Below are 57,297 nucleotides of genomic sequence, written 5' to 3'. Positions count from 1 at the left end.
CGTCTTGCGCTCGAAGGACCACATCGCAGGACCGGTTGCGCGCGGATAGAACAGGCAATCGTGGGACGACAACTCTTCGGGCGTGCCAGGGGTACCGCGCCGCCGCAGATAACCTCGCGAGGCCGCGATCACCGACTGCGTGCCGCAGAGTTTCCAGGCCACGTGCGTATCCGGCGCTTCCGCGCTATGGCGAATCGCCAGATCGAAGCCTTCCGTGGCGAGCGAGGCAAGCCGGTCGGAAACCTCGAGCTGCACCCGGACCTCGGCGTGGGCCTGCAAAAACGCGGGCAATCTGGGCACCAGTTGCTGCCGGGCGAAGGCCACCGGCGCGGTGATCCTGATGACCCCGCGCGCCACGCCGGCCAGTTCCCGTACGCTGGCGAAGCTGGTGGCGATCTGTTCATACTGGCTGCGCGTGTTCTCGACGAGCCGCTGGCCCGCTTCGGTCAGGCGCACGCTGCGCGTGGTGCGCTGCACCAGAGAAATACCTGCCGAGCGCTCCAGTTCCGAGATACGTTGGCTCATTGCGGCCTTGCTGACCCCGAGGCGCGAGGCGGCAGCCGTATAGCTGCCCTGTTCCGCGAGTACGGTCAGCCAGTGCAGATGGGTCCACAAGCCTTCAATTTTTCCGCTTTCCATACAGTCATTGTTCACTATAGAAAACAATGAGTTCAATGATAGCGCCTTTGCAGCGGGGGGCGTAGGCCCCTAGACTATGTAAATCGCCAATCCACGACCAGGAGTCGACATGCAAGCCTTCAACGATAGTGCGGACGTAGGACATTTCATCCACGGCAAGCGTGTGAAAAGTGCGGGCACCCGCACTCAGCCGGTGTTCAACCCGGCCACCGGTGCGCGGCCCCGCACGTTGTTGCTGGGTGAAACCGCAGACGTCGAAGCGGCTGTTGCGAGCGCGAAAGCCGCGTTTCCGGCGTGGAGCGACACGCCGCCGATCCGCCGTGCGCGGGTCATGCTGCGTTTCCTCGAATTGATGAACAAGCATAAAGACGAGCTCGCGGCCATCATCACAGCCGAGCATGGCAAGGTGTTCTCCGATGCCCAGGGCGAAGTCTCGCGCGGCATCGACGTGATCGAATTTGCCTGCGGTATTCCGCAACTGCTCAAGGGCGACTACACCGAGCAGGTCTCGACCGGCATCGACAACTGGACCACGCGTCAGGCACTGGGCGTGGTGGCAGGCATCACGCCGTTCAACTTCCCGTGCATGGTGCCGTGCTGGATGTTCCCCGTTGCCATCGCGGCCGGCAACACATTCATTCTGAAGCCGAGCGAGCGCGATCCGTCGGCGGCGCTGTTTATGGCCGAGCTCCTGCAGAAAGCCGGGCTGCCGGATGGCGTGTTCAATGTCGTGCAGGGCGACAAGGTCGTGGTCGACGCGCTGCTGGCACATCCTGACGTAAAGGCGGTGAGCTTTGTCGGTTCGACGCCGATTGCCAACTATATCTACGAGACCGGCGCAAAAAACGGCAAGCGTGTGCAGGCGCTGGGCGGCGCGAAGAACCACATGGTGGTGATGCCCGATGCCGATCTCGACCAGGCCATCGACGCGCTGGTCGGTGCAGGTTACGGCTCCGCTGGCGAGCGTTGCATGGCGATTTCCGTGGCAGTGCTGGTGGGCGATGTGGCCGACAAGATCATCCCGCGTCTCGCCGAACGTGCCCGCAATCTGGTGGTGAAGAACGGTATGGAGCCCGATGCGGAAATGGGCCCGATCGTGACGCGCCAGGCGCTGGAGCGCATCGAAGGCTATATCAAGCTTGGGGTCGAAGAAGGTGCAAAGCTCGTCGTCGACGGCCGCGGTTTGAAGGTTGCGGGTCACGAAGACGGCTTCTTTACCGGGGGCACGCTGTTCGATAACGTGACGCCGGAAATGCGCATCTACAAGGAAGAGATTTTCGGTCCGGTGCTTGCCTGCGTTCGCGTCAAGGATTTCACCGAGGCGGTCGACCTGATCAATGCCCACGAATTTGGTAACGGCGTGGCGTGCTATACGCGTGATGGTCACGTTGCGCGCGAATTCGGACGCCGGATCGAAGTCGGCATGGTTGGCATCAATGTGCCGATTCCTGTGCCGATGGCGTGGCACGGCTTCGGTGGCTGGAAGCGTAGCCTGTTCGGCGACATGCATGCATACGGCGAGGAGGGCGTACGCTTCTACACGAAGCAGAAGTCGATCATGCAGCGTTGGCCAGAGAGCACCGAGAAGGGTGCCGAGTTCGCCATGCCGACGGCGAAGTAGGTCTGAAAGAAAGCGATGCGTTGGCGTGGCCGCGACGGCCGACGCATCGAAGCATCGAAGCATCGGAGGGGCGGCGCTGGCCGAAATGGCGAGCGCCGCCCCTTGAGCAATATGGCGCCAGACGCGCGCCGTCTCCCCAATCAGAAGTTTCCGTGCAGGTTCACAAACGCACTCAGCGGTTGACCAACGTAGGCACCTGCAGCGTTAGCCGCCACGAAATAGCGCCGGTCCGTGATGTTGTGGACGTTGACGTCGATGCCCCACGTACGCGCTTCATAACCGAACGCCGCGTTTGCAATCACATAAGACGGAATCGAATTGACGTTGGTAATGTCGCTATAGCTCTTACCCACGTAATTCACGCCTGCTCCAACGTGAAAGCCGGGAATTCCCCCGATCGAAAAATCGTAAGTTGTCCAGAGGTTGGCCATATAGGCCGGCGCACCTTGCGGATGGTTGCCCACCGACGTGATGCCTTGCGGATTGTCGGTGATCACCGCGTGCTGTGCGGTCACGTTTGCGAGGACGTGCAGATGATCCGTAACGGCGGCATCGAACGAAGCCTCGGCGCCTTTAGTCCTCTGACTGTCGAACACGACCGACTCCACGCTGTTGAGCGTGACAGCTGCTGCGACGTTGTTCCGCGATACATCGAACGCGGCCGTGTTCAGCACAATCCGGTCATCGAGAAACGAAAACTTGATACCCGCCTCGTATTGCAGTGCTGACTCCGGCGCGCCGATGCCATCCTGAGCGTTTTCCGAATTGAAGTTGGCGAGGTAACTCTTCGATACGCCGACATACGGCGACATCCATGGCAGTACCTTGTACAGCGCGCCGATGTTCCAGCTGACAGGCGCATTGTCCTGGGTCTCCTTGACGCCTGCGAGTATCGGCTGGCCGTTGGAGTTGAAAGCCCCGGGCACCGAGATCAGCGGGGTGAGCGAGGTATCCCACCAGTCCTGCCGGACACCCGCGCGAATCTTCAGCTTGTCGGTCACATCGATCTGGTCGGTGGCGTACAGGCTGTAGTAGTTCGCGGCCATCTCATCGTCGTCGCAGGAATGCTTGGCATCGCACAGGAACGTCAGGCCCGCGAGAGACGTCTCCGGTGGCACCGGCGCGAACGCATCGGGGATGTTCGGCAGATCGGCCGTGCTCCGGTTCGTTTCGATGGTCTGATGCTGGAATTCGAAGCCCGTGACCAACGTATGCGCGACGCTTCCGGTGCCGAATCGCCAGACCGGCTCGAGTTGATAGTCGAAGCTGTTGTCATTGTCATCCTGCTGACGAAGCTGCCGCCCCACGACTTCATCGCCGACGACCTTCGTGTTGGTGCTGTCGCCGTTGCCCAGCACTTCGAGCGTGCGGTGCAGATAGGAGAAGCGGTTGTTGATCGTCAGGAAGTCATTGATTCGCCAGGCGTCCGTAATCGTCGGGCGGACGAAGTTCTCATTCGCGAAGGCAAACGGTGTCGAGTACTTCGAATTGATCGAAACATCGCTGATGGGTGTCCCGTGGAAATAGATCAGCCCATACGAATCCGGCGTTTCGTGGGTCTGCCGGAGATCAAGGGTGAAGTTGATCGTATGGCTGCCCAGTTGCCATTGCAGCTGCGGCCTGATTTCGTCGTCGCGGCTGTACAGATCGCGAAAGCCGTCGGCGCGCGAGAACGTGGCGTCCACCCGGTAGTTCAGGCCAGCAATGCCGGTGGGGCCGGTGATGTAGCCGCTGTTCGAGACCGTGCCGAACGAGCCGGCCTCCAGGCTTCCCCCGTAATGAAGTTCCGGCGACGGCGTGTAGTGAACGATGTTGATCGTCCCGCCCGGAGGGCCGCTGCCGAACAGCGCCGAGCCTGGTCCCTCGAGAATCTCGATCCTTTCGACGACGTTGAGCGAATGCGAGATGCCGCCGAGCAGATCGCCATCGGAGAAGCCGTCCTCATAGATCTGCGCATTCAGGCCGCGAATCAGAAAGTGGTCGTAGTAGCCTTTGCTGTCCTGTCCGCCTACGTTGATCCCGCTCGCGTTGCTGACGCTCTCCCGCAACATCGTCGCACCCTGTTCGGACAGCAGGGCGCGCGGGATGACCTGGACGTTCGAAGGCAGGTCCTGCAGCTTCGTGCCAGTCTTGCTCGCGCTGGCGGCCTGGGTCGGGACGTCGACATTGTCGTTGCCGCCGTATGGACTATAGTCAGCGGGCGTTTTGCCTTCGACCTTGACGGCTGGCAGGGTAGTCACCGCCGTTTCGGCTTGTGAGGGCGCTGCCGGTTGCGCGTTCTGCTGCGCCAGCGCCGCTTCCGACAAGGCCAATGCCGCCAGAGAAAACACGGTGTTGCCGATATACCTACATACCTGGGCCGTGCAGATCGTCTCTCGGTTCCCCTTTACACTCATCGTCAATCCCCTTTTCGTTTTTATTACATGTTGCTTTCGTTTTCCACGGAGACGACGCGGGTACACGTTCGTTGTCACAATTCCGTGGGCTAAATTTGTTAACGCAAATCAAAGTGATTCGCATTAACCATGTGCAAACGAGAGGGCCGATGGGTTTATTCCACGGTCGAGCAAATTTTTATGCCGCCCGCCTGGAATAGAAGGGCGTCAGCTTGCGTTTACAGTGCGTTGACGCTTGATGTGTCGAGCCCACCCGGTACCCGGATGCTGTTCATGAGTTCCAATGGTTCACGACGCTGGAGACGGCTGTCTGCTGTAGGCCGACAGGCAAGCGCGCGGACCAGGCGGCGCGCGCTCGCACTCGCATTGACTTGCCTGATGGTTTCAACGGGCGCTTTCGCCCAAGCGGCCGGTGCGGTATCGGTGGCCCTGTCTGGCGCATCGATGGCGTGCACCCGTGCCGCGACATCGGATGCCGTGAGCACGGACATCGAACGGTTCCGCTGTCTCACTGCCGAAGAACAGGCGAAGTCCTTGCGCGCGCGGATCGAAAATCATTCGCTGCTGTCGCTCTCTGACGATCAGATCCTTTCCCTGATGAACGCAATGAAGCCGGCGGCCTTCGTCGAGTACGCGAAGTTCGACATGGTGCTCGACAATGGCTACGAATACAGTATGTTCCGGCAGGAGCGTATTTCCGGCAGATGGTCCGAGCGGCCCGATCACATGATCATCCGTTACCAGGACACGCCGCGGAGGGTCTACGCAAAATGGCTGCCCGATGGCGCCCATGCGGGACAGGAAATTTTATACGACGAAACGACGGATCCGGACAGCCTCTACGGCCACGCCGGCGGCCTGCTGCGCCTCGTGTCAGGCAAGGTGGCGGTGGATGGATCGTTCGCACACGCCCAGTCGCGCCATAGCGTGCGCGATCTGGGTTTGCAGTTCATCGCCCGTACCGTCGAGCATGACGCGCGCAGCTTTCGCGAAGAGGGCCTTGGCGAAAAGCCGACCCGTATCGAGCTCGTGAATGCGCAGGGGACGCGCTTGCTTGCGTGGACGTGGGTTGCCCGCTCAGGGCCGCCGGCGCACTATGCGCCGCGTGTGCGGCTGCTGTTCGATCTTCAGCACCCATGGCCCAGCGGCGAAGCAGCGTGGGACGCGCACGGCAACCTGCTGGAGATGATCCGTTTCGAAAACGTCGTCCCTCGCCACTGGAGCGATGCCACTTTCGATCGGCACAATCCTGAGTACGCTTTCCGCTGACACCGTACCCGACATCCCTCACTTATAGTATTTTTCCGCGAACTCAACCGCGCTTAGTTCACGGAAATCGGCCAACGCACCGTCGATCTGCGCCGCGCTCCAATTCCACCAGGCGATCTGCTGCAAGCGCTCCGCGGTCTGCTCGTCCACGCGCAAGCGCAGTACGCGCGCTGGCACGCCCACGACGATCGCGAACGGCGGCACGTCTTTGGTGACGACGGCGCCCGAGCCAATCGCCGCACCGGTGCCGATTTTCACACCCGGCATGACGATGGCATCGTGGCCGATCCACACGTCATGACCGATTTCCACGCGGTCCTGTGCGCGCCATTCAAAAATGCTGGCGTCGTCGTCAAGCGACAAACCGTAGGAGCGTGAGCGGTACGTAAAGTGATGGAGCGTCGCGCGCCAGGCCGGATGGTTCGGCGGATTGATGCGCACGCCTGTAGCGATATTCGCGAACTTGCCGATATGGGCATGGGCGATCTGGTTGTCGCCCATTGCATAACCGTAGTCACCCAGCACCGATTGCGCCACCTGGCTGCGCGGTCCGAGATAGGTATAGCGGCCGAAGTCGCTGGCGCGCACCAGCGCCGTAGGGTGAATGTCCGGCTCTTCCGTCAAGGGACGGCCGAGCGTCCACGGGTCGGTTCCGACGCCATGATTGATCAGCATGCGAGTTCTCGTGATTCGATAAGGGGGAGCTGTCGCAGGCTAGGCGACCAGACCGCGAACATAAGCTGATGCTCGTTCAGCGCACGCTACCAGCACAAACGTAGCGATCAACAGGAACGACACCGTCTGGTACTGGAACAGGTTCATGGCGGTCAACAGCTGGAAGCCGATGCCACCTGCGCCGACGAAGCCGAGCACAAGCGACGAGCGCAGGTTTTCGTCGAAGCGGAACAGGCCGATGCCGAGTAGCGACGGCAATACGCCCGGCACCACAGCATGGCTCAGGATCTGCAGGCGGCCGGCGCCGGTCAGGGTGAGCGCTTCGACCGGGCCCATGTCCATGTCTTCGATCACCTCGGCAAAGAGCCGCCCCAGCATGCCGATCGAATGCACCGCGAGCGCCAGGGCGCCCGGAAACGGCCCTAATCCGACTGCGGTCACGAACAGCAGCGCCCACACCAGATCCGGCACGGCCCGCGTCACGGCAATCACCGCACGCGCAGCGTAGTACAGCGGCTTCGCCGGCGTGACATTGGCGGCGGCGAGGATTGCCAGCGGGAACGCGAGCAGCACGCCGAATACGGTGCCGAAAATAGCGAGGTCAATCGTTTCGAGCACTGGCCACAGATTCGGCACGAACTGGTCGAAGGCCGGCGGCATGGCGCGCGAAATGATATCGGCCATGCCGTGAGCGCCGGTCACCAGATCCTGCGGACGGGCCTGCACGACGATCCACGCCTGGACGAACAGCGCGAGAATGACGACGATGGCAGCAACCGACCAGAAAGTTCGCACTCCGGATGACGCAACCGGCGTGCGCATGTCGAGCACCTTGTTCATGCCGCCTCGGCCAGATAGAGACTTGCAATCTGCTGGCTGGAAACTGCCGAAGCGGGGCGGTCGAACTCGAGTTGCCCGCTGCGCAAACCGACCAGCCGGTCGGCATAGCGGGTGGCCAGTTCGGGCTGATGGAGTACGCAGACTACCGCGAGACCGTCTTCCGTAGCGAGGCGGCGCAGCAGGCGCATGACTTCGTCTGCGGCTTCGGGGTCGAGGCTGGCGACAGGTTCGTCGGCGAGCAGGACATGCGGGCGTTGCGCCAGCGCACGGGCCACAGCCACACGCTGCGCCTGTCCACCGGAAAGCGTACCGGCGCGTTGCCCAGCCAGATGCAGCAGGCCGACTTCGTCGAGATACGCGCGGGCCGGTTCGATTTCCTCGCGTGGCACGCGTCCCAGCGCGGTGCTGAGCGTCTTGTGGCGACCCAGCGTGCCGCAGCAGACATTCGCCAGCACACTGCGGCGCTTCACGAGATTGGCGTTCTGCGAGATCAGTGCGAGCGGCAGGCGGGCCTGCCGGAGCGCCTTGCCCGAAAGCGTGGCCAGATCGCGTCCAGCCAGTTCAACCGCGCCGCCCGTCGGCCGGTTCAAGCCGACCACGCACTTCATGAACGTCGATTTGCCGCTGCCGTTACTGCCCAGCACCACGACCATTTCACCGGCCTTCACCGCGAGGTTGAAATCGCGCAATGCGGTGTGACCATTTGCATAGCGCATCGACAGGTCGCGCACCGCGAGCTTCACGCCGGGAACGAGCTTGGCGCGCGGTGCCATCGCCGGCACGCTGGAGGCTGCGGCCCCACGGTCGCCGGTCGGGTCCAGCGGCAATGCGCCGGAGGTGCTGGAGAGGGTATTCACAGTTTTGCCAGGTCGATATGAAGCGTGGAAACCAGGTCGCGAATCTGGTTGTAGGCCGCATCCGTTTGCGGGACCGTCTTCAACTGGGCATTCTCGTTCGCTGCGAGGAATTTCTGATCCGCTTCCGGCAACTCGCGGAAATCGAGCGAACTCAGCACGCCTGCCAGACGTGCCTTGAAATCAGCGGGCAGGTCGCCACGCACTGCCAGAGGATCGAGCGGAATGGGCTCGGATTTCCAGAGCGTGACGTAGCCAGCGGGATCGTACTCGTTATGCAGTTTGGCGCTCGCGATCTCTTCGCTGTTCAGTTCGCCGGCGTCCACCTTGTGGTTGCGCAGCGCTTCGAACGATGCGGTGTGGCTACCCGCGTAGATGGCCTTGACGCCCTTGTCCGGATCGACACCGTTTTTGCTGAGACCATACGCAGGGAACAGATGCCCGGAGGTCGAGGCAGGATCGGCGTAAGCAAACGAATGACCGTTGGTATCGGCAAGCGTCTTCACACCCGAGCCCGGCCACGTGACGATAGAAGCGTAGTAGGTGGCCGGTTTGTCGCCTTCGCCAGCGAACGTCGCGACCGCTTCAGCGTGCGCGACCTGATGGGCGAGCACATAGCCAAGCGGGCCGAATTGACCGAACTCGAGCTTGTTGTTGCGCATTGCCTCGATCTCGGCGTTGTAGCTGGTTGCGACGTACATCTCAACTTTGCAGCCGAGCTTGTCGCCGATCATCTTCGCGAGGTCGTTATATACGGGCAGCATGCGCTGCGCCGATTCGTACGGTTCGACGCCGAACCGGACCACGCCGTCGTTCGGACACGCGCCGGCCGCATGTGCAGCGCCGGAAATGAAACTGACAGCCAGTGCCGAAGCGGCAAAAACTTTGGACAACTTCATAAATTCCTCAAGTTAGTTTTGAACCGCAACGAACATTCGACGATCTGCAGGATCCGCACCGGTCTCCTGCCTTTTGGGGCAGGAGCGCCGCAAACGCGGTCCGAAAATTTCAATCTGGACCATTCTAGAAATCTCATATGACACATCGGTGTACGGATAGAGACGTCTAGATGAATTTGACGGCGCCAGCACGCGGCGGACTACGCGCCTAGACGATCCGTTCGCCCGCGCGCCATGTGGCACGGGGGATGGGAAGCTGGTCGTGCATCCGCACCCGCACGAAATCCGCGCGCAGGCCTGGTGCAATCGAGCCGCGATCGTGCAGGCCCACCACGCGGGCAGGTTCGCTTGACACAGTCTGCATGGCGCGCGGCAGCGTCCAGCCCGCCTTGTCGACCAGTTCGAACGCCGCGCTCAGCAGGCTCGAAGGCACGTAGTCTGACGAAAGGATATCCAGCAGACCGGATTTCGCGAGTTCAAGCGCGGACACGTTGCCGGAATGCGAACCGCCGCGCACGATGTTCGGAGCGCCCATGATCGTCGAGATACCGTATTGATGCGCGGCCCGGGCGGCATCGTGGGTGGTGGGAAATTCCGCGAGGACGATGCCTTCGGCAGCGGCCTGCTGAACGTGCTCGACCACCGTGTCATCGTGGCTCGCCACCGGTATGCCGAGCGCCGTGCAACGGGCGACGATCTGGCTGCGGTGTTGATCTGCGTAGCGCTCCTGGCCCTCTGAAAGTTCGGCAATTACGGAGGCAAAGCGTTCGTCGGTGAGTTTGCCGTGGCGCTCCTGAAAGCGACGCCACTGGTCGCGGTCCTGCCATTGCCGCTGGCCGGGGGTGTGATCCATCACTGAAGCGAGCCGCAGCAGGGGATGGGTATAGAGCGAGTCGAACACCTCTACGACATCGGGGGCGGCGATTTCGCAGCGCAGATGAAGGAAATGGTCGGCACGCAACAACTGGCAATCGGACAGACGCGCGAGCGCTTGCGTGCAGCGCGTCTGCAGATCCCGATTGTGCATGTCGACGTCCGAACGCGCTCCGATTCTCAGCGAGTCGAAAACCGTCGTGATACCGGCTGCGGCCACCTGGGCATCGTGGATCACGAATGCGGCGTCGATATTCCAGCGCACGCCCGGCCGGGGCGCGAGATGCTTCTCGAGGTTGTCGGTGTGCAGTTCGATCAGACCGGGCAGCAGATAGTCGCCGGCCCAGTCCTCGGCATTCGGCGCGGACGTGCTACCGCGCTCCACATCGCAGATGAAACCGTCTTCGATGTGCACGGTTCCGAGAAATTCTTCGTCTCGTGTGACGACACGAGCGTTCCTGATCAGCATGGACATGCTCCGTTTCGGTGCCGGATATCGCGCGATGGCGTGCTGTGGGCAAGGTCGCCCGGGGAAACGACGAGGTCCAAATACATCTAATCGTCTAGACGTCTTGGATGACGCTCGATCGCCTCGACAAGGCGTGCCTTCACTCTGCATTGCTGCTCGCGCGCTGAAATGCATGGTAAGGCTTTCATTGGAACCGATGTGCGTGACAGCACCATGACACGCGCCGAGGCGTTGAGCGGGAGATTGTTCGCGCAGGGGAGAGGGCCCCGCGCCAACCCGTAGACGATATGGGCGAGAAAGGGAGCAGGGAGAAAAAGCGCAAAAGCGCCAAGCGAAAAAGGGTCCGCCCCACGGTCAATAAGGCGGACCTAAACAGGTATTTACGACCACTGCGACGAGTAAGAAGCAGTGTGAGCGCATCGTATGCTGTCGAATATGCGGTGGTGTGGACAAGTAACGTTAGGTAAGCGAATTTTCCTGTTGGCAGATAGTTCGTTCGCCTCATCGCCTGGGGCGCGGGTTGCCGGGCTTACTGAGTAAGGTGGCGAAAGGAAAATACTGTGCGTGAGATGCCACGTTTGTCAAAAAAAGTTTGATGCAGCGTTAATGTCTTGCTAACTTTCGTCTGCCGCGTGACGAAGCCAGCTTGGACAGAACGTGATTGAGTTTGGTTCGTATACCGAATCATTTTCAAAAGACAGACTGGTTGCGGCTTGTAACCGGTCTGGATGACTCGCTCTTCGTTCGTCTTGCCTGAGTTCGGCTGGTCTGGGACCGCTTTGGCGGAATCCGGACCGATACCACTCATCAATGCAATGTAATTCGCTATTCGGTCAGGCGAAGGACGCTGCACGCGTGTGCCTGGCGATGTCTGTTGCACTTGACGCGTCGGCCGTGCTGGCCGGTCGTAGGGTAAGACGATCTGAAAGTTCATACGATTAGTACTGCGATTCGTATGGATTTGAATTGACGGGTTCGCTTCAGAACGGACGGAGGTCGAACGAGGCCTTCGTGTTTGCAGATCGGGGTGAGGGGTCCAAAAGACTTCTCACTATGAATTTGGGTCCCTACTGACAAGAGAGAAGGGTAATGAAACTACGGGGTTTGACGCTCGCCATCCAACGAATCGTTTGGGCTGAAGTGGCGCTAACAGCTGCATTTGGTGTACCGGCATACGCGCAGAGCCAACCGACGGCCGCCACCGCAGATGCGGCATCCGCAACGGCGGCGAAACCGGCAACTGCGACCTCGGCATCTTCGCCAGCAGCCACGTCCGGCACTGTGAAGCAGCTGCAAAAATTCGAGGTTACCGGTTCGCTGATCCGCAGTTCGGACAAGACGGGCTTCAATCAGGTCCAGACGATTTCACAGAAAGACATCGAGGACAGCGGTTCCACGACGGTCGCCGACTACCTGCGTACGACAACCGCCAACTCGGCAAGCAGCTGGAGCGAAGGCACGTCCGCGAGCTTTGCTCCAGGCGGCGCAGGGATCGCGCTGCGCGGCATGAGCGAAAAATACACGCTGGTGCTGGTCGACGGTCAACGGGTTGCGCCCTTTGCGTTTGCAGTGAACGGCACCGATACTTTCTTCGATCTGAACACGTTGCCGACGAACATGGTCGACCGCATTGAGATCGTCAAGACCGGCGCGGTTTCGCAATACGGCTCGGACGCAATCGCCGGCGTGGTCAACATCATCACGAAGAAGGATTTCCAGGGACTGCAGCTCGACGGCAGCATTGGCGGCGCGCAGCATGGCGGTGCAGGGACCACGAACTTTAGCGTGCTCGGCGGTTTCGGCAATCTGACCTCGGATGGTTTCAACGTGACAGCTGCGGCGAGCTACTACCGCTCGAGCGGCATCACCATGGCTGAGCGGGACATCACCAGCGACCAGGATTACTCCAGCAAGAACGGCGGCTTCTTCTCGCAGCCCGCCTCCTTCTGGAATACGGCTACCGGCACCCAGGCGCTGGGCGATTGCGCGGCATCGGGCGGCACCGTGACGTCGGCGGCAAACAACCTCGCAACCCAAGGGTCCGGCACGGTGTGTTCGCGCAATGGTGCAAGCGCCGAGTCCATCGAGCCCGAAACCCAGCGCAGCAGTGTCAAGGTACATGCCGACTTCAAGATCAACGACACCACGCAGGCGTATGCCGACGTGTGGGAGAGCTACAACACGACCAAAACGGATCTGGGTCTCGCCGGATTCAGTGACGGAGATAACCTGGGTACGTCACTCTATGAGGTAAATGGAGTTGTCTCGCCGTTTCCCGCTACAGTGGGCGGAACGGGGTTAACCTATGTCTTCCCGACCGAGCAATCGGTGACGACGGTCTCCAACTTCTATCGCCTCTCGACCGGGTTGAAAGGCTCGCTGAGCACGGATAAGTTCGGTGACTGGGACTGGACGACGTCTTATGGACACTCGCAAAGCGAAGTTTCCAACGCGTACGGCAATCAGGTCAATGCCTCGGTGTTGTCGAGCTATCTCAGCAGCGTGACGCAAAGCACGTTTAGCTCGTCGACACTCAATTCGTTGCCGGGCCTGTTCGGCACCTCGTACGATCAGGCTATTTCCAAGCTCGATACGCTCGATGCGACGATCTCCACTGCGAACCTGTTCTCGCTGCCGGCTGGAGATGTGGGTGTCGGCTTCGGCGTGCAGTTCCAGCACCAGAGCGAGTATATCGGTGCGGGTTCCACGGAATTCCTGAGCCCGCTGACGCAGGCGGTGGACGGGGAACGCAACGTCGCGGCAGCTTACTACCAGATCGACATTCCGCTGCTGCGTGGCCTGACCTTCAGCCAGTCGGGGCGTTATGACCATTACAACGACTTCGGTGGTGCTTTCTCGCCACGCTTTGCACTGCGTTACCAGCCGGTTTCCGCTCTGACGATGTATACGTCGTACGATCGCGGCTTCCGCGCACCGACGCTGGTCGAAACGTCGGAAAAGGCGAGTCTCGGCTACCAGACCGTCGACGGCAAGGACGTCTACGAAAATTCGGTTGGCAATCCGAACCTGCAGCCCGAACGCACGAAGAATTACAACATCGGCTTCGAGTTGTCGCCGGCTCGCAATACCGACATTGGCTTCGACTGGTACAAGATCGACGTGACCAATGTGATCGGTCAGGAGAGTATCGCGGCGCTGGTTGCCGCGGACCCGAACGCTACGGTCTACAACGTGAGCTTCGAGAACCTTGCCTACCTTCATACGGATGGCTTCGAAGGCACGTTCAAGCAAGCATTGCCAACGAGTATCGGTACCTTCACGCTGTCCGGCGACTGGGCGTACGTGTGGCATTTCGTCATGCCTAACGACGGCGTCGCGGACGACTACGCCGGTAACAACGGCGCAATCGATACGGTGTTCGGTGCATCGTTCCCGCGTTGGAGAGGCAACACGCAGTTGAGCTGGGCATTCCACAAGTGGACCACCACGCTGAGCTGGCAGTTCACCGGTCCGTACGCACAAACGATTGTTGCCGGGTCGCCTGCTGTCGGATCGTATAGCCAGTTCAATCTCTACACGAGCTATAGTGGCTTCAAGCACTGGACGCTGTACGCCGGCATCGACAACATTTTCAATCACAAGCCACCGTATGACCCGGTGTGGCAGTACGAGAGCCGTGGTTACTATGACACGTCGCTGTACACGTATGTTGGCCTGTACGGCCAGGTTGGCGCGACGTACAAGTTCTGATGCCTGAGTAGCACAGTTGTTGAAGCCCCCGCGCCGGTCCCTTGCAATGGGATTGGCGCGGGGGTGTTTTCGTTTATGACGCAGCACGCAGCACCGTCCCGCAGTCCGCCGCGCGCAGGGGGCTGGTAACGGTTATTTCCTGCGGAAACCTTTCGTAAGCACTCTCGCCCTACGGCCTTTTCTTCGCGCCTAGATAGATCCCAAGCCGACTATTCTGCCTTCACGCGACCTGCATCGTTCTGTGTATGCCAGCTTGCGCCAGGGAACGCATGCCGCGCGCCCCAATCCGACACCTTCCTCGTACAGGGTTAGTCATGTCTACATCGAAAACTGCTTTTCCATTTGTTACCCGACTCCTTGCAGATTCCTCGCCGACATTGTCGCTCTGCGTGCTGGCTGTCTGCGCGACGCTGGTCGGCAACGCGTCGGCCGCGAGCTTTCACTGTAGCAGCAAGTCTTCGGCGTCCGAGAAGATTGTCTGCAACGACCCGCAGCTATCCAGCCTCGATGACCGCCTCGCGGTGAGCTATCAACGCGCGCGCGATGCGAGTCCCGATCCGCGTTCTGTGGAGACCGCGCGGATCCAGCAATGGCTCTGGCGCCAGCACAACTGTACTGACCAGGCATGCGTGCTGAACTGGTATCAGCGCCGCATCGGCGAACTGGATGCAGACTACGAGCAAGGCAAACAGGCTCAGCACGATGCTTTTGAAGCGGCACTGGTCGACCAGAAGCTGGCTCCTTCCGCTGTGGATGCCGTCCGGCAATTGAAGGATGAGTCGATCGTGGCTGCCGCCCCGGTCGCGAGTCCCGCAACGAAATAAGTTTCTTCGGAACACGGCGCAAGGCGAATTGAGGATAACTACGTATGCGCCAGGGGCCATCGGTAAGGCTGGTTGTTTCAATAGAGGAAGGGCCGCTGGATAGCGTTGGCGGTATCGTGGAGCTCGGCGGGCGCAAAGTCGGCGTCTGGTATTACGACGCGATGGAAAGCATCGTCGTGACGCGGGCCTTCCGCAACAAGGTTGTAACTGGAAGCGCAGCCGAGGTGGTCTCGCAGTTGCGCCGGCTCGCACTCCGGCGTTGATAAGGCAGAGCGCCCGAGCTCTCGCCGCGGTAAAGACACCAGCGTCTGACACGCTGGTGTCGACACATCCCTGATCAGAAAACCCCACAGGCGCGGACAGCGCCATCACGCGATTTCCCGCATCGCGTGAATCAATCCTTTGTCGAGAATGATGGCCGCTCTCGACAATGCGACACAAATCTCCACAAACGACCGATAGATTGCGGAGTTTGTTCAATCTAATATTAATTCAAATTTCCATGTAGAAACCTTTCGACGTGCAGAGCAAATGATGCAAACCACTGAATCGTTTGCGAATTCGGTACCGGTAGTGATGTATCACCACGTTTCATCGTCCGGCGGTCCGCTCACCATTTCGCCGGAGAACTTCGAGTCGCAGATAAAGTGGTTGGCGATCAATGGCTATGTCACGCTGACCGCCGATGAATTTGCGCGCTTTCTACGCGGTGCGCCGATGCCTTGTAGATCGGTCTTGCTGACGTTCGATGACGGCTATCTGGACAACTATGTCCACGCCCATCCGATTCTTTTGCGTTACGGACTCAACGCGGTCATGTTTCTCGTGACGGGCCGTGTGCACGACGGTGCGCTTCGCGCCATCGACGCGCTACGTGCGGAACCGGCTCACACGCATCAGGCATGCGAGCACCTTCTTTACAACGGCCGCGCAGACGAGGTGACCGTGCGCTGGAGCGAGGTGGAAGTGATGCGCGCAGCGGGCACGTTCGAATTCCATAGCCACACACACAGCCATCTGCGCTGGGACCGGCTATGCGATGACGGTATCGGAAAGTATCAGCAAATCCGGGAAGACATCGAACAATCGAAGTCAATCCTGGCACAGCGTCTCGGCGCGGCATCGCGACACCTGTGCTGGCCCGAAGGCTATTTCGACGCCGACTATACCGACGCGGCTAGAGCAGCTGGATTCGAATACCTCTATACGACCCAGAATCTGCGACGCAACGTAGCGGGTGGCGACACCGCGCGGATTCAGCGCATGGTCGACAACGGCAAAGATGCTACGTGGCTCGCACAAAAGCTACGGCGCTACCAGGATCCACTGTGGGGACGGGCGTATTACTGGTTCAAACGGGCGAGGCACTTGCGGGGCGAGGCGTGGTCATGAAAATCCTCTACACCAATTTTCACGCGGGCGATGGCGGTGGACACACCACCTACATCCTCACCCTGGCAGCGGCGCTTAGTGAGCGCCATAAAGTGATCGTCGCAGCGCCGGGTTCGAGTCGCCTCTATTTAAGCGCGAAAGAAATCCCCGGCGTGGAGGTGGTTGCGCTCGAGTTTCGCAACCGCCTTGGCGCCATGGTTGGATCAGGCTGGCGCTTGCGGCAACTGATCGGAAGAAACCGCTTCGATATTGTTCACGTCAACGGCTCAGCGGATCACCGGATCGCCATGCTGGCGACGCTGGGATTGAAACGGACCCGGCCGTGCATCGTCTTCACCAAGCACAACGATCTGCCTGTTAGCGGCTTGAGCACCTGGCTCAAAGGTAAGCTCGGCACGGATTCGGTGATCTGCGTATCCGATTACACACGCCGGCACCTCGCGAAGACCGTGTACGACACGAAGGCGGTGTCGGTCGTGCGCCACGGTATCGATCTGCGCCGCTTTGCACCGGTCCCAAGCGGCGTAGTCGAGCGGCTTCGCAGACGATGGGGCACGGCGATCCCGGACGGGGCAATGGTGCTCGGCAGTATCGCAGGTACGGATGACAACAAGGGCTGGCTGAATATGGTCACGGCTGTCGCCTTACTGCCTGCGGAGCAGCGCGAACGGATTCGCGTGGTCATTGGGGGGCGGACGCCCAATGCGCTACAACGCGCGAAGGTCGACGCATTAGGCATGGCGGGCCATATGATCTATACGGGCTTACTGTGCGATGTGCGTCCCCTGGTGGCAGCATTCGATGTGGGTTTTGTGCTGTCGCGGCGCGAAACCTTGTCGTTCGCATGCCGGGAGATGATGGCGATGGGCAAGCCCGTGATCGTGTCGGACTCGGGCGGCCTGCCGGAAAATGTCGAAGCAGGGGTGAGTGGGTGGGTCGTCGCGCCTCACGAGCACGAACGGATTGCGCAACTGTTGAGACGCCTGCTCGACAACCGGCTTGAGGTGACGCTTGCGGGCATGGCGGCGCGCGCGAGAAGTGTGGCGCAATTTTCGCTGCAGGATTTCGCCGACCGAACCGAGGTGGTCTACCAGGAGAGCCTTGCTAGAATGCGGCCTTGGGCAGGCAGCGGCGGCGTGGCGAAATGGAAGGTGCAGCGCCACTCGGGCTGACCTGCGGTGGAGGCAGTCTTAACTCCAGATCACCCAGGGCTCTAACATGGAACATATCGTCTTTCGCTCGGCTCTTCTCTCCGATGTGCCAGCCATTGTTGCATTGCTGGCCGACGACAAACTCGGGAGTCAGCGGGAAAACACTGAGTTGCCGCTTGACGAGCGATACGTCGCGGCCTTTCGTGCGTTAGCGGCCGATGCCAATCAGCAACTGGTGGTCGTCGTGGATGGCGAAGAGGTCATCGGCACGCTGCAACTGTCGTTCATTCCGGGGATTGCCCGTCTGGGCGCATGGCGCGGCCAAATCGAGGCGGTTCGCATAGCCGCCCATCGCCGCGACGCCGGGCTGGGGCAGAAAGTGTTCGAATGGGCGATTGCCGCGTGTCGTGCGCGCGGTTGCAATCTTGTTCAGCTCACGACCGACAAGAGCCGTGCGGATGCGCATCGTTTCTACGAAAAACTCGGTTTCGTGGCGAGCCACGTGGGCTATAAGCTTGCGTTGTAGAGTTTTAGAGCCGACCACCTTGAATAGCTGACCATGTCCACGCTTTTGTACTGGTTTTTTCCGCACTTGCGCGCCAAAAACATGGCCAGGGAGGCGGCGCTCCGGGCTTGCAAAAAGCATGTTCCCGAAGAGCCGATCTTTAGCGCTGTGATTTGTGCGGATGAAACGGACCGGTATGTCGTAAGGGTTTTCTATGGCAAACGCCCTTGGTCGTCCACTCACCACATGGCGCCTCCATGGCTGGATTGCCTGATTGTCGCGGTCCGGAAGGATACCTATGCCGATGAGATCATCGTCGATAACGAGAGATACTATCCACGTATCCGGTAGTGCGTCTGACGTGCTCTCGCGGATATGCGCCGCCCTCAAACGCATCCATTCACGACATGGACTATAGTGTCAGCGGCATGCGCATAAGCGGTCATGTCGCCATGTCAGTTATGCCGGCTTGCAACCGTAAGGTCTGCAACATCCGTCACGCTTACCTGCTGAATAACCCGCTGAACAGGTTCGATGCGGTTATGACTACGTGACGTAGAAAGAAAATTGCCAAAGGGCGCGTCATGCACCCGCACGGCAAGTTGGAGACAATCGGCGTCCGGCACGATCAACCGATAACAAGGAGGTGAATTTAATGAACCACCGTCATTCGGAATCCTGTCCATGTTGTGGGGATCTGCAGCAACGCTCCGTCACGCGGCGCCGCTTCCTGGCGCTGGCAGGCGAGGGCGCCGCAGCGCTTGCCCTGATGCCTCGCTTTGGTTACGCGGAAACGGAAGCCACGGTTCCGACCATTGCTTACGACTCGGTTCCCGACCCGGTGAAGTTGCCGATCGATATGTACTTCGGCGAGTGCTCGGGCGTGGCGCTCAATTCGAAAGGCCACATCTTCGTACTTTCGCGCGGCAATAGCAGCGGGCCAGCCTATGCAGCGGCGGCGGCCCAGTTGCTTGAGTTCGCACCGAACGGCCGCTTTATCCGCGAGATTGGCCGCAACCTGTATGCGTGGTCGTTTGCGCACTCCGTCAAGGTCGATGTTCACGACAATATCTGGGTGACGGACAAAGGTTCGGACATGGTGATCAAGTTCACCCCGGAAGGACGCGTCGCGATGGTGTTCGGTCGCAAACAGGAAGCGGCCGACGAAGACACCGGTCCGCTCAAGCATCCGAACCCGCCGCTGCCGGCGGAGCCCGGCCGCTTCCGGCAGGTGACAGACGTGGCGTGGGACGCCGCCGGCAACACTTATATCAGCGACGGCTATATCAACTCGCGCGTCGCCAAGGTCGACAAAGACGGCAACTGGCTCAAGTCGTGGGGCGAGCGCGGCACGGGCCCAGGCCAGTTTCATACGCCGCACAGCATCGCGTTAGATGCGAACGGCAGTGTCTATGTGGCCGATCGCAGCAACCGACGCATCCAGGTGTTCGACGGCGAGGGCAACTTCCAGCGCCAGTTCACCATCGACGTGCCGGTGCCCCCAAATGCAAGGCCCGCTATCGGCTATGCGCCCGATGAAGCGGCCATCGCCGCGGGCACATTCGCCCCTGGCTCGCCCTGGACGATCGCCATTTCTCCGGGCCCTAACCAGGTGCTGTACTGTTCCGACGCCTTCCCTGGGCGCATTTACAAGCTCACGCTCGACGGCAAGGTGCTGGGCGTGCTCGGCAAATCCGGCAAGCAACTGAAGCAGTTTGGCTGGATTCACCAGATGGCTTGCCCATCGGAGAACACGCTGTTCGTCGCAGAGTTGTTGAACTGGCGGGTGCAGAAGCTCGTACTACACGCTTGAGCGAACGAGGGCGCGGCCTTCGCACGGGGCAACGGTACTCGCTCCGGGCGGCAGCGCTAAAGCTGGGGCGCAGGGCTTTAGCGTCGCATAGGCGCCGGGCGTGATGCCGTAGCCGTAAGCGCGCTTTTGCCGGACAGCTCCGCAACGTGCTTACGCGAAATCTTTGTAGAATGGCGTTGTCCGACCCCGCTTCGATTCACGACAACACTTTCAAGAGATCCATCGATCATGGCGCCGCCCAAGCCCCCCTCCGAGCCGACGCCACCCACGCAGGTCGATATATCCACGTATGAGTTCTCCGAGCAGATCGGTCATCTGCTGCGCCGGGCCTACCAGCGCCATCTGGCGATCTTCGCGCAGACCATCGACGATCCGCAACTGACGGCGGTGCAGTTCGCGGTGCTCAGCGCGAACCGGCGGCTAGGACCTTCGTCGATGAGTGATCTCGGCAAGGCGACGGCCATCGATGGGGCGACCGTGCGCGGCATCATCGAACGTCTGCAGGCACGCGGGCTTGTGGAGTTGCAAGCCAATCAGGACGATCGCCGCAAGAGCGTGGTAGAACTCACGGAGCGCGGGCGCCAGTTGCTCGAGCTGACCACGCCGACCGCTGCGCGCATCAGCGAACTCACGATGAGCGATCTCAACGCTGTCGAGCGGGTTGCGGTGCTGTATCTGCTGCGCAAGCTTTGCGGCCCTGAGCTGGAATAACGCAGACGTTTGCTATCACGGGTGCGCTTGCGCATAGCTGTGCACCAAGCGCGGGCCGAATCTGAAAAAGTGCGCATTTATAGTGTGTACATGTTGTTTGGTGGTGCGGCCTGTTTCTACGGTGACGTTCGCTTTTAGCGCCTCAAGCATGATCGTGCGAAATGCAGATCATTGAATTTAAAGGGGTTGACGCATTTGTTCTGGCCATAAAGCCGGATCGGGTAAACACCGCTAACAGTGGCATAGAGGTTGCAACTAAGCTTGGAATTACCGCGTGTACGCTCATTTGACACTTATAGGTCGAGCGATCTGGCGGTACCCAGCTTCTATAGCATCTGATTTCATGATCGGGAGTGCTCTATATGAAGTGGTTCGTCAGGCGGATCGGCGTAGCGCTCGGCGCGTCGTTCCTGCTATCGGTGGCCGGTGTGTTCTGCGGGTCCGTCAGCGTCACGCAGGCGGATGAGATCTCCGTCACACAGTGGGGCAGCAGCCTCTACGGCCTTCCTTATGCTGTCGCGATGGACAAAGGCCTCTTCAAGAAGGCCGGCGTCGACATCACCGGCATTCTCACTTCGAGCGGCGGCGGCACGACCGTGCGCAATATCCTCGCCAGCAAGACGCCGTACGGCGAAGTCGCAGTCGCGGCTGCGCTTGCCGCGCAGCGCCAGGGGATGGACCTCGTCATCGTGAATGTCGGCACGCGCAGTGTCGCGGAAGCGTCGATGGTCGCGATGCCCAACACCAATGTGCAAACCGTCGCGGATCTCGCCGGCAAGAAGGTCGCGATTACGTCTCCCAGAGGCGTGTCCGAAATGCTGTTGCTGATGGTGCTCAAGCAAAAGGGCGTCGACGCAGGCAAGGTGACCCGGGTCGCCTCGGGTGGCTACGTTAACGGCCTGACGATGCTTGAGCAGGGGGCCGTCTCCGGTGCAGTGCTGATCGAACCGCTTTCGATTGTGCGCAAGGCCAATTACCGCACCGTGTACCGGGCGGGCGACATTCTGCAGCCCATGACCACCTCGGTCGGCATTACCACCCGCGAGTTTGCCAAGGCCCATCCGGATGAGTTGCGCGCGATCATTGCCGGGCGGCGTGCGGGTGTGGATACGTTGTACGCCGATCCGGCCGGCGCCGCGAAGCTGCTGGAGACAAGCTTCAAACTCACGCCAGACGTCGCACGCGAAGCGGTGGACAATATGGTCAAGTCGCGCATGTGGAGCGATGGCGAATTCAATCGCGGCGAACTCGACCGTATGACGGATGGCCTGAAGCTCGTCGGCGAGTTGAACGGCGATGTCGACTGGTCGAAGCTTGTCGATATGAGCTTTCTGCCCGCCGATCTGAAAGCGAAGAGTACGCTATGAAGGCACGCAACGCTCATCCAACGCTGCAGGTTGTCGAATCGCCAGCGCAACAGGCGCCGGCATCGCCCGAGGCGCATGTCGAGCTCACGGGCGTGACCCGCTATTTCACGCGCAGCGATTCGAAGGAACTGTTCCACGCGCTCGGTCCGATCGATCTCACGCTGACCAAGGGAGAGTTTTTTTCGGTGGTCGGGCCGTCCGGATGCGGCAAGTCCACCTTGCTCGATGCGCTTGCGGGACTCTCCAGGCCGAGTTCCGGCACGGTAATGTTCGAAGGGCAGCCGGTAACGGGCGTGCCCGACGGGGTAGGCGTCGTGTTCCAGGAAGACGCGTCTTTTCCGTGGCTGAATCTGCGCGACAACATTTCGTTCGGACTGCGCATGGCGGGCGTGGATGGCGCCGAGATCCAGCGGCGGGTCGACTATGCGATGGGGTTCATGGGCCTGAAGGATTTCGCCAGGGCGTATCCATCGCAGCTGTCGGGCGGCATGCGGCAGCGCGTATGCATTGCCCGAACGCTGGTGTTGCAGCCTCGCCTGATTCTGCTCGATGAGCCGTTCGGCGCGCTCGATCAGCAAACGCGACTGCTGATGGGCGACGAGTTGTTGCTCCTGTGGCGCGAAACGTCTGCCACGGTGCTCCTGATCACTCACGCACTCGACGAAGCGGCGATGCTGTCCGACCGCGTCGGTGTGATGTCGGCGCGGCCGGGGCTCTTCATCGATATCGTCGAGACCGGCTGGGAGCGTTCGCGCGATAGCCGTGTCGTTTCTACGCCGCGCTTTGGCGAGATTAATGCCCGCCTGTGGGAAAAGCTGCGTGTCGAATCGTTGAAGGTGATGGGCGTGCAGTAGGTGCGCGGGGTTCTTCGCATTGTTTTCATGCGAATCTGGGAGTTCGAAGTGAAGGCCGAAAGTCTGATCCGTATTGTCGTAGTGGTTGGCTTCGTCGTACTGATCGAGCTGCTGTGCCGTAGCGGTATCATTGCGTCGAGCGTGCTGATTGCACCGTCCGCGATGTTCACACATGGCATCGAATTGCTGCGCGGCGGCAAATTCGATCACGACATCGTGACGAGTCTGATCGAGATCGTCGCCGCATCGATCGTCTCCGTGCTGCTCGGTTTTGTCCTGGGCCTCGGCATTCACGCGCTGCCGTCGCTGCGCCGCTCGATCGAACCGCTGCTATCGAGCTACTACGCGATACCCACCTTCATCTTCTATCCCATCTTTATCGTCGTGCTCGGCATCGGCTCGCTGCCGATCATCGCCATTGCCGTGATGCTTTCAGTGGTGACGATGATTACCGCGACGCTAAACGGGCTCGATCGTATTCCGCGCGTCTTGCATAAAAGCGCTGAGGTCATGCGCCTCTCGCCATGGCGCTGCGCGCTTCATATCAAGCTGCCTGCCACGCTGCCGTATCTGTTCACCGGGGTGAAGCTTGCGGTGGCCTATGCATTCATTGGCGTGATCGCATCCGAATTCATCCTGTCCGGTTCGGGCATCGGCTATGCAATCGGCTACGCGTACAACAACTTCCAGAACGACGACATGTATTCGCTGATGCTGTTCGTGCTCGTGCTGGTGACGCTGGTCAACGCCGTGCTGAACCGGATCGATCAACGGTTTCAGTCGCGCCGGCAACGCTAGCGTTGCGGATACCGGGAGACGCCACCATGAAAAGATTCCTCGATCCGCTGCTGGTTGCGCTGGTCATCGTCGTATGCTGGCAATGCCTGCACTGGGCGGTCGGTAAGCATTCGCTGAGTTCGCCATGGAGCACGCTCGAGGCGCTGGCCCAGATGCTCGGCACCGAGGTGTTCTGGGGCAACGTCGCAGAGACCGCACGAGCGCTTGTCTATGCACTCGTGATCGCGCTCATCGGCGGTGTGGCGCTTGGTGTACTGTTCGGTATCAGCCGCATATCGGGCCGCGTCGCGGAGCCGATTCTGCTGAACCTCTACTCGCTGCCGAAAGTGACGTTGTATCCGCTGGTGTTGCTCGTATTCGGCCTCGGTCTATCGGCGAAAGTGGCCTTTGGCGTGATGCATGGTCTGATCCCGATCCTGATGTTCACGATGAATGCGATCCGCCAGATGCGGCCGGTCTATCTGCGTGCATCGAAGACCATGCGTCTGTCGTTTTTCCGTACGATTGTGCATGTCGTGCTGCCGGCGATCTTTCCGGAGGTCGTTGCCGGCCTGCGGCTCGGCTTTTCGTTGACTTTACTTGGCGTGCTGATCGGCGAGATGTTTGCCTCGCAACGCGGGCTAGGTTATATGTTGACCAGCGCGATGAACCTTGGGGACATCCGCACGATTATGGCAGTTGCCCTGTTTCTTACCGTGTTTGCCCTCGCGTGCAACGGCCTCCTGATGATGGCCGACCGACGCATGAAGCACCGATGAACGGCGCTTCACGGGTTGTGAACAACTCATTCCATTTCACCTGGAAAGGAAGACAAAAATGTATGACGTATTCCAGACGGATCGCCTGATCGATCTTTGGCTAACCGAAGATATCGGCTATTGCGACCTCACCGCGCAACTGATGATCGAAGCGGACGAGACCGGCGCCTTCTTTATGAATGCGCGCGAGACACTGATCGTGGCCGGCATCGACGTGGCGGCGCGCATCTTCAAACGCTATGACCCGACGCTCGAAGTGTCGGTGCGCGTGAAAGACGGGCAAAAGGTGGAGCGGGGCACGGTGATGCTCAATGTGAGCGGCACGGCGCGCAGCGTACTGACGGCTGAGCGCACCGCGCTCAATATCGTGCAACGGCTGTCGGGCATTGCCAATCTCACCGAGCAATATGTTGCGGCGGTGGCGGGCACGCGAGCGCGTCTGATCGATACACGCAAGACCACACCGGGTCTGCGCATGCTCGAAAAGCACGCTGTTACCTGTGGTGGCGGCCTGAATCACCGGCTCGGGCTCGATAACGGCGTGATGATCAAGGACAACCACATTGCCGTATGCGGCAGCATCTCCAAGGCCGTGCAGCGCGCGCGCCGGCAATTGCCGGTGTTGACCAAGCTGGAAGTCGAATGCGACCGCCTTGAGCAGGTCAAGGAAGCGCTGGATGCAGGTGTCGATGTGGTCATGCTCGACAACATGTCGATCGACGACATGACCCGGGCGGTGGAACTGGTCGGTGGACGCGTGTTGCTGGAAGCGTCCGGGGGCATCAGCCTCGCGACCATCGGCGCCGTGGCGAAGACTGGCGTCGATTACATCTCCACCAGCAAGATCAATCAGGCGGCGGCGTGCGTCGACATTGGTCTCGACGAGGCCGAATGATGAGCGAATGGGTCGAACAGGTCGGATAAGCGGCTCATGGCCTCCGGCATTCTCTTCTTCGTGGTGGGCCCGAGCGGCGCTGGCAAGGACGCGCTGATCGAGGGCGCGCGTCATCTCGCGGACCGGTTCTGCTTTGCCCGTCGCGTGATCACCCGACCTGCGGGGTCACCCGGCGAGAATCACGAAGCGCTCGATGAAGCGGCGTTCGCCGAACTCGAGCGTACCGGTGCTTTCCTGATCACCTGGTCGGCACACGGTCTGCGCTATGGACTGCGGCGTGAGTTGCTCGATGTATTGGCCGAAGGCCGCCATGTGATTGCGAACGGCTCGCGCAGCATGATTGCGGAGTTGGCGGCGCGCGTGCCTGGCATGGTGGTGATCGAAGTGAGTGCGCCGCCTGAAGTGTTGGCCGCGCGAATTCTGGCCCGTGGTCGCGAAACACCTGAGCAAGTGAGCCTGAGAGTGCGGCGCCAGGTTCAAGCGCATACGGCGGATGTGCCCACCGTGCAGGTCTTTAATGACGGCACGTTGCAGCAAGGCATCGAGCGTTTCATTGCGGCGCTCGAACGCGCGATCCTTCCACCGCCGGCGAGTGCCCCATTCCTGGGTGCCAAGCTGGCGGGCGACGCACTCAATGAGGCCCAGTACGATGCCTTGTTCGACGACATGCTGGCGCTGCGCTACGCCGAGAGCGACGTCAACCGCTTTCTGCTGCATGCGTGCGAGCATCTGAGCGATGCGGAGATGCTCGCACTCGCCAAGGCACGCACCAGGCTGATGCCGCGAATGGAGTGGAACGAACCGATTGTCGTCGACAAACATTCGATGGGAGGCATTCCCGGCAGCCGGATCACGCTGATCGTGGTGCCGATCGTTGCGGCCTACGGTCTGGCAATGCCGAAGACGTCCTCGCGCGCCATTACCTCTGCCGCCGGCACCGCCGATGCGATGGAGACGCTCGCGCGCGTCGACCTGACGGCGGAGGACGTGCGGCGCTGTGTTCATGAAGCGCGGGCTTGCATTGCATGGAACGGCCGTCTGAATCATTCGCTGATCGACGAGCGGATCAATGCGTTTACGCGACCGCTTGGGTTGGCGTCCAACCGCTGGTCGGTGGCGTCGATCCTGTCGAAAAAGTGCTCTGCCGGATCGACGCACGTGATTGTCGATCTTCCCTGCGGGCCGCGCGCCAAGCTGAAAACCAGCGAGGAAGCGCGCTCCCTTGGCGATCTGTTCGAATACGTCGGCAACGGGTTGGGATTGACCGTCAAGGCGCTGGTGACCGACGGCACGGCGCCGATCGGCCGTGGCATCGGCCCCGCGCTCGAGGTCCGCGACGTGGGTCTGGTGCTGGATAACCATCCCGACGCGCCCATCGACCTGCGTGACAAGGCACTGACATTTGCCGCGCATATTCTGGCATGGGCACCGGATGTACACGACGTAACCGACGGCAGGCGGATTGCCGCAGCGCTGCTGGCGAGCGGTGCAGCACGCGCGGCGTTCGAACGGATCGTCGATGCGCAGGGACGGCAGGCCTCGCCGGTATCGCCTGCGCAACAGGTCTACGATGTCATGGCCACGCATGCGGGCATCGTCACGTCGATCGATGGCTGGCTGATCGCGGAGATCGCGCGCGAAGCCGGCGCGCCCGCGGACGCCGGGGCCGGCATCGATCTGCTGTGCAAGATCGGCCGGACCGTAGCGGCAGGCGAGCCGCTGTATCGGGTTCACGGCAACGACGCGGGCGCACTCGAACGCGCAATGCGAACGGCAGCGCGCGATTCGGCCTGCAGGATCGAGTGACTCAACGGAGTGGCTCAACCGAGGGACTCAACTGAGTGACTCGAACTGATGAAGGACCAGGCAAGGGGGAGCAAGGTGAAGACGACGGTGGTTTCGAGTTGGCAGCAGTTCATGAGTTTGACTGCTGAGCTCGATGGCTGGGCATTTCGTGGTCAGCAGGATGCCAACTGGTTGTTGCAGAGTTCGCTGTCACGTTACCTTGAGGCGTTTGTGCCCGACCGCTCGACGTGGCGTATTCAGGAGCAGCGCGCCATCCGTATCTTTCGCCGCAAGGCCCACAACTATCTCTCCGATGTGCGCGCGCTCTCGGACGATCTGCGCTGCCTAGGCCTGATGCAGCATCATGGAGCACCGACCCGGATGCTCGATTTCACGAAGTCGCCTTTCGTTGCGGCTTTCTTTGCGTTGGAGCGGGCCGTTTCGGACGCTGCGATTTTCGCGGTGAATACGCCGGCTTTATGGACCAACCGAGCTATTCCGGCGAGCACGCCGCAGCTCACGCGCGACATGATCGACCCACGCCGCAAAGGCAACTTCGAAAAATTCTTCCTGACCGACAAGAATCCGGTGATCTGGTTTGGCGAGCCGTCGGAGATGGACCAGCGGCTGATTGCCCAGGCCGGCACCTTCGTCTTGCCCGGTTTGCTGCAAAAGCCGCTCGATGAAATCCTTAACAATTACTCAAGCGATGACGAGTTGCTGCGCAAAGTCGTCCTGCCGCGCGCCGTTCGCGATGACGCCATGCGCGCGCTATACCGGATGAACATTACCAACGCATCGTTGTTTCCGGACATGGAAGGACTCGCGCGCTCGATTGCGCTGGAACTGGAGATGGTCTGGCCGACAGTCGACCGGATAGCCCCGCCAACAAGGCAGTAGGGCACCAGGGGCTGCCCCCGGCTGGCGGCAGGACACCTGACGTCGTACACTTGCGCTAGCAGAATAATGAATAATTGCGCATTTAACGATTCAGGAGACGACATGGAATCCGTTCAACCCACCGGGGCGCTTGACGGCACCGCTCCGCGCCTTTCGAAGTTCGGCGCGGTCCTGCGCGTGACGAGCGGCAATTTCCTCGAACAATTCGACTTCTTCCTGTTCGGCTTCTACGCCACCTACATCGCGAAGACGTTCTTCCCGGCCGCCAGCGAGTTCGCCTCGCTGATGCAGACCTTCGCCGTCTTCGGGGCCGGTTTCCTGATGCGGCCGTTAGGGGCAATCGTCCTCGGTGCATACATCGACAAGGTGGGGCGCCGTCGCGGCCTGATCGTCACACTCGGGATCATGGCGAGCGGTACGATCCTGATCGCGATTGTGCCGGGCTTCGCCACGATCGGTCTGCTGGCGCCGGCATTGGTCCTGCTAGGCCGTCTGCTGCAGGGCTTTTCCGCGGGAGCGGAGCTGGGCGGCGTGTCGGTCTATCTGGCCGAAATGGCGACACCCGGCAAGAAAGGCTTTTACACGTCATGGCAGTCGGCCAGCCAGCAGGTGGCGATCGTCGTGGCGGCGGGGTTGGGCTATGCGTTGAATCTGCTGCTTACGTCGGCGCAAATCGGCGCCTGGGGCTGGCGCCTGCCGTTCCTGATCGGTTGCATGATCGTGCCGTTTCTGTATGTGCTGCGCCGCTCGCTACAGGAAACTGCCGAGTTTCAGGCACGCCGTCATCATCCGGCAACGGCCGAAGTGTTCCGCTCGATGCTGACCAACTGGAAGACCGTCATTGCCGGGATGATGATGGTCGCGATGACCACGACCACGTTTTATCTGATCACTGTCTATACGCCGACCTTCGGTCGCGCGGTGCTGCATCTGAGCACATCGGATGCGCTCGTGGTTACGCTGCTGGTGGGCGTGTCGAACTTTATCTGGCTGCCTATCGGGGGGGCGATCTCGGATCGCATCGGGCGACGTCCACTACTGCTGTTCATTTCCGCACTGGCCATCGTGACGGCGTATCCGGCACTGGAATGGCTCGCGCATGCGCCGAGCTTCCTGCGCATGTTGACGGTGCTGCTGTATTTCTCGTTCTTCTTCGGCGCCTACAACGGTGCGATGGTGCCGGCTTTGACCGAAGTGATGCCAGTTGAGGTGCGAGTCGCTGGCTTCTCGCTCGCGTTCAGTCTGGCGACCGCAATTTTTGGTGGATTCACCCCGGCCGTCTCAACGTTCCTGATCGAGATGACGGGCGACAAGGCCGCGCCTGCCTATTGGCTGATCTTTGCCGCCGTGTGCGGATTTGTTGCGACGCTGGTGCTGTATCGTCGCGGTGGCGCGGCTGAATTGCAGGCGAAACTGGGGTGATATTAGCGGCGCACGGGGCGCGTGAGTTGCGGTGCCCCGTGTTTGCTATCGCAGCGCTGCAGCCAGCCGTCTGCGCGTAAGCCAGCGCACGGCGAGCAGACAGCTCACCATTACCGTAAGCGACAACACAGTGGTCATCGTGCCGAGCGCGTAGATCACTGGTGTCGTGACTGATGTAGTGAGTCCCTGCAATTCCAGTGGCAACGTGTTCTGATCGCCGATAGCCTGCGACGTCCGGGCGATCTCGTCCCACGAAAGCGTGAAGCCAAACATGGCGACGCCGATCACGGAAGGCCCGATAATCGGCAGCACGATATGCCTGAAGTTTTGCCACGGCGTCGCGCCAAGATCGCGTCCCGCTTCTTCATAGGCCGGATTGAAGCGGTTGAAGACCGCGAACATCACGAGCAGACCGAACGGCAAGGTCCACGTCAGATGCGCGCCGAGTGCCGAGGTAAACAGCCCCATCGTAGTGGAATAGTTGTCGACGAATGCCTGGTTGCCCAAAGCAGTGGCCAGATACTTGATGCCGCTATCGAGCAGACGAAACGTCAGGCCGATGCCGAGCGACACGATGATCGAAGGCATGATCAGGCTTGCCACCGACACATAAAACACCGCCGTATCGCCGCGAAACCGCTTGCGAAACGCGAGTCCTGCCGCCACCGAGAACAGCACAGTCAACACCGTCACGGCTAGCGCGAGGCGCACCGAGCGCATGAACGCTCCCCAGATGTCGATGTCGCCCACGCCGTCGCGCAACACCGAGAACCAGTGCAGCGAGACACCGCGCATCGGGAACGTGAGGCCGCCTTCCGGTCCCTGGAACGAGAGGATGAAGATGGTGATGACGGGTCCATACAGAAACAGCACGAACAGCCCGAACAGCAGCGCCAGCCAGTAGAAACTGGCCGGGCGGCGCTCGCGATGCTTGCGGCGGATGGCCTGCATGTCAAAGCTCCTTGCGGATGTCGACCACCCGCGTCAAACCCCACACGATCATCAACACCACGGCGAGCAGGATGATCGCGTTGGCGGCCGCCGCCGGAAACTGCAGATACCCGGTTTCGACCTGAATGATCTTGCCGACCGAGGCGATCTGCTGGCCGCCCATGACGCCGACGGTCAGGAAGTCGCCCATCACGATGGTAATCACGAAGATCGAGCCAATCACAATGCCGGTTTTGGATAACGGCAGCACCACATCGCGGATCACCTGCCAGCCGCTCGCGCCGGCATCGCGCGCTGCTTCGAGAAGCGAACGGTCGATGCGCATCATCGCGTTGAAGATCGGCACGATCATGAAGAACGTGAAAAGGTGGACGAAGGCGAGCACCACCGAGAAATTCGAATACAGCAGCCATTCAAGTGGCTGATCGATCAGATGCGCGCCGAGCAGCGCCTGGTTGACGAGGCCATTGCGGCCGAGCAGCGGGATCCACGAGATCATGCGGATCACGTTCGACGTCCAGAACGGAATCGTGCAGACCAGGAACAGGATGGTTTGCATCGCCGTCGTGCGTACGTGGAACGCCAGGAAGTAAGCAATCGAAAAGCCGAGCATGAGCGTCACTGCCCAGACGATCACGCAGAACTTGATGGTGGACAGGTACGTCTTGAAGGTGACGCACATATCCGTCATCGACGAACAGCCGTCGAAAATCGCCCGGTAGTTTTTCAGTGTGAAGGCGGGGATGATCTGATATTCGTTGAAGTCCCAGAAGCTGACGATCAGCGTGATGACGAGCGGCACGATGAAAAACAGCAGGAAGGTCAACGTCAATGGCGTCGCCTGCAGCCAGGCCGGCGTGCGGCGGTGCCGCACCGGTTGATCCTGCGCGTGAGTGGAAAGCTCGATCGATGCCATGGCGGGATATCCGTCGTCGGGAAAACTGCGGTTGCTACCGCGTTATGTGGTGGCAGCCGCAGTCTGTCCCATACAGGTGTGTGAAAAACTATGCGGCGATGAACTCGTTCCACTTCTGGACCATATAGATGTTCTCGTCCATCACGGCGTTCCAGCAGGCAATCGCACCCATGCGATCGTCGTACGAGCCGCCGTCGCGCACGGTGCCGGCCTTCTCCAGCAACTGCCCGTCCGGCGCATGAATGTCCTGCGCGGCCGCCTTGCCTTCGATCCAGTAGTCCCACTCGTACGGTTGCATATGCGTCTTCGCGGTCTCGAGCACACCTGAGTAATAGCCCTGACGCATCAGGTAAGCGCCGGCCCAGCCATCCTGGAACCAGTTGACGAACTCATACCCGGCATCGAGCTTGCGGCCTGTCAGCGAGCGCGGAAAGGCGAAGCCCGAGGCCCACGAGCGATAGCCTTCCTTCAGCGGCTGGAACTTGCAGGCGACGCCCATGGTGCGAACCTTCGTTACGGCCGGCGACCACATCGACTGGATTACCACTTCGCCGGAGGCCATCAGGTTGACGCTCTCGTTGAAGTCTTTCCAGAAGGCGCGGAACTGGCCGGAACGCTTGGCTTCGATGAGGATCTTCATGGTCTGATCGATCTCGGCCTTGGTCATATTGCCCTTGTCGCCGTACTTGATGTGCCCCATCGCTTCGATGGCCATCGCCGAATCCATGATGCCGATTGCGGGAATGTTGAGCAACGCGGCCTTGCCCTTGAACTCGGGGTTCAACAACTCGGCCCAGCTATTGATGGGGCGCTTGATCAGGTCGGGACGAATGCCGAGCGTGTCGGCGTTATAGGTGGTCGGAATCAGCGTCATCCACTCGGTTGGCGTGGCAGAAAACTCGGTGGAGCGCGGACCCGTCAGGAACATCACCTTCTTCGGCGCGGTGCCCTGGTCGCCGATCTTCTTGCCGTTCACTTCGCCCCTGGTGAGCACCGGCGTGATCTTGTCGGCCAGCTTGATTTTCTTCGCGTCCATGCCCGCAAGCGTGCCTGCGGGAATCAGCTTCTTGAGCGAGAAGTACTCGGTGTCGACGATGTCGAACGAATTGGGTTGCGTGATGATGCGCTTGGCGACGTCGTCGGTCGTGACCGGAATATATTGAATCTCGATGCCGGTATCTTCCTTGAACTTCTTCGCGATGTCGGAGCTCTGGTTCACGGCCGTGCCCAGATAGCGCAAGACGATCTTCTCTTGCGCGTGCACATAGGGGAAGCCGGCAATACCGGCCGCCGCAACTGCGCCCTTGATGAGCGTGCGGCGCTTCTGGCCTTTGTCCGTCAGCTCGGGTTCGGCCGCGGCCGGGCGCTCGTTCTGCTCACTCATTGCATTCTCCTCAGGTGACGTTCTGCTCATATGACGTTCTGGTGGGGTGTGACGAAAAAAACGGTAAAGCCTGGTTTGGGTAACCCAAAAGAGACGGCCTAGGCGGCGAGTGGATGGGCGTCCTGCTCGTTCCACCACACGACCACACGTGCTTCTGGGCCGAGCCGCGCGGGATCGTAGTCGGCGTCGCTCACCAGCGAGACGAGTTCCGGCGAGCCATCGAGTGGCACGAGCGTCATGCGCAGATGGGTACCCTGATATTCGGCTTCACGTACGGTGCAGGGGACGCCACCGATCCGCGCGAGACCGCCATCGCCTGCGGCCGCCTGAACAGGCGTCACGCCATGCGGCACCACGCGCAGATGATCGGCGCGCACGGTAAACAGACGCCCGTTGGTATTGAATACGTTATGGCCGCCAAGAAAACGTGCCACGAACTCGGTGCGCGGACGGTTGAAGACTTCGTGCGGTGTGCCGCTCTGTTCGATATGACCGTGACTCATCACGACGACCAGATCGGCCAGCGCCATCGCCTCTTCCTGGGAATGCGTAACATGCACGAAGGTGATGCCGAGATCTTTCTGCCAGCGTTTGAGTTCGGCACGCATCTGTACGCGCAGGAACGGGTCGAGCGCCGAGAGCGGTTCGTCGAGCAACAGGCAGCGCGGCTGGTTCAGTAGTGCTCGCGCGAGCGCCACGCGCTGTTGCTGGCCGCCGGACAATTGCGCGGGTTTGCGCCCCGCGTAGGCGGACATGGCTACCAGTTCCAGCAGTTCGCCGGCACGCTTGTGGCGTGCGTCTTTTGCGACGCCACGCATCTTCAGGCTGAATGCGACGTTGTCGAGCGCGCTCAGGTGGGGAAACAGGGCATAGCTCTGAAATACCATCGCCGTGCCGCGCGCCGCGGGCTCCTCGCGGGTGACATTGCGCCCGGCAATCAGCACGTCGCCATCGGTGACCGACTCATGACCCGCGATCATCCGAAGTGTCGAGGTTTTGCCGCATCCGGACGGACCGAGCAGGCAACAGTACTGGCCGCCCGGTATGCGCAGGTCGATCGCGTCGACGGCGAGTGAATCGCCGTATTGCTTCGAGACGTGCACCAGCTCGATATCGGCGGCCTCCGTGTGGAGCACGGTTGAAGCAGACTGGATCATGAAGAAGAGGTCCTCGTGAACGGTACAGGCGGATCGCGTGCGACCCTCTCAAATGCAAGACATATGCCATGCGTGTAGACTCAGCGCCGACAATCGCCAACGCGTTGCGCTGTCTAACGTCTGCAAGTTGGCTCACATATTGCAAACGATCGAAAGCCCGAATCGCTAACGATCTGGAGCCCCGTTCTTGCGCAATCGCGGTGCGTCTTCGGTCCGTTGCGGGGCATGGCAACGCCAAACCGGTTCATGTGGAGCGCTAACCGTCACTCATGGCTCTTTGAAATGACAGACTCACGGAACATGCCTGAAGCGCGCGACCGCGCCCGCGAGCCGATCGCGATGCATGGGCGCTTTCCTTACCGGCCCATTACGGATGCCGACGGGTTTCGCTGGACGGGAGACACCGGTCTCGCGGTGTATCTGGGCTTCAATATCGAACACTTTGCTTTTGGCGAAGGTCTCGGCGCGGCGCTCGGTCCGGTCTCGCCGCAGCCGGACGTGCTGAATTACAGCTGGCGCGAATACGGCAACCGGGTGGGGGCATGGCGTTGCCTCGAACTGTTCGATTATCTCGAGATGCCGGCGGGAGCGCTCATCAATACAGCGCTCTACGACCATTGCCCTGAGTTGATCGCCGCCTGCGTCGCGCGTGGCGATGAACTGATCGGCCATGGACACACCAACGCGCACCGCCAGAGCGATCTGGACGAAGACGCCGAGCGGGAGCTGCTCGTGCATTGCCGCGAACGGATCGCGGCGCAAAGCGGCACGGCGCCTTCGGGCTGGCTCTCGCCGTGGATCTCCGAATCGCACCTGACGCCAGATCTGCTCGCGCAGACAGGCTATCGCTACACGCTGAACTGGTGCCACGACGACCGGCCGGTGCGGATGGCGACGCGTGGTGCACCGCTATGGTCGATTCCGTATCCGCAGGAACTGAACGACTTGCCGATGCTGGTGGGCCGGCAGATGGACGCGTGTGCGTTTGCCGACATGATCGTCGATCAGTTCGACGAAATGCTCGAGCAGGCTAACCGCGGCAGCGCGCCGCAAGCGCTGGTGATGGGGATTGCCCTGCATCCCTATCTGGTTGGGCAGCCGTACCGGCTGCGCCATCTGCGCCGGGCGCTTCAGCATATTGCCGCGGCACGCTCGAGCGGTGACGTGTGGGTGACCACGCCAGGGGGCATCGTGGCGCACATGGATGAAGTGGAGCGCAACGCGGGCACAGATCAGAGAACACTATGACCGTGAAATCGAAGGCGGCCGCCAACGGGCAGAAGACCAGAGACCATGATTCCGAAGACGATACGGCTGTGGAAGCCCGCATCTATCAGTCGATCTTCGACGGCGTGCTCGACCATCGCCTGACGCCAGGCACGAAGCTGCCGGAGCCGCAGCTATGCCAGTTGTTCGGGGTGGGGCGCGCGGTCGTGCGGCGGGTGCTCGAAAAGCTTGCGTATGACGGTATCGTTGTCCTGCGGCCCAACAAGGGTGCGGTGATCGCTGCGCCGACGCCCGAGGAAACCCGCGAGATTTTCGAGGCACGCCGCGCGCTGGAGCGCACGCTCGTGGAACTGGCCGTGGAGAAGGCCAGTGCTCGCGACATCGAGGCTCTGCGACAACAGCTTGCCGAGGAGCACAAGGCAATGCACCGCTTCGACCAACCGGCGTGGGCCCGCCTGACGAGCTGTTTTCATCTGCGCATCGGTGCGCTGGCTGGCAATTCGATTCTGCAAAACTATCTGACGGAGCTGATTTCGCGTACGTCGCTGATTGTTGGGGTGTACGAAGCGCCGGGTAATGCGCCGTGCGAGCACGACGAACATGCGGCGATCGTTGATTGCATCGAGGCGCGCGATGCAGCGGGCGCGGTCGCCCGTATGACCTCGCATCTGCGCGAACTGGAAGAGCGCATCGAAACGTCGCGCATGCCGGGTGAGAAGAGCCTTGGGCAGTTGCTGGGGATGACCGAGGCTTGACTACTCGCGGGGCGCTTGCCGTCAGATCACGTTCGGGGCGCACCGTCTTCGTCGTCGTTTTCGTCTTCAACGCCCATGGCGCGGCCATCGCTGCGCGGATCGTGTGCACCGTAGGCGGTGCCGTCGGCATCGATCCGTATCGCGCCAGGATGACCCGCAAGCGGACTTTGAGCCGGGATGGCGCTCACATCATGACCGCGCGCAGCCAGTGCCGCGAATACGTCGGGGCCCGCATCCTCTTCGAGCTTCAGCGCATCGCGCGTATCGGAGAAGGTCTTGCCGAGTAAAAAGCGTGGACGGGCGAGGGCGCTGAGCGGATCCATGCCGTAATCGATCAGGCGCGTGAGCACGGCAGCGAGCGTTTGCGGCTGACCGTCTGCTCCTTGCGTGCCGAACAACAGGTGCGGGCGGCCATCCTTTAGATACATGCCAGGGTTAAGCGTGTGAAACGGCCGCTTGCCCGGTTGCAATGCATTGTGATGCGTGGAGTCGGTGCTGAACGATGCGCCGCGGTTGTGCCACAGAATCCCGGTGTCGCCTGCGACAACGCCACTGCCCCAGTCGAAGTAGACCGTCTGCAGAACGCTGACACTGCGGCCGTCGCGATCCGTGACGCCGATAAACACCGTGTCGCCCGGACGAAACACATGCGGCCAGGGACGCGCGGTTTGCATGCTGATGGAGTGGGCGTGGGCGTCGAGCGTGTCATCGGCGAGCATCGCGTCGACCGGTACAGTCCGGAAATCCGGATCGCAGACGAAGCGGTCCCGGTCGATGAACGCGCACTTCACCGCTTCCACCAGCAGGTGGTAATAGTCGGCACTGCCTTCGTCGATTGATCCGAGATCGAAGCGTTCAAGGATGCCCATGATTTGCAAGGTTGTAATGCCCTGCGTAGGTGGCCGCATGCTCACCAGTTCGCCGCCGCGATAGGCGACTCGCAGCGGAGGTTCGTCGCGCGCGCGGGTTTTTGCGAGGTCGGCTTGCGTCAGCGGCGAGCCAGCTTCCTGCAAGCCGCGTGCGATTCGCTCGGCCAGTTCGCCTTCGTAAAACTCACGCGCACCGAAGCGGGCGATGCGCTCGAGGCTACGTGCCAGCGTGGGCTGAACAAAGCGATCGCCGACGGCGGGGATTCGGCCGTCCGGTGCAAACGTGTTCGAGAAGCCAGGCAGTGCCTGCAATTCACCCGCACGCAAGCTCTGCCAGAAGTGCTGCGAGGGCGTGATGCGGAAACCGTTGGACGCGTAGTCGATCGCCTTTGCGAATAGCGTTGACCAGGGCGTTTGGCCTTGCCATGCAGACTGGCTTATCGCGTACACCTGATCCCATGTGTCGACGGTTGCCGCCGTGGTTAGCGCGGCTGCGGCGCCGCGCACAGGGATGGCGCCAGAGAACTCAGGCAATGCGGCCGCCGCCTGACCGATGCCCGACACGGTGCGCAACAGGCCGTTGCGGTCGCCGATCACCCAGAATGCGTCGCCGCCGAGGCCGGTGAAATGTGGGTAGGTGACGCTTAGCGCTGCGCCGATCGCGATCGCCGCCTCGATAGCATTGCCGCCAGCGCGCAGCACATCGAGCCCCGCAGCGCTGGCCAGTTCGTGCGGACTGGTGACCATGCCGCCGTTGGAGCAGGCAAGTTTCGGGTTGTGCATCGAGACTCCGGTACGGCAGAGGCGCCGTTCTGTGTCCCGAGTATAGAGGGCGCATCAGCGCCGGAAAAGTGCGGATGGCCTGATAGAGCGCATCTGTGCCTTGCGAGGCTGAATGCTTACTCCGGTGTCGGCTCCGCTTCGAGGCCCAGCCAGCTCACGCTCGACACGCCTTTTTCCATGCTCAGCCGGCTGGCGATGTGCTCGAGCTTGGGTTGATCCTTCGGATGCAGCTTGAGCGTCGCGGTTACTTCGGTACGTCGCGGATCGTTCTCGTAGTCGCGGCTCGTGAGACTCTGAAACGACAGCGGCGTCGACGACATCGAATTCGACAGCGCGGCACGGATATGGATTTCGTCCTCCTCGCGGCATACTACGGTCAACGTATATTCGCGCACGAGGTCAGCCGCCGACACCGGCGCGGTATTGATGGCGCGGCTCACTTCGCGCAGCACGGTGTTGGTAATAAGCACGATGGCGGTCCCGGCAAGGGCCGGCCCGTAGTGTCCGGTGCCGCAGAGCACACCCACTGCGGCCGCACACCACAGCGTCGCGGCCGTATTGATGCCCTGAATCGAACCCTTGTCGCGCATGATGACGCCGCCGCCGAGGAAGCCGACGCCTGACACCACGTACGAAGCGATTTGCGTGACCCCGCTGCCGTTTCCGGTCAACACGCCCAGCGTAACGAACAGGCACGCGCCGCTTGCGACGAGCGTAATGGTGCGCAGCCCGGCTGTGCGTTGCCGCATCTGGCGCTCCAGGCCGATGGCGATGCCGCACGAAAATGCGGCAAGCAGGCGGATAACAAAATCGAGTGTCATGGTTCTCTGTTCATCTTGTATGTGGGTGCGCGCAGCGCCTGCTCGATCAGCTACGACAGGGGCGTTCTCGGTACTCTCGCCACACTCCTGCTATCGTACGGTGTCACGCATGTCCCCATGCGTGGAAATCAGGCCGCATCGTGAAGCGCGGTCGGGCTCGTTCAACTCAACCTTTGCTTTTCTTCATAACGCATGTCCGGTGCATCTCTGCCCAAGCCGAAGACCTCCCGCAATCTGCGTTGGCTTGCCCTTTGGGGGCCAGGCCTGCTTGTCATGCTGGCCGATTGCGATGCCGGCAATGTCGTCACCGCTGCGCAAGCAGGCGCTCAATGGGGATTACAGTTACTGGTGGTGCTGCTTGTCCTGATCCCGTTGCTTTATATGGTCCAGGAACTCACGGTGAGGCTCGGCATCTTCGCGGGCCGCGGCCATGGCGAACTGATCCGCTCGAACTTCGGTCCCGTGTGGGCATGGATCTCCGCCGCGGGCCTCGTGATTGCGGTGCTCGGCTCGCTGGTCACGGAGTTCACAGGCGTAGCGGGCATCGGTGAAATGTATGGCGTGTCACGCTCCCTGACGTTACCGCTTGCTGTGCTCGCGTTGATAGCCGTGGTGCTGACCGGCTCGCACAAGCGCGTCGACAAGGCTGCCATCCTGATCGGCGCCTTCGAATTGACGTTCTTTGTGGTGGCCTGGAAAGCTCACCCCGATATCCGCAACGCGTTCGCGCAAATAAAAAGTCTCCCGTTTGGCAACCGCCAGTTTGGTTATATGGCCGCTGCGCTGATTGGTGCGACCTTCAATCCGTGGATGGTGTTCTACCAACAGGCTGCGGTCGCCGATAAAAAACTCACGGCACAAGATTACGGCGCGGCTCGTGCAGAAACCGCGTTGGGCGCTGTCCTCACCCAGTTGCTGACGGCAGCGGTGCTGGTCGCCGCTGCCGCGACGCTATCGGGAGACGGCAAACCGCATGCGCTCGAGAGCGTCGGTGAGATCAGCGACGCGCTTGCTACGGTCGTCGGCCCGCAAGCTGGGCGCTTCCTGTTTAGCGCGGGTGTGCTCGGTGCCTCGATGGTGGCGGCAATCGTTTGTTCGTTGTCGCTCGCCTGGGGACTCGGTGAAGTCGCGGGCTACAAGCGTTCGCTCGAAGACCGCCCCACAGGCGCGCCATGGTTTTACGGCGTGTACATCGTGTCGGTCGCCGGCAGTGCATATCTTGTCTGGCTGGCGCCGAATCTCGTTTCATTGAACGTCGCCGCTCAGGTAGTCAACGCCCTGATGTTGCCGCTAGTGGTCGGGCTGCTTATCGCCCTTAGCGTGACCTCGCTTTCCGGACAACACCGTCCGAGTGGTCTTTACCTTTGGCTGGTGTCAGGCGTGGCAGCACTCGTCAGTGTTGCCGCTATCGTCGGCGCAGTCTGGGGTTGGATGTCCTGAACGCTCGCGCGGGCCTATGGTTCAACAGACGCGAGCGAACACAGCCGCGAGTTGGCGCTCGCGACACGGTGCCATATGGACGTGCGTAACCACTGCGTTCATATGACGCTTAAGGTGCACGGGGTGTATTGCTACGGCGCGCACCGTCTGCCTGCTGGCAAGACGGCGGCTAATTGAAGAGAGCGCGGGCGTCCTGCCGGTCAGGCAGCGAAACTATTCGAAGATCGACAACTACTCGAGTCCAAGGCATTAGCCCCTTTTGTAAAGACGCCCGGATTTTAGGCGTGCGAACAAGCGAAAGTCAACATGATTCGCCCAGCAGAGCAACGATAGTTTGAAGCCTTGTACATAAGTCTTTCAGATGTGCCGAAACAGCGTACATAAGCCTTTCATCTCCTCGCTGCCACTACATTGGTCTTTCATATTTGATGGCCAGAGAGGTAACGTGAAAGCAACCTCCAAGAGGATAGGAATGTCCGGTCTGGTGGCGCTATGTAGGGCGCTCCACACGCTGCGCGCCATTACACAATCTTTGCAGCTACCTTGTCCGGTTTTGCGGCTTCTTGACGCGGCGTGTGCTGAAATACATACATCATGTATGGACTCGTTAGGGCATTCGGAGTTCTAAGTGTAGGGAGCGTCATTGCCGCTGAACTGGGCGATGACGTCGTACGGGCCGCACTTCGACGCGGCGGCCGACAGTCGAGGCTGACAAAAATGACAAATGACGAGATCAAGGCGTTGATCGTTGAGATCCGGCGCTATGCGGAGCATCGCCTTAGCGACGTCGCACGAGGCGTAGAAACACCGGCGCTGGCGGCACTGATGGTCGAGAAGTTCGGCGAGGGAATCGCGAAAGCCACCCAGTTGCTCGGGGTGGAAGGCTGTAGCGAACTCGGGCGGGAAATCGACCGGCTGGTGCGCGAGGTGGATCCGCATTATCCGACGCATCTTCAGTACCGTTTCGAAGCACGCCCGGCGGGTCTCGCCATCAACGGCGCGGCGCACTGAGGTGAAGCAGCAAGGCGTGCCGCCCGCTGGCGTTGCGCCCAACAGTATGGGGAATCGTATGACGTTCAAACAATCCAGGGGAAACATGACCGTAGAGGCCTGCGTGTTTCCCGCTCCGGGACAGATGTTCAAAGGCGCCCTTCGCGTGACCACCACGCGTGACGAAAAGACGCTGCAACAGATCACTGGACGTGGCTGTGGCCGGCCGATGCGTAGCTCCGATGCTGCGCTCGCGTTGGCTGAACTCGAAGCCCGGCGCATTCTCGGCCTCTGAGACAGGCGGCATGATATTTCGACCGCTTTTCCGGTCGCGTTTGCTCGCGCTGAGCGCGACGGGAAAAGCGGTTGGGCCATGTCGATGAATTTTTATGCGAGCTTAATGCCAATTCGTGTAGCCTGAGATCAAGCAATTGAAGCGAGGCGCGATATGGCGCATCCAATGACAAGCCTGCGGGCTCTTCTCGGAACGGGCAAGAGCCGGGTACAACCCCGCTCCCACGCCACAGCGGGTCGCAACGTGATGATGCATGTCACGCTCGACGCGCAACACGCCACGCCTTTACGCCAGGCGCTGACTCGCGACTGCGGCGACCAGCCGTGGACCATCCGGGTTGCGCCACTGCCCGGAACGGGCCGCGTGCGGCTTTCTCTCTATCTGCCCAAGACCGCAGTCGATGGAGCGATCCAGCGGGTTGCCCATCTGGCGCCCACCGCGGAATTGGGCCAATTGTTCGAAGTCCCCGATACGGTCACCGAGAGCTGGCGTGGCTTGATGCACGCCGAGTCTCCGCCACGCATCAACGCTTCCGAAGCAGCAGTGCCTCGCGAGGACGAGAATGCGCTTGCCGGCAGCGCGATCGCACAACTGATGTCGCGGGAGCATGTCCTGCTCGGTCTGGATGTAGCGGACCGGCAAGCGCTGTTCGACGAGCTCGGCCGCTTTTTCCAGCAACGTTACGGGTTGCCTGCGGACGCCGTGACCGCTGGCCTTGCCGCGCGAGAAGCTATGGGCTCGACGGGACTGGGTCAGGGCGTGGCGGTTCCGCATGGCCAGATCAAGGGCCTGCGCGAGGCGATGGTGCTGTACGTCAGGCCGGTCACGCCGATTGCCTTCGATGCGCCGGACGGAAAACCGGTTGGCGATATCGTGGTGCTGCTCGTGCCGAAATGGGCCAATACCGCGCATCTGCGTCTGCTGGCGGAAGTGGCCGAGCGGTTTTGCGACCAGCAGTTCCGTGAACAACTTCATGCCTGCGAAGATGAGCATGCCGTCTGCCAGCTGTTTGTGGAGTACGAGGCGGCCTGATTAAGAGGTGACAGGAAACGATAAGGGCCGCGTCTTGTTGAAAGCGCGGCCCTTATGCACTGAGCTGGTTAGTAACGCTGATGACCTTAGTGAGCCGCTCCGGCAAACTCCGCGCGCAAATCCTGCAATGCCTCGCGAGCGGTACTCAGACTCGCCACCAGTTGCGCGGAAGCTCGCGTAATCGGCATCCGCGTCTCGTCCGTCATGGGGTGATCGAACGCCAGCATGGCCTTGATCGCGGATGGGTTGGGGGCAGTGAACAGCAGCTTGATGACCGGCAGCAGGCTCGTGAAGAGCGTTTGAGCTTCTGTAACGCGGTCCGATTCGGCGAGCGCTTGCACTTCGATCAGCAGATCGGCGCAGACATGCGCACTGGCGAGGATCCCACCTGTGCCGCCTGAGCGCAGGCAGTCGAGGAAGGCGTCGTCCGTGCCGCACAACAGACTGATGGGCACGCTGCGCAGCCTGTCGAAGTGATCTTTTACGCATTCCTTGATCGCGACGACGTTGTCCAGCTCGGTCAGGCGCGCGACCGTATCCGGCGCGATGGCGACGCCGCTTCGATGCGGCACGTCGTAAAGCACGATCGAGCGGTCGGTTGCGAGCGCAATCTGTTCGAAGTGCCATTGCACGCCGGCCTGATCGGGACAGATATAGGAAGGGGGTGAGACCAGGTAGCCGTTGCAGTCCCAATGTTCGTAGCGGCGCAGCTCGCGGATCACCTCGCGTGTGTCGGACCCGCCGACGCCGACCAGTACCGGCAGGCGGCTGCCGACCACGTCGGTGATGGCCTGCAGTACCGTGACCCGTTCGGTCTCGGACAGCAAGGCGGCTTCGCCGGTTGTGCCCAGCGCCACCATGCCGCTGATCTCGGTGCGCGAGTAGTACTCCGCCAGATGCTGTAACGCGTCGATATCGACTTCGCCGTTGCGCATCGGCGTAACGAGCGGCAACCAGATGCCTGAATACATGATTAGCGCGCCTCCCTGCTGGCGTTGCGGCGCTTGAGCGGTCCGATCATCGCGTAGGGTAGCGAAGTAATCAACGCGTGCATCGTGAAGTCGAGGTCGTCTGGGGAGATATCGAGGTCGAGGTGAACATGGTCGTGCACAACCTCGGTGCTGACTACATACACGCCTAGCGGCGAGTGCAACAGTGACTTGAGTTGCGCACGGGCGTCGCGCTCGCAGTCGCCGAGCAGTGTCACCGGCAATAGTACGCGTGGCGAAGGGAAGGGGATGACGTTGTGGCGTGAGACGGGTTGCGCACGGTGAGTTCCGGTGTCGTAGCCCTGGAGTGTTTGCGGAAGTGCCATGAGATCGAATTCGTTGCTGTGGTTGTTCAACACAGTAACTAGAGTAGACGCCTCGGTGTAAACATCGCGCAAAAATCCGCCCGTTTGATGGAAAAATGCGATCGCGGTGGCTTTATCGCCGTACTCGTCCTGCAAGCTCCGCAGAGCGAAGATTGACGAAATGCTCGTCCGTCGACGTGACCGAGAAATTCAACGCCTCGTAGAACTTAAGCGCTGCCTGATTGCTGAGAAAGCACGACAGCGTCACAGGCATTCCTGCGCTTGTGGCCTGGCTCATCACCATTTGCATAACCTCACGCCCGATTCCTTCACCGCGATACGTGGGCCAAAGAAGCAGCAGCGATACATGCAGCGATGGCGTTTCGTTCCGCAGCGCCAGGCAGCCCGCGATTTCCGCACCGCGCCAGATCAGCGACAAGGCGTCGTCGCCGTACTGCGTGTCGAAACGCGCCTGCTGATAGCTCTCGTCCCACCCGAACGTTTGTGCGATGCAGTCGTGTAGCGATGTTTTGTAGAGCGAGAACAGGCTCTGGCGGTCGACAGAACCTTCCCTGATTGGCGACAAGCGGATCGTGGTGTCAGCGGGCATCGATCAATGTGGATGGTGGCTTGGGTATGCCAGCACGAGTGTAACGGACGGGCTGTTGCGTGATCGTCCGCGAGGCCGATTCCGCCATACCAGTCATTAGTCCCATCATTGCAGAACACCCTCATCCAGACAAACCCTGATTGCTGCATGGAATTGGCCGCTGCTATCGTTCGCAGGTCTTGTGGAAGCGCTTCCACCCAGCTTCCACCTAACCGGTTTCAACGGTCCCGCGCAACGAATTGCATGGGACCAGAGCAGCGCAGCGCGCTCAAGCGCCAACTCTGGTCGACAAAGGAGAATCCGTGGCAAACGACGCATCCGCCCTGTCCCAAGACCCGAACGGTGACCCGTTCTCGCCATCGGCCGATTCCGTGCTCTGGCGCAATCAGTTCCTGCTCGGCGCAGCCACCGCGTCGTATCAGATCGAGGGGGCCGTTCACGAAGACGGCCGTCTGCCGTCGATCTGGGACACCTTCTCGGCCATTCCAGGCAAAGTGCTGGCCGGCGACACAGGCGAGGTGGCCTGTGATCACTATCATCGCTGGGAAGCCGATTTCGACATCCTGACGTCGCTCAACTTCGAAGCCTATCGCCTCTCGATCGCATGGCCGCGCGTCATGGACGAACACGGCAAGCCGAACCAGAAGGGTCTCGACTTCTACAAGCGACTGCTCGGCCGTCTGAAGGAGAAGGGCCTCAAGACCTTTGTGACGCTGTACCACTGGGACTTGCCGCAGCATCTGGAAGATCGCGGTGGCTGGCTCAACCGCGACACCGCGTACCGCTTCACCGACTACGCAGACCTGATGAGCCGCGAACTCGCGGGCCAGGTCGATGCGTGGATGACCCTCAACGAACCTTGGTGCTCGGCCTATCTCGGCTACGGTAACGGGCATCATGCGCCGGGCCTGTCGAATGCACGCTTTGCCACCCAGGCCATGCACCATCTGCTGCTCGCGCACGGGTCGGCGATTCCGGTGCTGCGCGCCAATGACCCGACATCGCAGAAGGGGATCGTCGCCAACGTGGGCAGGGGTACCGCGAATTCGGAAAGCGCTGCCGATCGCCGCGCCGCGCATCTGTTCGAGGTTCAGCACAATGCGTGGATTCTCGACCCGCTATTGAAGGGCGCGTATCCAGACGATCTGTTCGAACTTTGGCCGGGTACCGAGCCACTGGTGCTCGACGGTGATCTGAAGACCATCTCCGCACCGCTCGACTTCCTCGGTATCAACTACTACTTCCGTACCAACGTGAAGAGCGACGGCGCACACGGCTTTACCGAGGTCCCGCTGGAAGGTGTCGAGCGCACGCAGATGGGCTGGGAAGTGCACCCTGATGGGCTGCGCGATCTCCTGATCGGTTTTAACAAGAACTACGCGAACCTGCCGCCGATCTATATCACCGAGAACGGCATGGCTTCTGACGACCAGGTGATCGATGGCCGCGTCGACGATCCGCAACGGATCGCGTTCCTCAAGCGCCACCTTGCAGCGGTGGACAGCGCGGTCAAGGCTGGCGTCGATATTCGCGGCTATTTCGTCTGGTCGTTAATGGACAACTTCGAATGGGCCTTTGGTTATGAACGGCGCTTCGGCGTGGTGCATGTCGACTACGATACGCAAAAACGCACTGTCAAACGCAGTGCCGAACTGATTGCAAAGTTTCTGGAGGAACGGAAGTTACGTAACTGAGGCACGCAACTGAGGTACGCAGCGGAACAAGCTGAACTGGTTTGTATGTCGACCTGAAACAAAAAGGCGCAAAGCCTCTAGGAGACGGAATGAACTGCAGAAGGAAACTCTTGAGCGGTATTGCTTTGGCCCTCGCTCTCAATGGCATGGTTGCCCATGCCGATCCATTGAAGGCCAACGTGATCCACTGGTGGACCTCGGGCGGCGAATCCGCCGCGATCAAGCAGTTCGCGGATGCGTACAACAAGGCCGGCGGCCTGTGGGTCGATAACGCGGTGGCCGGCGCCGATCAGGCGCGCTCCACGGCAATCAACCGGATTGTCGGCGGCGATCCGCCCACGGCAGCGCAGTTCAACACATCCAAGCAGTTTCATGACCTGATCGATCAGGGCATGCTCAACAATGTCGATACGGTAGCCGCCAAGGAAAACTGGAACGCCATTTTCCCGCAGTCGATTCTCGAGTCGATCAAGGTCAACGGGCACTTCTATGCCGCGCCCGTCGACATTCATATGCAGGACTGGTTCTTCTATTCGAAGCCTGCGTTCAAGAAGGCGGGTATCGCAGCGGAGCCGCAAACCTTCGATGAGCTGTTCACCGATCTCGACAAGCTGAAAGCCGCCGGCTACATTCCGCTCGCGCTGGGCGGCCAGGCATGGCAGGAGAAGATCACTTTCGATGCGGTGTTTGCCGATGTCGGCGGCACGGACCTTTATCTGAAGGTCTATCGCGACCGCGACCAGAATGCGGTGAATTCGGCGGCCTTCAAGAATGTGCTGACCACCTTCAAGCGTCTGCATAACTATGTGGATCCGGGCTCGCCCGGCCGCAACTGGAATGATGCGACGGCGTTGGTGATTTCGGGCAAGGCCGGCATGCAGATCATGGGCGACTGGGCAAAGGGCGAGTTCTCAGCGGCCAACCAGGTTGCGGGCAAGGACTTCGGCTGCTTCCCGGGTTTCGGTCCGCATTCGCCGTACATGGTGGCGGGCGACGTCTTCGTGTTCCCGAAGACCGACAACGCCAACGCGATCAAGGCGCAGAACCTGCTCGCGACCGTCATGACCTCGCCGGAGGCGCAGGTGGCCTTTAGCGCGAAGAAAGGCTCGATCCCGATTCGTCCGGATGTGGATACCTCGAGCCTCGACATCTGCGCAAAAGAGGGCATTGCGATCATGAAAGACAAGTCGCGCCAGTTGCCGAATCCGGAGATGCTGATTTCGCCGGACGTGCAGGGTGCGTTGACCGACGTCATTACCAACTTCTGGAACAAGAACGAGTCGGCTGAAGATGCGCAAAAGGCATTTGCCAGCGCGTTGAAGAGCTGAGCACCGCGATGCGCGCACTCGGCTTAGCCTCGACATCGCGACGACCGGCGAGGCGGTCGAGACCGCTTGGGCGGCGTTGGCCGCTCGCCGCCTGGATTGCGCTGTTGCCGATGGTGGTGACGGTCATCTTTGCCTACCTGGGCACGATGCTATGGACGGCTAAGGTATCGCTCACCTTGTCGCGCACGTTTCCGTCGGATCGCTTCGCCGGGATGTCGCAATACGTGCGGCTGTTCCAGAACGATCGCTGGATAGTGTCGCTGCAGCACATCGTGATCTATGGCGTGTTTTTCATCATCGCGTGCATGGTGATCGGTTTGCTGCTGGCGATCTTTATCGACCAGCGGGTGGTAGCAGAGGGCGCATTGCGTACGGTGTTTCTGTATCCGTATGCGATGTCGTTTGTCGCGACCGGTCTCGTCTGGCAGTGGATTCTCAATCCCCAGTTGGGCGTACAGGAGGTTTTGCATCGCATCGGTTTTGCGCACGCACGCTTCGACTGGATCGTCGATCAGGACTGGGTGGTCTATACGCTCGTGATTGCCACGGTCTGGCAGGCCTCCGGGCTCGTGATGGCGTTATTGCTGGCCGGGCTGCGCGGCATTGACGACGAGATATGGAAGGCGGCGCGCATCGACGGCATTCCACGCTGGCGGGTCTATGCGAGCATCGTGGTGCCGATGCTCAAGACGTCGATGTCCACCGCATTCGTTCTGCTGTTCGTGATGGTGGTGAAGCTGTACGACGCAGTGGTGGCGATGACCCAGGGCGGCCCTGGCACGGCGAGCGAAGTGCCGGCCAAGTTCATCATGGATTACCTGTTTGGCCGCGCCAATATCGGACTCGCCTCGGCGGCGTCGGTCGTATTGTTGACCACCGTGCTGGCGATTCTCGCGCCGTTCTTCTATGTGCGCAGCCGCGCCGCCTTCCGAAAGGACGTTTGATGAATACGCTCCCTTCCGGTGTAACTCCAGTTGGCAAACCCGCCGTCGCCACTGCGCCCAGACCTCGTCCGAAGCGCCGCTCGCATTTCACGCCTGCGCGTTTCGGCGTCTACGCGTTCCTGATCACCGCGGCGCTGTTTTTCCTGCTGCCGCTATACGTGATGCTCGTCACCTCGGTCAAGCCGATGAGCGAGATCCGCATGGGCAACATTCTGGCGCTGCCTCTGCATTTCACGCTCGCGCCGTGGCGTGATGCGTGGGCATCGGCCTGCACAGGTCTCGACTGCAACGGGATCCAGGTCGGTTTCTGGAACTCGGTGCGCATTGTGGTGCCGAGCACCATTCTCTCTATCGCGATCGGCGCGGTGAATGGCTATGCGCTGTCGTTCTGGCGGCCGCGCGGCGCGGGAATCCTGTTCGCCATTCTGCTGATGGGCGCCTTTATCCCCGTGCAGGTGATGGTCTATCCACTCGTGCGTGTGCTGGCGAGCGTGCATCTATTCAGCTCGCTGCCGGGCATCGTAGTGATTCATACGATCTTCGGCATGCCGATCATGACGCTGCTGTTTCGCAACTACTACGCGTCGATCCCGCTTGAACTGTTCAAGGCGGCCCGTATCGATGGCGGGGGTTTCTGGCGCATTTTCCTGCAACTGATGTTGCCGATGTCCACGCCGATCATCGTCGTTGCGGTGATCATGCAGGTCACCGGCATCTGGAACGACTTCATTCTCGGCCTGGTGTTCGCAGGAACGCGGAATCTGCCGATGACAGTGCAGTTGAACAACATCATCAATACCACCACCGGCGAGCGTCTCTACAACGTCAACATGGCGGCCACCATCCTCACTTCCATGGTGCCGCTTGCGATCTACTTCATCTCGGGCCGCTGGTTTGTGCGCGGCATCGCTTCCGGCGCAGTCAAAGGGTAGGCCAAGGGATAGGCATGACCAACGTATCGAATGTATCGGTTCGCAATCTGCGCATCGAGCTGGGCGCGAACACGGTCATCGAGTCGCTCGATCTCGATGTGAACGCCGGCGAATTCGTCGTGCTGCTCGGACCTTCGGGCTGCGGCAAGTCCACCTTGCTACATAGCATTGCAGGCCTGATCGATGTCGCCGACGGCAGCATCGAAATTGGCGGCGAGGATATGACCTGGGCCGATCCGAAAGATCGCCGCATCTCGCTGGTGTTCCAGTCGTATGCGCTGTATCCGACCATGAGCGTGGAGCGCAACCTGTCGTTTGCACTGCGTATCAACGGCACGCCGAAGGCGGAAATTGAACGACGGGTGACGCGCGCCTCCGAGATGTTGCAACTCGGGCCGCTGCTCAAGCGCAAGCCGGCACAACTGTCCGGCGGACAGCGTCAGCGCGTGGCGATTGGCCGCGCGATCGTGCGAGAGGCGGATGTATTCCTGTTCGACGAGCCGCTCTCGAATCTCGACGCCAAACTGCGCACCGAATTACGCCGCGAGCTCAAGCAACTGCATCAACGGCTCGGCGCGACGATGATCTACGTCACGCACGATCAGGTAGAAGCGATGACGCTCGCTACCCGCATGGCGGTGATGCGGGGCGGTGTGATCCAGCAGATCGGCACGCCTGGCGAAGTCTATGCGCGCCCGGATAATCTGTTCGTGGCGGGTTTTCTCGGCTCGCCCGCGATGAATATGCTGCAAGGGCGGCTGGAGCGGCGCGAGGAGGGCATGCGCTTTCTCACAGAGCATCTCGATCTCGACGTGTCGCGCTATCCGTTCAAGACGCTTCCCGATACGACGCGGCCCTGCGTGCTGGGTGTACGTCCCGAGGATGTGCGCGTCGGCGGGGATCTGGAGCAGCGTGGCAACGTTTCGCTGATCGAGCCGATGGGCAACCACCGGGTTATATGGCTCGATTATCATGGCGCCCAGATCGCGTCGATCGATCAGGACAAGGCGCCCATCGCGGTAGGGGAGGCGCGCGCCTTTTCGCTCGACAGCGCACATATTTCGCTGTTCGACGAGGCCGGTGGCGCCCGCTTATGAACGGCACGGTTTGATGGAGCGCATGTGGCAACCCTGAAAGACGTGGCGGAGTTGGCCGGAGTCGGCATGTCGACGGCATCGCGGGTGATTTCCGGCAAAGGACCGGTCTCGGCCGACGCCGAGCGCCGCGTCAGGGCCGCTATCGAGGCGCTGAATTTCCGGCCATCCTCGATCGGCCGCGCGATGGCGGCGCAGTCGCTCGGCATGATCGGCCTGTTCGTGCCGACTTTCTTCGGCTCGTACTACGGCACGATCCTCAAGCAGACCGACAGCGAATTGCGCGCAGTGCACCGCCACGTGGTGGTGGCGACCGGTTGCGGTGAGTCGTCGCCGCGCGAACAGGCGCTCGAAGCGGTGGAGTTTCTGATTGGACGCGATTGCGATGGCGTGATCGTGATCAGCCATGACCTGCATGACGACGACCTGAATCGTCTGCATCGCATGCATCCCAAGATGGTGTTTCTCAATCGCGCGTTCGAGCAGTTGCCGGAGGCGTCGTTTTGCGCGGACCATATGCGCGGCGGCGAACTGGCCGCGCGCACGCTGCTCGAACATGGGCATCGCGAGATTGCGGTGATCTCGGGAACGTCTGGCTCCTCGGACAATCAGGCGCGTATTGACGGCTTCTTTGCGGAACTGGGGCGCCACGGTATCGAGCGGGCGGACGTGACGCTGATCGAGTCGGACTTCTCACCCGAGGGCGGTTATGCGGCCGCGCAAACGCTGCTCGACTCGAAGCAACCGTTTACCGCGGTGTTCTGCGCGAACGACACGATGGCGGTGAGTGCATTGGCGCGCTTTCAGCAGGCGGGTATTTCGGTTCCAGGCGACGTTTCCGTGATCGGCTATGACGACGACTACTCGGCAGCCTATGCAGCGCCCGCGCTGACGTCCGTGCATATTCCAACTGCGGAGCTGACGCGCAATGCGGTGCGCTGGCTTGTGAATCAATGCTATGGAACCTCGTGGGAGATCTTCCGCGAGTTTCCCGTGACGGTGACAATGCGCGCCTCGGTGGGCGCGCCTCGGTGGGCGCGCATCGGCGGCGCGTAGCGGCCCGGTAAGGGCCCTTAGCTGCCCTCGCGCAGCGATTGCTCATGCCGTACGCGAGCTTCTTCATCGAGACGCGTGTCCTCGAGTTCCTGCAGCACCGCATCGAGATCGACCGGCGTGGTGTCGAGTTCGACACGCCCGGTCAATTGCACCTCAGGATGCAGGCCACCGCCTTCGAATAGCGCCCAGATCTCCTTGCCGTACTTTGCACTGAGCAGATGCGGCGCGAAGCGGCCAAAGTACGTCGCAAGGTTGTCCACGTCGCGCTCGAGCATGGCGGGCGCTTCGAGATTGCCGGCGGCGTCGACGGCCTGCGGCAGGTCGATGATCACCGGGCCGTCCGCGGCGAGCAGGATGTTGTACTCGGACAGGTCACCGTGAATCAGACCGGCGCACAGCATACGCACCACTTCGTTGAGCAGCCGCGCGTGCAGTTCGACCGCACGGGTTTCGGTCATCTCCACATCGTTCAGACGCGGCGCGACGTTGCCGTCTTCGTCGGTTACCAGTTCCATCAACAGGACGCCGTCCGTGCAGATATACGGTTGCGGCACGCGCACGCCGGCGTTGGCCAAACGAAACAGCGCATCGACTTCGGCGTTCTGCCAGTTCTGTTCCTGCACTTCGCGGCCATAACGGCTGCCTTTTTCGATGGCACGCGCTTCACGGCTGTTCTTGACCTTGCGGCCTTCTCGATACGAGGCGGCCTGGCGGAAACTGCGCTGCTTTGCGTCCTTGTATACCTTCGCGCAACGGGTCGAATCGCCACTGCGCACGACGTAGACGGTGGCTTCCTTGCCGCTCATTAGCTGGCTGATGACTTCGTCGATCAGGCCTTCTTCGACAAGCGGGAGCAGGCGTTTGGGTGTCTTCATGCGGCCACCGCCTGCACTGTGTACGGGGCGGTAACGGCGACGCGATGGAGGACGGCGGGGCGGATAGGCATGGCCGCCTGTGAAAAGGTGGCTTGGAGCGGAGATAAAGTCATGCCCGATTATAAGGTGTACCGGGCAGTCGGCAGAATTCATGGGGCATAACGACCTTTGATGGGGTTGTGTGGCTGTTCGTCCGAGACATCTTGCGCATTGCGTAGTGGGGTGTGTCTATCGCCTGTTCGGGTGCCATGTCATTGCTTTCGTCACCGTAAGATTCGTAGGCGTCCCGTTGACGGCGGTAAAGGGAGCTTTCGGCCGCGTCAGGTTGAGGGTGTGTGCCAAATGTGGGTCGAATGTTGCCTGGACCCCTTGTTTTGCGGGGTTTACCTGATTTTAAAGCACGGTCGATCCTTTACACTCGCGGAAAATATTGGTTACGGGGTGAAAGATGTTGGTCACTTTCCTCATTGCATGTCCGCTCCTGATCGCGGCACTGTTCGGCTTTGCCAGGATCGTCGATCCGCGTACCGGGCAGCTCAAGCGCTAGCCGGGATTGGCGGTCGTTTTAACGGATTGGCAATCGAGTCTTGCATTGAAGTGCCCACTCGCGGCAGGATGCGGGATTGCCACCTGATTAAGCCCCCATTCCTGCATGCAAGAAACCCCAGAAAAACTGGCCAACCGCTTTGGCCTGCTAAAAGGCATCCTCCCTCTTGATCGTGCGTCTGCGCTACGCGATGCCCTTGCCGGCATCACGCTGGCGTCGATGGATATTCCGCAAGTACTCGGGTACGCGCGCATCGCCGGCATGCCGGCCGTGACCGGCCTCTATACGGTGTTTCTGCCGCTGGTGGCGTTTGCGTTCTTCGGCGCGTCACGGCACCTTGTGGTTGCTGCGGACTCGGCGACTGCGACCATTTTCTCCAGCCAGCTTTCCACCATGGCGCCGATTGCGAGCGCCCAATACGTTGCGCTGGCCGGCATGGTCGCGTTGCTGACTGCCGTGCTGCTGCTGGTGGCGCGGATCTTTAAACTCGGCTTTCTGGCCGACTTCCTGTCGCGTACCGTACTGGTCGGCTTTCTCGCGGGCGTAGGCGTGCAGGTGGGTATCGCGATGCTGGGCGATATGCTTGGCATCGCCTTCACCTCGTCGCACAGTACGGCCCAGTTAGCGCAGATCGCGGGTCATCTGGGGCAGGTCAACTTCCCGACCCTCGCGGTTTCAGCGGGCGTGGTCGCCTGCATTTTGTTGGCGAAGCGCTTCTCGCCGCGTTTGCCGGTGCCTTTGCTGGCGGTGGTGGGCGGCATTGCCGCCAGCGACCTCTACGATTTCGCCGGACACGGGATTTCGATTCTCGGACCCGTCGCCGGTGGTCTTCCGCCGTTCCGGCTGCCGGTCGCGAGCTGGCACCAGATGGTCGAACTGCTGCCGGTGGCGGCCTCCTGCTTCGTGATGATCGTCGCCCAGAGCGCGGCCGCTGGGCGTGTATTCGCGCAGCGCTATCACGAGGACGTCGATCTGAATGCCGACATTCTCGGGCTGGCGGCGGCCAATACCGTAGCCGCTTTTTCCGGCGCATTCGTGGTGAACGGCAGCCCGACCCAGACCGCCATGGCCGAGCGTGCCGGCACGCGCAGTCAGTTCGGACAACTGGCGTTTGCGGGCGTGGTAGTCGTGGTGCTGCTGTTTTTCAGCAAGTATCTGCAATATCTGCCGCACTGCATCCTCGCCAGCATCGTGTTCACGATTGCGATCGGGCTGATCAATGTGCAAAGCCTGAGGGCGATCCGCCGCGAAACGCCGGGGGAGTTCACGCTGGCCGTGATCACGGCGCTTGCTGTGGTGGTGCTCGGTGTCGAGCATGGGATTCTGTTGGCGGTTGTGCTCTCCTTGTTGCGGCACGTGCGGCACAGCTACCGGCCGCATACGATGATGCTGGCGCCCGGAGCGGGTGGGCGCTGGCAACCGGTGCCGGCCAGGCCCGGCACGCAGACTGCTCCGGGGCTGATCGTCTACCGCTTCGGTGCGGATCTCTTCTACGCTAACGACCATTTCTTCGTCGAAGATGCGCGCGCGCTGATTAGCCAGGCGCCGGACAAGGTGCGCTGGTTCGTCGTAGACGCGAGTGCGATCACGGACCTCGATTATTCGGCGGCACGCTCGTTGACCGATCTACTCGAATTGTTGCAGCAGAAGAACGTTGGTGTGGTGTTTGCGCGCGTGAACCGTTACCTGCGCGCGGACATGGACCGTCATGGCATTACGGAGACGGTCAAGGCGTCGTGCGTCTTCAGCACGATGCATGAGGCGCTAGCGGCAGTGGGCGTGACGCCGCAAGTGTCGACGCCGGGAGTGATATAGCGGCGGATTGGGGGGTGTCGATGCCGTGGTCCGGCATCGGTTCCCGATGCGCCCGTGCTACTTCGAGAATTCGTCGGGCACTTCGGTGACGCGTCGCTGCGAAATGTGGTTCATCCATTCCGTATCGCTCACGTTGTCGCGACGCGCTGGCGGCGCAGCAAGTGTTTCATGGCTGGCTCGCGCGCCGGTTGGCATCGTAACGGAGGCGTATTCGTCGCGGCCCAGTCTTGCCGGCGCGAACGGCGAGTAGTCCCCGGCTGCCGATGGCCGAGCCAACGACTGGTGCGTGTGGCTCGAATGCGCGAGTCGATGCGAGGGGCCGGACGATACTGCGTGGCCAGCGTGGCGTCTAACCTTGGCGGCCCGCGTAGCGGATGGATGAGCGATATGCCGCCGTGCGTGATTCGTTTCGCGCAAGCCGTGACGCCCGCTGTCTGTTCCATCGAGGCGAGGTTGCGAAGCTGTCACTGCGAGTTTTTGTGCTGCGGCCTGGCTGGTGTCGCTATGTAGTGGAGCTTGTAGCGGTGCGGATATGCCGCCGCCTTTGGCGAGCTCGGGGTGCGGCGTCGGCGCGGTGTCTCGCTTCGCGTGTTGATGCGACAGATAACCCATGCCGATGCACGCCAGAATCGCCGCGCCACCGATCGCGCACAAGCCGGCTGCACGAGTGCTGGAACGGTTTGCAAACGACTGACGTACCGCAGGCGCGTCCGGCGCCATGCGTATCGTAGACAAGGCCATTGGCACGTTCTCGTAAGGCGTTGTCGCGCAAGGTGACCCTGACTCAGCGGGGGCGGCAAACGACTGTCCAGGCCGCGTTGACGCCCAGTGACACATCGACCAGATGGTTTCTTCGCGCAGACAGAAGGTCCGCAGCAGCGCCTTCAGACCGGCACGCAAACCACCTTCAGGAACGAGCAGGGTCCATTCGCCTCCGAAGGGGGGCGGGAGAGGGCCGGCTGCAGTCAGACGCGGCTGGCTGATGCGGCCTTCGACCGAGACGAAAGAGTTGATCGTCGACATGGTCTTCAGTTCTGTCCTATCCCTTCAAAAAAGACGCCCGCAACGTGCGGGCGTTTCATCGGCCACGACCGAGAGATGGTCGTAACGTGCGGGGAACCATAAAGGAATACTAACGGACTGTGTGACAAGTCTAGTCCAAATTTTATCGGCTGGATGGAAAAACATTCGATAAAAGATAAATTTATTCAGCGAAAGGTCTTTAAAATGCGTTCTTCCGTTTACGATTTTCTTTCATATTGGTGCGGCGGAGAGGCTTGCAGGCTGTGGCGTTTCGTCGAATGAAAATATTGATTAAATTAAATCGGCTGCAGAAACTTTGCAAATTGTTAGTAAAACTTATTTAAATAGAATATCTTCCCGAAACTCAAAAAATTGAGTATCGTGGACTCTCTTTCCGGTGCTGTCTGTCACCAGGAACTTTCCCCCGGGAGATCTTCAATGAAACTCGCGTCGCACGCTACCACGGTCTTTAGATCCGTCATTACATGTGGTGCCCAATTCGAAGAATACGTCAACGCGATCGGGCGACCGCGTTTTGCCATCAGTTGCGGAGGTGACGATCCGGGCGGGGCCCGGGCCGAGCTCGATGAATGGGTGTTTGCGGATGACGTCGAATGCCTGATGCGGGAGTTTCTGGATTGGGACGCACGCGGCATTCGCATGGAGTTCGATCAACCGGTCACCGGGTATGCGGACGCTGTCGCAAGCTGGACCGTCGTCGGCTTGCCGCCCCACTTCAACGATGCGACATCGAACCTCAATAGCGGCTTGCTAGGCGTGATGTGCAAGGCGATGGGTCCGGAGGGCGCGCGCCGGGCATTCCTCGAATCGGTGTTCAACGACGCATGGACCTATGATTTCGTGGCGTTGCGCGCGAATCGCTACGACAGCTTCATTGAGGAATGGAAGTCGGATGACGATAAGAACGCAAGGCCCGAACACTATCGGGCGCAGAAGCATTTCGGCGTGGTCGTCGATGCCGGAGGGCTTGGGGTTGGCAGCAGGCCGCTGCAGTACTGGGTGTTTATCGGCGTAGCCAGCGGCAGCTTGAGCGCGCAACAACTCAGAGATGCCGGACTGACGTGGGAGGAACTGATCGGTCAGGCGTGTGTGATCAACGGGCTAGGGGAGGTGGAGCGGATCGGCAACCACCGCGTGATGTAGCAATCGAGTCAGGTGACGGGGGCGCATGAGGAGTGTGCCGTTCGAGCCTTGCGCTCCCCGCCTGCACGGCCAGCCACGTCTCGCGGGTCGGCGAGGCTAGTCAGGATCGTTAGTCTCTTCATGTGCCGGTTCGAAGAACCGGCTACGGGCCGCCAGAGTGCAGGCGCCAGCGAGCACAACGGACAAAAACGCCACCGTGTAGGCCAGCGGCTTTCCATGCCACAGGCTGTTGAACCATTGATGAAACTCAGCCATTGCCACTTCTGCTGTGCCGCCGATGCGCTGCAGTTCGAGCAGGTATTGCTGGTTATTGGCGATGCCGTAGATCAGTTCCGCGCTGTCCTCGGCCGGCACCGTGACATAGATGATCGCGGCACCTATCAGGCCCACCAGAAGAATGACCGCGCTCGCTACATACAGGCGAATCTGCAACGGCGTGTGCTGTTGCGGAGTGTTCTGCCCGTCCTGTGTTTGCCTACTGCTCATCTCTTGCCCATAGCACTGCGCCAGTGTGGCATCCGCCACAGTAGCGCAAGGCTAACACGCGTCGCGTGTGCCGGCCCCACGTCGTTCCTCTAGCTGCGCGAAGTCAGGAGCTTGAGACCCGCCACGCTAAACACGACGGCGAGTGAGCCGTCCAGCCAGCGCCGGATGGAGCCGTACACGCGGCGCGCGGTTTCGGTGGAAAACAGCACCGCGTAACTGCTGAACACAAATATGCCAATCGCCATGCAGCCGAGTACGACGGGAGCCGTGCGGGCAGCGCCGCCCGCTGCTGGAACGGCGAGCGAGACGATCGACAGCCAGACCAGAATCGCCTTCGGGTTGGTGAGATGCAGCAACAGGCCGCGCACGTAAAGCCGCCGCGACGATTCTGGCG

52 protein-coding genes (1 of these 52 only partly in view) are annotated in these 57,297 nt (G+C 60.8%); 32 read left to right on the top strand and 20 right to left on the bottom strand.

From position 1 onward, the window contains the following. Positions 1-639, bottom strand: partial view of a LysR family transcriptional regulator gene (locus tag M0954_RS01425; RefSeq protein ID WP_297351220.1) — the 5' portion only. Its footprint begins 303 nt before the window's first position; the window shows 639 of its 942 coding nt (coding positions 1-639); the start codon lies at positions 637-639; the stop codon falls past the left edge of the window. Between the two features lie 109 nt (positions 640-748). Here M0954_RS01425 and M0954_RS01420 point away from each other — a divergent pair, with 109 nt between their 5' ends. Further along, the gene (locus tag M0954_RS01420) at positions 749-2,260 is read left to right on the top strand and encodes a CoA-acylating methylmalonate-semialdehyde dehydrogenase (protein ID WP_122156344.1); all 1,512 of its coding nucleotides are present in this window, start codon (positions 749-751) and stop codon (positions 2,258-2,260) included. A 140-nt stretch (positions 2,261-2,400) separates the two neighbouring features. On the opposite strand, the gene M0954_RS01415 is transcribed toward M0954_RS01420, so the two are convergent. After that, on the bottom strand, positions 2,401-4,656 hold the full coding sequence (locus M0954_RS01415; protein WP_297351218.1) for a TonB-dependent siderophore receptor: 2,256 nt from the start codon (positions 4,654-4,656) through the stop codon (positions 2,401-2,403). 444 nt (positions 4,657-5,100) lie between these two features. Between M0954_RS01415 and M0954_RS01410 the strand changes: the two genes are divergently transcribed. Beyond that, entirely contained in the window at positions 5,101-5,925 is an 825-nt protein-coding gene (locus tag M0954_RS01410) for a DUF1571 domain-containing protein (RefSeq protein ID WP_183143231.1), read from the top strand. A gap of 18 nt (positions 5,926-5,943) precedes the next feature. Here M0954_RS01410 and M0954_RS01405 read toward each other — a convergent pair whose 3' ends face one another. The 5 genes from M0954_RS01405 to M0954_RS01385 all read right to left on the bottom strand — a co-directional run bounded on the left by M0954_RS01405 (position 5,944) and on the right by M0954_RS01385 (position 10,535). After that, on the bottom strand, positions 5,944-6,600 hold the full coding sequence (locus M0954_RS01405; protein WP_122156342.1) for a DapH/DapD/GlmU-related protein: 657 nt from the start codon (positions 6,598-6,600) through the stop codon (positions 5,944-5,946). A 39-nt stretch (positions 6,601-6,639) separates the two neighbouring features. Continuing rightward, the gene (phnE, locus tag M0954_RS01400; protein WP_122156341.1) at positions 6,640-7,440 is read right to left on the bottom strand and encodes a phosphonate ABC transporter, permease protein PhnE; all 801 of its coding nucleotides are present in this window, start codon (positions 7,438-7,440) and stop codon (positions 6,640-6,642) included. Then, positions 7,437-8,297, bottom strand: a complete 861-nt coding sequence (phnC, locus tag M0954_RS01395; protein ID WP_297351216.1) for a phosphonate ABC transporter ATP-binding protein — start codon at positions 8,295-8,297, stop codon at positions 7,437-7,439. The genes phnE and phnC overlap by 4 nt, the downstream gene beginning before the upstream one ends. Beyond that, positions 8,294-9,193, bottom strand: a complete 900-nt coding sequence (locus M0954_RS01390; RefSeq protein ID WP_123388364.1) for a phosphate/phosphite/phosphonate ABC transporter substrate-binding protein — start codon at positions 9,191-9,193, stop codon at positions 8,294-8,296. The genes phnC and M0954_RS01390 overlap by 4 nt, the downstream gene beginning before the upstream one ends. Before the next feature lie 208 nt (positions 9,194-9,401). Then, a complete protein-coding gene (locus tag M0954_RS01385; protein ID WP_123388365.1) occupies positions 9,402-10,535 on the bottom strand; it encodes an alpha-D-ribose 1-methylphosphonate 5-triphosphate diphosphatase in 1,134 nt (377 codons plus the stop codon). Between the two features lie 1,089 nt (positions 10,536-11,624). Here M0954_RS01385 and M0954_RS01380 point away from each other — a divergent pair. The 16 genes from M0954_RS01380 (at position 11,625) to M0954_RS01305 (ending at position 29,421) form a co-directional block, all read left to right on the top strand. After that, the gene (locus M0954_RS01380; RefSeq protein WP_123388366.1) at positions 11,625-14,246 is read left to right on the top strand and encodes a TonB-dependent receptor; all 2,622 of its coding nucleotides are present in this window, start codon (positions 11,625-11,627) and stop codon (positions 14,244-14,246) included. 314 nt (positions 14,247-14,560) lie between these two features. Then, positions 14,561-15,070 carry a lysozyme inhibitor LprI family protein gene (locus M0954_RS01375; protein WP_133894571.1) on the top strand — a complete coding sequence of 170 codons (510 nt, stop codon included), beginning with the start codon at positions 14,561-14,563 and terminating at the stop codon, positions 15,068-15,070. A 44-nt stretch (positions 15,071-15,114) separates the two neighbouring features. After that, complete coding sequence (locus M0954_RS01370; protein WP_133894572.1) at positions 15,115-15,333, top strand: hypothetical protein; 219 nt, start codon at positions 15,115-15,117, stop codon at positions 15,331-15,333. Positions 15,334-15,601: 268 nt separating this feature from the next. Beyond that, positions 15,602-16,462 (top strand): polysaccharide deacetylase family protein, encoded by an 861-nt coding sequence (locus M0954_RS01365; protein ID WP_297351214.1) that lies wholly within the window; start codon positions 15,602-15,604, stop codon positions 16,460-16,462. Continuing rightward, positions 16,459-17,634, top strand: a complete 1,176-nt coding sequence (locus M0954_RS01360) for a glycosyltransferase (protein ID WP_297351212.1) — start codon at positions 16,459-16,461, stop codon at positions 17,632-17,634. The genes M0954_RS01365 and M0954_RS01360 overlap by 4 nt, the downstream gene beginning before the upstream one ends. 46 nt (positions 17,635-17,680) lie before the next feature. Then, entirely contained in the window at positions 17,681-18,139 is a 459-nt protein-coding gene (locus M0954_RS01355) for a GNAT family N-acetyltransferase (protein WP_122156334.1), read from the top strand. 634 nt (positions 18,140-18,773) lie between these two features. After that, on the top strand, positions 18,774-19,931 hold the full coding sequence (locus tag M0954_RS01350; RefSeq protein WP_297351210.1) for a peptidyl-alpha-hydroxyglycine alpha-amidating lyase family protein: 1,158 nt from the start codon (positions 18,774-18,776) through the stop codon (positions 19,929-19,931). Positions 19,932-20,159: 228 nt separating this feature from the next. Next, the gene (locus tag M0954_RS01345) at positions 20,160-20,642 is read left to right on the top strand and encodes a MarR family transcriptional regulator (protein WP_297351208.1); all 483 of its coding nucleotides are present in this window, start codon (positions 20,160-20,162) and stop codon (positions 20,640-20,642) included. A 362-nt stretch (positions 20,643-21,004) separates the two neighbouring features. Further along, a complete protein-coding gene (locus M0954_RS01340; RefSeq protein WP_297351206.1) occupies positions 21,005-22,009 on the top strand; it encodes an ABC transporter substrate-binding protein in 1,005 nt (334 codons plus the stop codon). After that, positions 22,006-22,863: an ABC transporter ATP-binding protein gene (locus M0954_RS01335; RefSeq protein ID WP_297351204.1), complete on the top strand. Its 858-nt coding sequence runs from the start codon at positions 22,006-22,008 to the stop codon at positions 22,861-22,863. Before M0954_RS01340 ends, M0954_RS01335 begins: the two co-directional genes overlap by 4 nt. Positions 22,864-22,890: 27 nt before the next feature. Continuing rightward, a complete protein-coding gene (locus tag M0954_RS01330; RefSeq protein WP_123388463.1) occupies positions 22,891-23,661 on the top strand; it encodes an ABC transporter permease in 771 nt (256 codons plus the stop codon). Positions 23,662-23,687: 26 nt separating this feature from the next. Next, the gene (locus tag M0954_RS01325) at positions 23,688-24,419 is read left to right on the top strand and encodes an ABC transporter permease (protein ID WP_297351202.1); all 732 of its coding nucleotides are present in this window, start codon (positions 23,688-23,690) and stop codon (positions 24,417-24,419) included. A 58-nt stretch (positions 24,420-24,477) separates the two neighbouring features. Beyond that, positions 24,478-25,314 (top strand): carboxylating nicotinate-nucleotide diphosphorylase, encoded by an 837-nt coding sequence (gene nadC / locus M0954_RS01320; RefSeq protein ID WP_123388371.1) that lies wholly within the window; start codon positions 24,478-24,480, stop codon positions 25,312-25,314. 36 nt (positions 25,315-25,350) lie between these two features. Further along, on the top strand, positions 25,351-27,120 hold the full coding sequence (phnN, locus tag M0954_RS01315) for a phosphonate metabolism protein/1,5-bisphosphokinase (PRPP-forming) PhnN (RefSeq protein ID WP_297351200.1): 1,770 nt from the start codon (positions 25,351-25,353) through the stop codon (positions 27,118-27,120). Positions 27,121-27,231: 111 nt separating this feature from the next. Further along, complete coding sequence (locus tag M0954_RS01310) at positions 27,232-27,999, top strand: FRG domain-containing protein (protein WP_297351198.1); 768 nt, start codon at positions 27,232-27,234, stop codon at positions 27,997-27,999. A gap of 102 nt (positions 28,000-28,101) precedes the next feature. Continuing rightward, positions 28,102-29,421 (top strand): MFS transporter, encoded by a 1,320-nt coding sequence (locus M0954_RS01305; RefSeq protein WP_123388373.1) that lies wholly within the window; start codon positions 28,102-28,104, stop codon positions 29,419-29,421. Positions 29,422-29,466: 45 nt separating this feature from the next. Here M0954_RS01305 and M0954_RS01300 read toward each other — a convergent pair whose 3' ends face one another. From M0954_RS01300 to M0954_RS01285, 4 genes are all read right to left on the bottom strand, one after another. Beyond that, positions 29,467-30,372 (bottom strand): ABC transporter permease, encoded by a 906-nt coding sequence (locus M0954_RS01300; protein ID WP_122156323.1) that lies wholly within the window; start codon positions 30,370-30,372, stop codon positions 29,467-29,469. A 1-nt stretch (position 30,373) separates the two neighbouring features. Then, positions 30,374-31,288 carry an ABC transporter permease gene (locus tag M0954_RS01295; RefSeq protein WP_122156322.1) on the bottom strand — a complete coding sequence of 305 codons (915 nt, stop codon included), beginning with the start codon at positions 31,286-31,288 and terminating at the stop codon, positions 30,374-30,376. Positions 31,289-31,376: 88 nt separating this feature from the next. Beyond that, positions 31,377-32,672 carry a PotD/PotF family extracellular solute-binding protein gene (locus M0954_RS01290; RefSeq protein WP_122156321.1) on the bottom strand — a complete coding sequence of 432 codons (1,296 nt, stop codon included), beginning with the start codon at positions 32,670-32,672 and terminating at the stop codon, positions 31,377-31,379. A 98-nt stretch (positions 32,673-32,770) separates the two neighbouring features. Further along, the gene (locus M0954_RS01285) at positions 32,771-33,829 is read right to left on the bottom strand and encodes an ABC transporter ATP-binding protein (protein ID WP_122156320.1); all 1,059 of its coding nucleotides are present in this window, start codon (positions 33,827-33,829) and stop codon (positions 32,771-32,773) included. Positions 33,830-34,111: 282 nt separating this feature from the next. On the opposite strand from M0954_RS01285, the gene M0954_RS01280 reads away from it, so the two are divergent. Together M0954_RS01280 and M0954_RS01275 are read left to right on the top strand one after the other, a co-directional pair. Then, positions 34,112-35,077: a polysaccharide deacetylase family protein gene (locus M0954_RS01280; RefSeq protein ID WP_122156319.1), complete on the top strand. Its 966-nt coding sequence runs from the start codon at positions 34,112-34,114 to the stop codon at positions 35,075-35,077. Then, entirely contained in the window at positions 35,074-35,811 is a 738-nt protein-coding gene (locus M0954_RS01275; protein WP_122156318.1) for a GntR family transcriptional regulator, read from the top strand. Before M0954_RS01280 ends, M0954_RS01275 begins: the two co-directional genes overlap by 4 nt. Positions 35,812-35,837: 26 nt before the next feature. Here the strand turns inward: M0954_RS01275 and ggt are convergent, their stop codons facing one another. Continuing rightward, positions 35,838-37,463: a gamma-glutamyltransferase gene (gene ggt / locus M0954_RS01270; protein ID WP_297351196.1), complete on the bottom strand. Its 1,626-nt coding sequence runs from the start codon at positions 37,461-37,463 to the stop codon at positions 35,838-35,840. Positions 37,464-37,579: 116 nt separating this feature from the next. Next, positions 37,580-38,284 carry an MgtC/SapB family protein gene (locus M0954_RS01265; RefSeq protein WP_122156316.1) on the bottom strand — a complete coding sequence of 235 codons (705 nt, stop codon included), beginning with the start codon at positions 38,282-38,284 and terminating at the stop codon, positions 37,580-37,582. Positions 38,285-38,476: 192 nt separating this feature from the next. Between M0954_RS01265 and M0954_RS01260 the strand changes: the two genes are divergently transcribed. The 4 genes from M0954_RS01260 to M0954_RS01245 all read left to right on the top strand — a co-directional run bounded on the left by M0954_RS01260 (position 38,477) and on the right by M0954_RS01245 (position 42,041). Further along, complete coding sequence (locus M0954_RS01260) at positions 38,477-39,724, top strand: NRAMP family divalent metal transporter (protein WP_122156315.1); 1,248 nt, start codon at positions 38,477-38,479, stop codon at positions 39,722-39,724. Between the two features lie 717 nt (positions 39,725-40,441). Further along, positions 40,442-40,735 (top strand): hypothetical protein, encoded by a 294-nt coding sequence (locus M0954_RS01255; protein ID WP_122156314.1) that lies wholly within the window; start codon positions 40,442-40,444, stop codon positions 40,733-40,735. An 85-nt stretch (positions 40,736-40,820) separates the two neighbouring features. Beyond that, on the top strand, positions 40,821-41,009 hold the full coding sequence (locus M0954_RS01250) for a hypothetical protein (protein ID WP_297351194.1): 189 nt from the start codon (positions 40,821-40,823) through the stop codon (positions 41,007-41,009). 165 nt (positions 41,010-41,174) lie between these two features. Further along, a complete protein-coding gene (locus M0954_RS01245; protein ID WP_297351191.1) occupies positions 41,175-42,041 on the top strand; it encodes a PTS sugar transporter subunit IIA in 867 nt (288 codons plus the stop codon). A gap of 86 nt (positions 42,042-42,127) precedes the next feature. Here the strand turns inward: M0954_RS01245 and M0954_RS01240 are convergent, their stop codons facing one another. The 3 genes from M0954_RS01240 to M0954_RS01230 all read right to left on the bottom strand — a co-directional run bounded on the left by M0954_RS01240 (position 42,128) and on the right by M0954_RS01230 (position 43,945). Further along, positions 42,128-43,012 carry a 4-hydroxy-tetrahydrodipicolinate synthase gene (locus M0954_RS01240; protein ID WP_133894582.1) on the bottom strand — a complete coding sequence of 295 codons (885 nt, stop codon included), beginning with the start codon at positions 43,010-43,012 and terminating at the stop codon, positions 42,128-42,130. 2 nt (positions 43,013-43,014) lie between these two features. Continuing rightward, positions 43,015-43,356, bottom strand: a complete 342-nt coding sequence (locus M0954_RS01235; protein WP_123388465.1) for a hypothetical protein — start codon at positions 43,354-43,356, stop codon at positions 43,015-43,017. Between the two features lie 112 nt (positions 43,357-43,468). Beyond that, a complete protein-coding gene (locus M0954_RS01230) occupies positions 43,469-43,945 on the bottom strand; it encodes a GNAT family N-acetyltransferase (protein WP_297351189.1) in 477 nt (158 codons plus the stop codon). 302 nt (positions 43,946-44,247) lie between these two features. Here M0954_RS01230 and M0954_RS01225 point away from each other — a divergent pair, with 302 nt between their 5' ends. The 6 genes from M0954_RS01225 to M0954_RS01200 all read left to right on the top strand — a co-directional run bounded on the left by M0954_RS01225 (position 44,248) and on the right by M0954_RS01200 (position 50,993). Continuing rightward, positions 44,248-45,639, top strand: coding sequence for a GH1 family beta-glucosidase (locus M0954_RS01225; RefSeq protein ID WP_297351187.1), 1,392 nt, complete (start codon positions 44,248-44,250; stop codon positions 45,637-45,639). 89 nt (positions 45,640-45,728) lie between these two features. Then, positions 45,729-46,967, top strand: coding sequence for an ABC transporter substrate-binding protein (locus tag M0954_RS01220; RefSeq protein WP_122156310.1), 1,239 nt, complete (start codon positions 45,729-45,731; stop codon positions 46,965-46,967). An 8-nt stretch (positions 46,968-46,975) separates the two neighbouring features. Next, a complete protein-coding gene (locus tag M0954_RS01215; RefSeq protein ID WP_123388378.1) occupies positions 46,976-47,911 on the top strand; it encodes a carbohydrate ABC transporter permease in 936 nt (311 codons plus the stop codon). Then, positions 47,911-48,843, top strand: coding sequence for a carbohydrate ABC transporter permease (locus tag M0954_RS01210; protein ID WP_122156308.1), 933 nt, complete (start codon positions 47,911-47,913; stop codon positions 48,841-48,843). The genes M0954_RS01215 and M0954_RS01210 overlap by 1 nt, the downstream gene beginning before the upstream one ends. A gap of 14 nt (positions 48,844-48,857) precedes the next feature. After that, positions 48,858-49,940, top strand: coding sequence for an ABC transporter ATP-binding protein (locus M0954_RS01205; protein ID WP_123388379.1), 1,083 nt, complete (start codon positions 48,858-48,860; stop codon positions 49,938-49,940). A gap of 24 nt (positions 49,941-49,964) precedes the next feature. Continuing rightward, on the top strand, positions 49,965-50,993 hold the full coding sequence (locus M0954_RS01200) for a LacI family DNA-binding transcriptional regulator (protein WP_297351185.1): 1,029 nt from the start codon (positions 49,965-49,967) through the stop codon (positions 50,991-50,993). 17 nt (positions 50,994-51,010) lie between these two features. On the opposite strand, the gene M0954_RS01195 is transcribed toward M0954_RS01200, so the two are convergent. Then, on the bottom strand, positions 51,011-51,868 hold the full coding sequence (locus M0954_RS01195) for a PA4780 family RIO1-like protein kinase (RefSeq protein ID WP_122156305.1): 858 nt from the start codon (positions 51,866-51,868) through the stop codon (positions 51,011-51,013). Between the two features lie 652 nt (positions 51,869-52,520). Between M0954_RS01195 and M0954_RS01190 the strand changes: the two genes are divergently transcribed. Continuing rightward, the gene (locus tag M0954_RS01190) at positions 52,521-54,230 is read left to right on the top strand and encodes a SulP family inorganic anion transporter (protein WP_297351183.1); all 1,710 of its coding nucleotides are present in this window, start codon (positions 52,521-52,523) and stop codon (positions 54,228-54,230) included. 57 nt (positions 54,231-54,287) lie between these two features. On the opposite strand, the gene M0954_RS01185 is transcribed toward M0954_RS01190, so the two are convergent. Continuing rightward, a complete protein-coding gene (locus M0954_RS01185) occupies positions 54,288-55,253 on the bottom strand; it encodes a hypothetical protein (protein ID WP_297351181.1) in 966 nt (321 codons plus the stop codon). Between the two features lie 438 nt (positions 55,254-55,691). Between M0954_RS01185 and M0954_RS01180 the strand changes: the two genes are divergently transcribed. Then, positions 55,692-56,417, top strand: coding sequence for a hypothetical protein (locus M0954_RS01180; protein WP_123388383.1), 726 nt, complete (start codon positions 55,692-55,694; stop codon positions 56,415-56,417). Between the two features lie 96 nt (positions 56,418-56,513). Here M0954_RS01180 and M0954_RS01175 read toward each other — a convergent pair whose 3' ends face one another. Further along, positions 56,514-56,903 carry a hypothetical protein gene (locus M0954_RS01175; protein ID WP_183143230.1) on the bottom strand — a complete coding sequence of 130 codons (390 nt, stop codon included), beginning with the start codon at positions 56,901-56,903 and terminating at the stop codon, positions 56,514-56,516. Positions 56,904-56,992: 89 nt separating this feature from the next. After that, a partial coding sequence (locus tag M0954_RS01170) for a LysE family transporter (protein WP_297351180.1) occupies positions 56,993-57,297 on the bottom strand: 305 nt, incomplete at its 5' end.

The organism is Paraburkholderia sp., assembly GCF_026225065.1.
Taxonomy (GTDB): Bacteria; Pseudomonadota; Gammaproteobacteria; order Burkholderiales; family Burkholderiaceae; genus Paraburkholderia.
The sequence above is the reverse complement of the archived record's forward strand: the minus strand, read 5'-3'. Positions and strand labels throughout refer to the sequence as shown.

Excerpts from the sequence above, each read along its gene's own strand:
- M0954_RS01420 (WP_122156344.1), top strand. The coding sequence starts at position 749 with ATGCAAGCCTTCAACGATAGTGCGGACGTAGGACATTTCATCCACGGC.
- M0954_RS01415 (WP_297351218.1), bottom strand. The coding sequence starts at position 4,656 with ATGAGTGTAAAGGGGAACCGAGAGACGATCTGCACGGCCCAGGTATGT.
- M0954_RS01410 (WP_183143231.1), top strand. The coding sequence starts at position 5,101 with ATGGCGTGCACCCGTGCCGCGACATCGGATGCCGTGAGCACGGACATC.
- M0954_RS01405 (WP_122156342.1), bottom strand. The coding sequence starts at position 6,600 with ATGCTGATCAATCATGGCGTCGGAACCGACCCGTGGACGCTCGGCCGT.
- phnE (WP_122156341.1), bottom strand. The coding sequence starts at position 7,440 with ATGAACAAGGTGCTCGACATGCGCACGCCGGTTGCGTCATCCGGAGTG.
- M0954_RS01390 (WP_123388364.1), bottom strand. The coding sequence starts at position 9,193 with ATGAAGTTGTCCAAAGTTTTTGCCGCTTCGGCACTGGCTGTCAGTTTC.
- M0954_RS01385 (WP_123388365.1), bottom strand. The coding sequence starts at position 10,535 with ATGCTGATCAGGAACGCTCGTGTCGTCACACGAGACGAAGAATTTCTC.
- M0954_RS01380 (WP_123388366.1), top strand. The coding sequence starts at position 11,625 with ATGAAACTACGGGGTTTGACGCTCGCCATCCAACGAATCGTTTGGGCT.
- M0954_RS01375 (WP_133894571.1), top strand. The coding sequence starts at position 14,561 with ATGTCTACATCGAAAACTGCTTTTCCATTTGTTACCCGACTCCTTGCA.
- M0954_RS01370 (WP_133894572.1), top strand. The coding sequence starts at position 15,115 with ATGCGCCAGGGGCCATCGGTAAGGCTGGTTGTTTCAATAGAGGAAGGG.
- M0954_RS01365 (WP_297351214.1), top strand. The coding sequence starts at position 15,602 with ATGATGCAAACCACTGAATCGTTTGCGAATTCGGTACCGGTAGTGATG.
- M0954_RS01360 (WP_297351212.1), top strand. The coding sequence starts at position 16,459 with ATGAAAATCCTCTACACCAATTTTCACGCGGGCGATGGCGGTGGACAC.
- M0954_RS01355 (WP_122156334.1), top strand. The coding sequence starts at position 17,681 with ATGGAACATATCGTCTTTCGCTCGGCTCTTCTCTCCGATGTGCCAGCC.
- M0954_RS01350 (WP_297351210.1), top strand. The coding sequence starts at position 18,774 with ATGAACCACCGTCATTCGGAATCCTGTCCATGTTGTGGGGATCTGCAG.
- M0954_RS01345 (WP_297351208.1), top strand. The coding sequence starts at position 20,160 with ATGGCGCCGCCCAAGCCCCCCTCCGAGCCGACGCCACCCACGCAGGTC.
- M0954_RS01340 (WP_297351206.1), top strand. The coding sequence starts at position 21,005 with ATGAAGTGGTTCGTCAGGCGGATCGGCGTAGCGCTCGGCGCGTCGTTC.
- M0954_RS01335 (WP_297351204.1), top strand. The coding sequence starts at position 22,006 with ATGAAGGCACGCAACGCTCATCCAACGCTGCAGGTTGTCGAATCGCCA.
- M0954_RS01330 (WP_123388463.1), top strand. The coding sequence starts at position 22,891 with ATGCGAATCTGGGAGTTCGAAGTGAAGGCCGAAAGTCTGATCCGTATT.
- M0954_RS01325 (WP_297351202.1), top strand. The coding sequence starts at position 23,688 with ATGAAAAGATTCCTCGATCCGCTGCTGGTTGCGCTGGTCATCGTCGTA.
- nadC (WP_123388371.1), top strand. The coding sequence starts at position 24,478 with ATGTATGACGTATTCCAGACGGATCGCCTGATCGATCTTTGGCTAACC.
- phnN (WP_297351200.1), top strand. The coding sequence starts at position 25,351 with ATGGCCTCCGGCATTCTCTTCTTCGTGGTGGGCCCGAGCGGCGCTGGC.
- M0954_RS01310 (WP_297351198.1), top strand. The coding sequence starts at position 27,232 with ATGAGTTTGACTGCTGAGCTCGATGGCTGGGCATTTCGTGGTCAGCAG.
- M0954_RS01305 (WP_123388373.1), top strand. The coding sequence starts at position 28,102 with ATGGAATCCGTTCAACCCACCGGGGCGCTTGACGGCACCGCTCCGCGC.
- M0954_RS01300 (WP_122156323.1), bottom strand. The coding sequence starts at position 30,372 with ATGCAGGCCATCCGCCGCAAGCATCGCGAGCGCCGCCCGGCCAGTTTC.
- M0954_RS01295 (WP_122156322.1), bottom strand. The coding sequence starts at position 31,288 with ATGGCATCGATCGAGCTTTCCACTCACGCGCAGGATCAACCGGTGCGG.
- M0954_RS01290 (WP_122156321.1), bottom strand. The coding sequence starts at position 32,672 with ATGAGTGAGCAGAACGAGCGCCCGGCCGCGGCCGAACCCGAGCTGACG.
- M0954_RS01285 (WP_122156320.1), bottom strand. The coding sequence starts at position 33,829 with ATGATCCAGTCTGCTTCAACCGTGCTCCACACGGAGGCCGCCGATATC.
- M0954_RS01280 (WP_122156319.1), top strand. The coding sequence starts at position 34,112 with ATGACAGACTCACGGAACATGCCTGAAGCGCGCGACCGCGCCCGCGAG.
- M0954_RS01275 (WP_122156318.1), top strand. The coding sequence starts at position 35,074 with ATGACCGTGAAATCGAAGGCGGCCGCCAACGGGCAGAAGACCAGAGAC.
- ggt (WP_297351196.1), bottom strand. The coding sequence starts at position 37,463 with ATGCACAACCCGAAACTTGCCTGCTCCAACGGCGGCATGGTCACCAGT.
- M0954_RS01265 (WP_122156316.1), bottom strand. The coding sequence starts at position 38,284 with ATGACACTCGATTTTGTTATCCGCCTGCTTGCCGCATTTTCGTGCGGC.
- M0954_RS01260 (WP_122156315.1), top strand. The coding sequence starts at position 38,477 with ATGTCCGGTGCATCTCTGCCCAAGCCGAAGACCTCCCGCAATCTGCGT.
- M0954_RS01255 (WP_122156314.1), top strand. The coding sequence starts at position 40,442 with ATGACAAATGACGAGATCAAGGCGTTGATCGTTGAGATCCGGCGCTAT.
- M0954_RS01250 (WP_297351194.1), top strand. The coding sequence starts at position 40,821 with ATGACCGTAGAGGCCTGCGTGTTTCCCGCTCCGGGACAGATGTTCAAA.
- M0954_RS01245 (WP_297351191.1), top strand. The coding sequence starts at position 41,175 with ATGACAAGCCTGCGGGCTCTTCTCGGAACGGGCAAGAGCCGGGTACAA.
- M0954_RS01240 (WP_133894582.1), bottom strand. The coding sequence starts at position 43,012 with ATGTATTCAGGCATCTGGTTGCCGCTCGTTACGCCGATGCGCAACGGC.
- M0954_RS01235 (WP_123388465.1), bottom strand. The coding sequence starts at position 43,356 with ATGGCACTTCCGCAAACACTCCAGGGCTACGACACCGGAACTCACCGT.
- M0954_RS01230 (WP_297351189.1), bottom strand. The coding sequence starts at position 43,945 with ATGCCCGCTGACACCACGATCCGCTTGTCGCCAATCAGGGAAGGTTCT.
- M0954_RS01220 (WP_122156310.1), top strand. The coding sequence starts at position 45,729 with ATGAACTGCAGAAGGAAACTCTTGAGCGGTATTGCTTTGGCCCTCGCT.
- M0954_RS01215 (WP_123388378.1), top strand. The coding sequence starts at position 46,976 with ATGCGCGCACTCGGCTTAGCCTCGACATCGCGACGACCGGCGAGGCGG.
- M0954_RS01210 (WP_122156308.1), top strand. The coding sequence starts at position 47,911 with ATGAATACGCTCCCTTCCGGTGTAACTCCAGTTGGCAAACCCGCCGTC.
- M0954_RS01205 (WP_123388379.1), top strand. The coding sequence starts at position 48,858 with ATGACCAACGTATCGAATGTATCGGTTCGCAATCTGCGCATCGAGCTG.
- M0954_RS01195 (WP_122156305.1), bottom strand. The coding sequence starts at position 51,868 with ATGAAGACACCCAAACGCCTGCTCCCGCTTGTCGAAGAAGGCCTGATC.
- M0954_RS01190 (WP_297351183.1), top strand. The coding sequence starts at position 52,521 with ATGCAAGAAACCCCAGAAAAACTGGCCAACCGCTTTGGCCTGCTAAAA.
- M0954_RS01185 (WP_297351181.1), bottom strand. The coding sequence starts at position 55,253 with ATGTCGACGATCAACTCTTTCGTCTCGGTCGAAGGCCGCATCAGCCAG.
- M0954_RS01180 (WP_123388383.1), top strand. The coding sequence starts at position 55,692 with ATGAAACTCGCGTCGCACGCTACCACGGTCTTTAGATCCGTCATTACA.
- M0954_RS01175 (WP_183143230.1), bottom strand. The coding sequence starts at position 56,903 with ATGAGCAGTAGGCAAACACAGGACGGGCAGAACACTCCGCAACAGCAC.